Source organism: Providencia sp. TYF-12 (assembly GCF_041344805.1).
GTDB classification, from domain to species: domain Bacteria; phylum Pseudomonadota; class Gammaproteobacteria; order Enterobacterales; family Enterobacteriaceae; genus Providencia; species Providencia huashanensis.
The window spans coordinates 3516265-3573935 of sequence record NZ_CP166833.1 but is presented as its reverse complement, the minus strand read 5'-3'; the positions used below and the strand labels follow the sequence as shown (position 1 = coordinate 3573935).

Here is a 57671-nt window from a genome sequence, read left to right as displayed (position 1 = left end):
TTTGGTTTTATCACTCCAGAAGATGGTAGCAAAGATGTATTTGTGCACTTTTCTGCGATTGCAAGCGAAGGTTTCAAAACCTTAGCGGAAGGCCAGAAAGTCGAATTTGAAATCACTGAAGGTGCTAAAGGCCCATCTGCTGTTAACGTTGTCTCTCTGTAATTTTAATAATTAACAATTAGAAACTAACAGCTATAAACTCGCTCTAGTTAACTGGGGCGAGTTTTTTATTAAGCAGTAAAAGACAAGAGCCGGATTTAAACAAATAGGTTGAATCCGGCTTTATAGAAATAATGTAGCATACCAAAAAGCTAGGGGGTTATTTGACCTCTTCACCTTTAGCTTGTAAGTCTGCATGGTAAGACGAGCGTACAAAAGGCCCACAAGCTGCGTGGGTGAAGCCCATTGCCATTGCCTCTTCTTTCATTTCGTCAAACTCTGCTGGGCTAACATAGCGTTTTACAGGCAGATGATGGCGACTCGGTTGCAAGTATTGACCAAGCGTTAGCATTGTTACGCCATGACGGCGTAAATCACGCATAACTTCAATAATTTCGGCGTTCGTTTCGCCTAACCCAACCATTAGCCCTGATTTAGTTGGGATATCAGGGTGCGCTTCTTTAAATTTTTCGAGTAATTTTAATGACCATTCATAATTCGCGCCTGGGCGAACTTGGCGATAAACGCGTGGTACGTTTTCAAGATTATGGTTAAAGACATCTGGTGGCGTTGCGGTCAGAATTTCTAGTGCGCGATCCATACGCCCACGAAAGTCAGGGACTAATGTTTCAATTTTAATTGAAGGGTTTTTTTCGCGAATAGCACGAATACAATCCGCAAAGTGCTGTGCGCCACCATCACGTAGGTCGTCTCGGTCCACAGAAGTAATAACGACATACCGTAATGCCATATCTTTGATTGTTTGCGCTAATTTTTCTGGCTCATTGGCATCTGGCGCGTTTGGACGACCGTGGGCAACATCACAAAATGGGCAACGTCGAGTACAGATAGCACCTAAGATCATAAAGGTTGCTGTACCATGGTTAAAGCACTCGGAAAGGTTTGGGCAGGAGGCTTCTTCACATACCGAATGTAGACCATTTTTACGCATAGCGGCTTTAATGCCTTGAATACGAGTTGAGTCAGCGGGAAGCCTAATTTTCATCCAGTCAGGTTTACGTAGAATTTCTTCTCGTTCAGTCACAACGTTTTTGACAGGGATCAGCGCCATTTTGTCGGCGTCACGATATTTAATTCCGCGTTCTATCTGAATTGGTTTACTCATAATATGACGGTTCCAGTTATCTTTTATGCTGATGGATAATTTTTAATTCTAAATAAAACCGAATGGAAAGCCGTAACCCATTCATTAAAAAATAGTTTAAAAATGTTAAAAAATTATAGCATTATTATTGAACAATATGAAATCCTAGTGTGTCACAGAATTGACGGATTAGCACAGGCTGAACATCAGATAATGACACTTTGGGAGCAAGATCACTAATCTGAGTCATCTTTAATTCACTGTAACCACAAGGGTTTATACGGTTAAATGGCTCAAGGTCCATATCGATATTTAAAGCAAGCCCATGGAAAGAACAGCCTTGCCTAATGCGTAAACCAAGAGAACAAATTTTGTCCCCGTTAACATATACACCGGGCGCATCGGGGCGAGGGTAAGCTTCGATATGAAAATGGGCGAGGGTATTCACAACCGTGTTTTCTAGTGCGGTGACTAACTCACGCACACCAAGTTTATTGCGTTTTAAGTCTAGCATAACATACATGACTTGCTGGCCGGGGCCATGGTAGGTAACTTGGCCCCCCCGATCACTTTGAATGACTGGGATATCGCCAGGAGCAAGTACGTGCTCGGCTTTACCAGCTTGGCCTTGAGTAAATACTCGGGGGTGTTCAACGAGCCAAATTTCGTCGCAGGTTTCAGGCGTACGGCATTGCGTAAATTGGTGCATCGCATCAGAAACGGGTTGGTAAGGCGCGAGGCCAAGTTGGCGGATGATTATACTTCTGTCTGACAAAATTAAGCGTCCACGTTGTCATTATCGTTAGGTCAGTATAACGCCTATGTTTGTTACACATCAAGTTGTCAAGGTATTAGCTTGTTGTATATAAGTGAGTAGATACAGAATTAATGGTTAGCAATGATAATTTTTAAATCTCGGCTGTATTTTGGCATAAAAAACCCCCAGTAATTGGTTGTCCAGCTATTGGGGGTCACTTCACTATTTGGTTAAAGCACAACTTTAACTAATTCTAATGCGCCTAATTCGCTATACAAGGTTTCAACCTGTTCGATATGTGTTGCATTAATAGTAATAGAAACTGAGTGATAGTTGCCTTTGCTACTTGGTTTCACATCGGGAGAGTAATCACCAGGCGCATGACGCTGAACAACTTCAATCACTTGATCAACCAACTCAGGCTGTGCCAAGCCCATCACTTTGTAAGTTAATGGACATGGGAACTCAAGCAGTTCGCCTAATTTCGTTTTCATGGGCACTCCTAATTTTTTAAATTGTGTCGCTGGTTGAAAAAGATTGGCTGGTATTAAACCAGCCAATCAAAAGTATTCATCCAACAAACATTTCGATGCTTACTATATGGGGGTGATTTATTTTTGTTTCAAGCCCTAGCCAAACCAACGGTGAAATAATAGTTTGATATAGTCAATTAATCGGCTGAAAAAGCCACCTTCTTCAACATCTTTTAGAACGGCTAAAGGGTGTTGTTCAATAGTTTTTCCATCGAGCTGGAAGCTGATCGTACCGACTTGCTGACCTTTGGTCAAAGGCGCTTGTAATTCTGTCGTTGACAGTTCATAGCTGGCTTTTAAATCTTTTAACCGTCCCCGAGGTATCGTTAAGTATAGGTCATCCACTACACCTAATTTCACTTCATTTTCATCACCAAACCAAACAGGAACACTCGCAAAATCAACGTTAGCTTGTAATGGTTTAACTGTTTCATAGAAACGGAAACCATAAGTGAGTAATTTTTTACTTTCAGCATCACGTCCTTTGCTGCTTTTCCCACCCATCACAACGGAAATTAAACGCATATCACCATCTGTTGCGGATGCAACAAGGTTGAAACCTGCGGCATTTGTGTGACCTGTTTTGATCCCATCAACAGCAAGGCTCTTATCCCACAACAAACCGTTACGGTTAATTTGGCGGATGTTGTTAAAGGTAAATTCTTTTTCTTTGTAAATGGCATATTCTTCTGGTACATCACGTACTAAAGCTTGACCAATAAGCGCCATATCACGTGCGGAGCTATACTGGCCTTCTGCATCTAAGCCATGAACAGTTTCAAAATGGGTGTTTTTCAAACCTAATTTATTCACATATCCATTCATTAATTGAACAAAATTGGTTTGATCTCCAGCGATATAATCAGCCATTGCAACACAAGCATCGTTACCTGATTGCAGGTTAATCCCACGAGTCAGTTGAGAAACGCTGACTCGATCTCCTGGTTTTAAGAACATCAAGGATGAGCCTTTAAACACAGGGTTACCGGTTGCCCATGCATCATTACCCACGGTGACTATGTCATTTGCACCAATTTTACCTGATTTAATCGCCTGACCAATAACATAACTGGTCATCATCTTGGTTAAACTGGCTGGGTCACGACGCTGATCCGCATTACTTTCAGCGAGGACTTTTCCTGAATTATAATCAATGAGTATATAGGCTTCAGCATCTATGGCTGGTGCTGCGGGAATTGAAGTATTTGGAAAGCTGTCATTGGCATTTGCAATACTGGCAGTCAAAAGAAGCAGAGCAGAACCCAGCACTGTATAACGCACGATGCGTGATGGAGCGACATTATTCATGGTTTTACCATTTACATCCGAAATTCGGTTAACACAAGGAGGCGCAGTTTAGCAAAAGAATAGGGCAAGAAAAAAGCCACTTTTGCGCTCCACCAATTATTTTTGTCAGTTTGATACAGTCATACTTTAGGCCCCATCAACATCATCACAATGTTGAGAGACCTAAAATGTTTGGTATGTATTCAGATTTAAGGTGCGACTACCATCGAAGTTTGGTTTTTTTCTGATTGTAGACGGCCCTGTACTTCAACAGCTTGTTGTCGAGTACTAAACGGCCCTAATTGAACCCGGTAGATACCATTGTAGGGTTGTAAACGCCCAGGAACATTAAATTGTGTTTTTAGTTCATCCAGCATTTTTTGTGCGTTCGGTTGGCTGCTAATTGCACCCGCTTGGACTAAAAAGCCACGCTCAGGCACCGCTTCTTCGGCCGCGGGTTGTGGCTCTGGCGTAGGGGTTTGTAAGCTCATATCTGGCATCACTGGTTGCATAGGTTCTTTGGGCTGTTGGACAGGCAACGCATTTTCTGGCGTTGGTAAGTTTTCCATCACAGGCGTTCCCATAGGGCCTGAACCTAGCTGTGGGCGCCCAGGTAGTGCATAGCTCTGCTTAACAAAATTAGAGCCGACAGTACCGGTACCAGAAAGTGTACCGTCTTGGGCGACTTGGATAGCGTCTATTTTAATCTTAGTGGTTGGTAATAAATTTAAGCGGTCAGCCGCAGCCCGAGAAATAGCAATGCTTTTACCTTGCATATAAGGGCCACGGTCGTTGACTCGAACCACCATCATGCGGCCATTCATCATATTGGTAATACGCACATAACTAGGGATTGGCAAAGTCGGGTGTGCTGCGGTTAATTCTACGGGGTTAACTCGTTCACCAATGGCAGTCATATTGCCTGTTGATTCAGCACCATAAATTGAAGCGTAGCCAACTTGGCTAAATTGTGCCGGGTCACGTACGATTTGGTATTGCTGGCCATTACGTGAGTAATCACTATTTGCTGTTGGGTGATATGGCTCATAATGAGGTTCAGCACCTAATACATCTTGAGTGGGCACATTGGTTGGCACTTGGGCGGGTTGCTTAACCTCTTCTGTAACACAGCCACTAAGTAGCGCGGCAGTGACACCAAGCATTATCCATTGTAAACGCATACTAAGCCTCATTTTATAAACTTTTTGAAAGGAATCTTCGGTGTGTATGTATCGACATGATAATACCGAATCCAGCCATTAAAACAATTAAGGCAGAACCGCCATAACTCACTAAGGGGAGGGGAACGCCAACGACAGGTAATATACCACTGACCATGCCGATATTCACAAACACATATACAAAAAGGATTAAGATCAAACCACCAACCATCACTCGACCAAAGGTATTTTGTGCGCTGGCGGCAATATAGAGCCCGCGGATAATCAGCAAAATATATAAGCCAAGAAGGATAAGAACACCGACTAAGCCAAGTTCTTCGGCTAATACAGCAAAAATAAAGTCAGTGTGCCTTTCAGGTAAAAATTCAAGTTGTGATTGTGTACCGTGCAGCCAACCTTTCCCCATTAACCCACCAGAACCAATCGCAATTTTTGATTGAATAATATGGTAGCCCGCACCTAATGGGTCAGTTTCTGGGTCCAATAACATCATGACACGAGCCCGTTGGTAGCCATGCATCAAGAAGAACCACAGCAATGGAATGAAGGCCGCTAGGGCGATAGCAGCAATAGCAATCAGCCGCCAACTCATCCCAGCAAGAAATAAGACAAATAACCCCGAAGCCGCCACAAGGATTGATGTTCCAAGGTCAGGCTGCGCAGCCACTAATAATGTCGGTACAAAAATGAGGACGAGTGCAATCAGTGTATTTTTAAATGAAGGGGGACACAAATCACGATTCATAAAGCGGGCAACCATAAGTGGCACCGCTATCTTTGCAATTTCTGAAGGTTGGAAACGAATAAAACCGAGGTCTAGCCAACGTTGGGCCCCTTTACTGATTTGCCCAAACACATCGACAAAAACTAATAAAATGACACAAAAGATAAACAGATGTGGAGCCCAATTTTCATACATTCGAGGGGGAATTTGAGCCATAACGATCATTACAATAAAGCCAGAAGCTATTTGCCCTAGCTTTCGCTCCATCATTTCAGGGTCTTGACCACTAGCGCTCCACATAATAAACGCGCTATAGGCAAGCAATGCCATGATAATTAATAGCATAGGCACATCTATGTGCAGACGTGTTGATAATGAAATTTTTTTCTTATCGTCTGTCATCTTTTTTATAGCTCACTGTATTTGGTTGAAGCTGATAGCTTGAACGGGACATCAGCGGTCCTCCCCAGCGCTAGTTGGTGAGGTGGCAATTTCTGTACGGTTATCACCAAGAAGAACATGGTCAAATATTTGCCGCACTATGTCCCCTACAGAAGGACCTGCGCCGCCATTTTCTAAAATAATAGTGACAGCGATAGTTGGCTTATCATAAGGCGCATAAGCAATCATCAATTTATGGTCACGCAAGTGCTCGGCGAGTTTACTTGCATTATAGGTTTCATAACTAAAGACTTGAGCCGTTCCAGACTTCGCGGCAGCTTTATAAGGGGTACCGATAAAACTACGACGACCTGTACCATTAGGTGCATTGGCTACGCCATACATCCCCTGTTTAGCGAGTTCCCAATAACCCGAATGAATGTCCCCAATTTGAGTGGTTTCTTTATCTTCATAAGGCACCATGGCATTACCAAGTTTGGTGCCATAAAGTAAGTGAGGCGTTTTGACCTGACCGTCATTGATTAAGGTCATTAAGGCCTTTGACATTTGAATTGGGGTAGCAGTCCAATAGCCTTGGCCGATCCCGACTGGAATAGTATCCCCTTGGTACCAAGGTTTCTTATAACGTTTTTGTTTCCACTCACGAGTAGGCATAATGCCTGAACGCTCTTCGGCAAGGTCGATCCCAGTGTACTCGCCAAAGCCAAAGCGGGTCATCCATACAGAGAGACGGTCAATACCCATATCATAGGCAACTTGGTAGAAGAAGGTATCTGCAGACTCAATAATAGATTTCATCACATTCAGCTTACCATGGCCCCAGCGTTTCCAATCTCGGTAGCGTTTTTCTGAGCCGGGGAGTTGCCACCAACCGGGGTCAAATATTGTGGTGTTGGGCGTGATGACTTTTTCACTCAATGCGGCAACAGAAATAAAGGGTTTTACGGTTGAGGCTGGGGGGTAAAGCCCTTGGGTTGTTCGGTTAATCAACGGCCTATCAGGGTTATTCAGTAACGCTTGGTAATCTTTGTTTGAGATACCGTTGACGAACAGGTTTGAGTCATAGCTTGGGTTAGAAACCAGCGCCAGTATTTCCCCGTTGCGTGGGTCTGTCACTACGACAGCAGCACGGCTAGTGGTTAATAATTTTTCAATATAGATTTGTAACTCGAGATCAATCGTTAAATAGATATCCCGGCCAGCTTGAGGCGGTTGTTCATGAAGCTGGCGAATAACCCGCCCTCGGCTGTTAACTTCGACTTCTTCATAGCCTGTTTTACCGTGTAATACACTTTCATAATAACGCTCGATGCCTAATTTACCAATATCATGGCTAGCCGCATAGTTAGGTAATAACCCGTCTTTATCAAGGCGCTCGATGTCTTTATCATTAATTTTAGCGACGTAGCCGATGACATGGGTCAATGCAGAACCATATGGATAGGAGCGACGTTGATAACTTTTAACTTCTAAACCGGGGAAGTGGTATTGGTTTACGGCAAAGCGAGCCACTTGAACTTCATTTAATTGTGTTTTTAAGGCGATAGAGGTAAAACGACGTGAGCGCTTACGTTCTTTTTCAAAATTAGCAATATCCTCATCGGTTAAATCAACGATATCACGAAGTTTGTCTAAGGTTTCTTGTAGGTTATCGACTTTCTCTGGCACGATTTCTAACTGATAAAAAGTGCTATTTAGGGCGAGCTGTGTTCCTTGCCGATCGTAGATAATGCCACGGCTTGGTGCAATGGGCACCAATTTGATTCGGTTATCATTAGAGCGAGTTTGGTAATCCTCATGGCGAACAATTTGTAAATGGTACAAATTGGTCACGAGGATCGAGGTTAAAATGACAATCACGCCGAAAGCAATAAGCGCTCGGCGGATAAACAAAACAGATTCTGCGGTGTGGTCGCGAAAAGGGGTGCGTTGTGTTTTCATCCCATTGCCATTTTGAACTTATTCAAACCAAACTATTCCCTATGATAAGGGTGATTAGTCGTAATACTCCATGCGCGATAAAGACTTTCGGCAACAAGGACACGAACTAGTGGGTGAGGAAGCGTAAGTGGTGATAATGACCAACTTTGCTCAGCCGCCGCCTTACAAGCGGGAGCTAGCCCTTCGGGACCACCGATCAATAAGCTGACATTACGGCCATCTTGTTTCCACTTATCCAATTGAATGGCCAGTTTGGGAGTATCCCAGCGATCTCCTGGAATATCCAAGGTGACAATACGGTTTCCTTTACCCACGGCTGCGAGCATTAACTCGCCTTCTTTTTCTAAAATGCGTTTTATATCTGCGTTTTTCCCGCGTTTCCCAGCGGGTATCTCCGTTAATTCAAACGGCATATCTTTAGGGAAACGGTGGAGGTAATCCATAAAGCCGGTCTGGACCCAGTCCGGCATTTTTGTTCCAACGGCGATGAGTTGTAATTTCAAACTCAGCTCCAGAGTTTTTCTAATTCGTACATGCGGCGGCTTTCGTCTTGCATAATATGCACAATAGCATCACCTAGGTCTACTACGATCCAATCAGAAATGCCTTGCCCTTCAACACCTAATGGCATTAAACCATTTTTACGGCAGGCATCTATTAACCGGTCAGCGACAGACATCAGATGGCGGCTTGATGTCCCTGTACAGATGATCATCTGATCGGTAATACTTGATTTCCCTTGAACATCGATAGTGATAATGTCTTCTGCTTTGGCATCATCAAGCTGATCGATAATAAATTGTTGGAGTTCAGTTCCTTGCAAAAGGTTCACCTTTCATTCAAATAAACAGAATATTACATTAAACACTGTTTGTAGTTTGTAGATAAAGCGTTTGCTGATAGCTAATGAATCAAAATCATTCTCAGCGAAGCCATTTTACCCTAGATTTTAAGAAAAATCGGCTAAATTCTTTTTTATTCATTATGGAGTGAAATTTATAGGGATATCTGCTCACTTGAGCAAGAGGTTTGTGTTAACTTTACAAAATAACTCAACAAATTCGCACCCTAGCAAATATTTTAGAGTGAGATGGATATTGTGCAAATAATGAAGCCAAATATTTTCGTATTTGAAGGGGTTAGTCATCTCCCCATGAAAATTCAACCATGGGTAGAGCCTATTGTGGAATACCTAACGGCTGATGTTGTCAATTCAGCCCACAACCGCGTAGATGGCATTATTTGTGCTGCGCAAGATAGGCTTCAATTGGCTGGGTTATTTCCAGCGAGTATTGCGGTGATCACTGACGAGCAATGGCATGATGTCGACTACTGGGATAGTTTCTTAACGAAACTGTATGTTTTGCAAAGGCTTAATAACTTATGCCAACACCTAACACAGGCTGAAATCATCCAATTTCATAGCCGCCATAAATATTTGATAATGGCATATTCTCCTGTGGGGTATCAATTAACTGGCCGCTTAGTGGCAAGTATTCGTAAGGGAAGCGATCTCCACGGTTTTTTTAACCACTACAAAGCAGGGCTAATGGAAATATTTTCGTCCCTTCCAGCTAGAAATATTCAAGTAAATGCGCTTAGCCATCTGCAAGGATATTTTAAACGTAAAGCAACCTCAGATGAGAAAAAACGGTTGTTATGGTTGATCAATGATTATCGAGAAGGGAATTTACCAATAAGCCAGCCGTTAGCAATGATGCGCCAATTATTGGTGCAATACCCTGATAACTATTTGAGTGAACAATATTTTTTTGAACCTTACCCTAATTGCATCCCCATAAGAGAACTTCCTTATCGTTGGTAAAGGTGCTGTTGGTGAATATATTGAAGAACGGTTTCAGGGATAAGCTCGCTACAGGTGTCCCCTGCATTTAGTTTTTCACGTATTTCTGTGGCAGAAATATTGATAAGAGGGGTGTCACCAATAAAAATATAACCATTGGCAGATTGGCTTAGTTGCGAGGGTGTTGTGGCTTGATGTTGTACCAGCCAAGCTTGCATTTTGGGGTCGGTAAATTGCGTAGCATATCCTGGGCGGGCACAAACTAATAAGTGGCAATTATCAAGAATTTTCTCCCATTCGTACCATGTATTAATAGATAACAAGGAATCTTGCCCAATGATAAACGCAAGGGGTTGGGTTGGTCCCATTTCTTGGCGTAGTTGAGAAAGTGTTTCTATCGTATATGAAGGGCTATCTTTTTCTAGCTCACGAGTGTCGATGGCAAATAACGGGTTATTTTTAACCGCTAATTTTACCATTTCCAAACGCTGCAATGGGGTAGCCTCTGGTTGCGGACGGTGTGGCGGGACATGATTGGGTAATAAAATAATTTTTTCTAACCCAACTTGTTGAGCTAGAGCCTGAACAGGGCGTAAATGACCGAAGTGGATCGGGTCAAATGTCCCACCAAATAACGCTTGAAGGTGATTGTGTTTATCTTTAGGCGAAAAATGGTCAGTCATGAATAAAATTCTCTGCAAATGCTTTACCACATAATAACATAGATAGTGATTGTAGGTCAGGCCATGCTGAGTGACTAAAATCTTGTTTAATATGGATTTCAGCTTGTGTTAATAACATTAGTGCAGATTGTAATTGATGCAACGTTAAACGCTGTAGTGCTTCAGAGATCATTCCACGGCGGTTTTGCCAAACTTTGTGTTGGTCAAATAACGTTTTCAATGGTGTTGTGACTGATTGGCGTTTTAACGTAATAAGCAGTATTAATTCACGTTGTATTGAACGTAACAAAATGACGGGTTCAACATCTTCATGTTGAAGTTGTTCTAAAATATGCCATGAACGGCGTGATTTACCTGCAAGTAACGCGTCGACCCAATGGTACGGTGTAAAATGGGCAGAATCATTAACTGCATTTTCAACTCGGGGGTAGGTGAGTTTGCCATCAGGGTACAGTAATGACAGGCGCTCAAGGGCTTGCGCCAAACCTAGTAAATTACCTTCGTAGCAATAACAGAGCAGTTGGTTGGCTTCGGCTTCTAAAGATAAGCGCATACTGTACGCGCGTTTCGATACCCACTGAGGGAGCCGTTGGTATTCAGGCGTCAGGCAACTGACATACACCGCCTCTTTACTGAGGGCTTTAAACCACCCGCTGTTTTCTTGGGCTTTTGTTAGTTTATGTCCACGTAGTACAAGGAGTAGATCTGGGTGAAGTAACTGCGACAACTGGCTTAATTTTTCCGCCATTGCTGCGTTGGGGCCATTTTCAGGTAATAACAGCGTCAGAGTTTGACGACTAGCGAATAAGCTTAGCGCCTGACATTGGCTAAAAATTTCATCCCAGTCAGTGTTCTGCTCAAGAGAATACACAAAATGTTCCTCAAAGCCTTGTTGTTGGGCAGCTTTGCGGATGGCATCTTGACTTTCTTGAAGTAGAAGGGGCTCATTGCCCCAAATCAAATAGCGGCCTCTTAGCGTTTCTTGTAACGAAGAGGCCAGCTGTTCAGGGTAAATACGCGTCATTATGGTTGCGTGTTCGTATCAGCCGCTTGGTTTTTTGCTTTTTCAAGTTCGGCTGAGTGGACAAGCAGTAACTTACGAACTAAGTTACGTGCAGCTTGCTCCTGCATTTCTTGCCTAACAATTTCTTTTTCTGCATCTTTCGCAAGTGCTTCTAAAGGGTTGTCAAAGAAAGTACGCTCAACACGACTTTGTAGCGGGTAAATAGCGCCATCAGGCATCAACACTTGCGCATTCATAACAAGTGTAAGTTGCTTTTCTGCTGCTTTACCATCTTGATAAATCGAAACGGTTTCCGTGTTTTCATTGGAACCGAGGACTTTCAAAATAGGGACACTTGCGTTGCCTGTTTCAAGGATTGTTACGTTATTCAGCCGTAACTGCTCCCTAAGTGCCCTTGTAGGATAGCCATATGGGTCACTTGAACTCAGCTGCAACGTTTTCAGTTCTTCAGGAATTTGGGTGGTTCCTTGAAGGCGAAAACCGCAGCCTGCGGTGACTAGCACCGCCAGGCTCAAAAATAAAGTTATCAGATAACGCACCTGGCCTCCTTATCAGCCATCAACCTAACTATTAACCTACAACAAGGTTTAGCAATTTGCCTGGAACATAGATTACTTTGCGGATGCTAACACCTTCAAGGTATTTCGCTACGCTAGACTCTTTTTGTGCCATATCCAGTACAAACTCTTGGTTTGCATCAGCAGGAACTGTTATGCGACCACGGACTTTACCATTAACTTGAACAACAACCAGCTTGGTGTCATCAATCATCGCTTGCTCATCAGCAACTGGCCAAGAAGCAAAATCAATATCTTCATTATGCCCAAGCGCTTGCCACATTTCGAAGCAAGCATGTGGGATAATCGGTGACAACATTAACGTAATTGCTTCTAGAGATTCTTGAACTAACGCACGGTCCTGTTCGCTCTCTTGTGGGGCACGAACGAGTTTGTTCATGAACTCCATCACAGCAGCAATAGCAGTGTTGAATGCATAGCGGCGGCCAACATCGTCGGTAACTTTAGCTATCGTTTTGTGCAGGTCGCGACGTAAGTCTTTTTGCTCTGGCGTTAACGTGCTGATATCTAAAGGTAAGGTTGCCCCTTTTTGTGAGTGTTCGTGTACTAAACGCCAAACACGGCGAACAAAGCGGTTCGCACCTTCTACGCTAGATTCTTGCCATTCAAGGGTTAATTCAGGTGGTGCGGCGAACATCATAAACAGACGAACGGTATCGGCACCGTATTTTTCGACCATTAATTGTGGGTCAATACCGTTGTTTTTCGACTTAGACATCTTGCTCATACCGGTATAAACCAGTTCATGGCCTTCTGCGTCTACAGCTTTAATAATACGGTTCTTATCGTCACGTTCAACAATCGCTTCTGCTGGAGAAACCCAAACGCGCTGGCCGTCACTCCCGGTGTAGTAGAATGCATCAGCTAATACCATGCCTTGGCACAGCAGACGTTTAGCTGGCTCATCGGAGTTTACTAAGCCTGCATCACGCATTAATTTATGGAAGAAACGGAAATACATTAAGTGCATGATAGCGTGTTCGATACCACCAATGTACTGATCAACCGGTAACCAATAGTTAGCCGCAGTTGGGTCTAACATACCCTCATTGTGTTGTGGGCATGTATACCGAGCGTAATACCAAGATGATTCCATGAAAGTATCGAAGGTATCTGTTTCACGTAGGGCTGGCTGACCATTAATCGTGATTTTAGCCCACTCAGGGTCGGCTTTAATCGGGCTAGTAATACCATTCATTACGACATCTTCAGGTAAAATTACTGGCAGTTGATCTTCAGGAATTGGAACGACTGTGCCATCTTCTAATGTTGCCATTGGGATAGGTGCACCCCAATAACGTTGACGTGAAACTCCCCAGTCACGTAAACGATAATTTACTTTACGTTGACCTGCGCCAAGAGCAACCAGTTTGTCTGATATCGCATTGAAACCAGCTTCGTGATCTAACCCGCTAAATTCACCTGAATTAATCAGAGAACCTTTATCCGTCATAGCTTCTTGCGATAAATCAGGCTCGTTGCCTTCTGCATCAGCAATAACGGCTTTGATAGGTAAGTTGTATTTGTGTGCAAACTCCCAGTCACGTTGGTCGTGAGCAGGAACTGCCATGACAGCACCCGTACCGTATTCCATTAAAACAAAGTTAGCGACCCAAATTGGCAGTTTTTCTTGGGTTAATGGATGCACAACGAATAACCCTGTTGCCATCCCTTTTTTATCCATGGTTGCCATATCCGCTTCTGCGGTTTTGGTATTACGGCACTCATCAATAAATTGAGCTAATTCAGGGTTGTTAGTCGCTGCCTCTTTAGCTAAAGGGTGACCTGCGGCAACAGCCACGTAAGTCGCCCCCATAAAAGTGTCTGGGCGGGTAGTATAAACGGTTAATGTTTCATCACGTTCGGCTACATTAAAGGTGATTTCAGTCCCTTCTGAGCGGCCTATCCAGTTACGTTGCATCGTTTTGACTTGCTCTGGCCAATCTTCGAGTTTATCGAGGTCATTGAGCAGTTCTTCTGCGTAATCTGTGATTTTAATAAACCATTGTGGGATTTCTTTGCGTTCAACTGGGGTATCACAACGCCAGCAGCAACCATCAACAACTTGCTCATTGGCGAGTACAGTTAAATCGTGTGGGCACCAGTTAACCGCTGAGGTTTTTTTATACACTAAACCTTTTTCATATAATTTAGTGAAGAACCATTGTTCCCAACGGTAATACTCAGGGGTACAGGTTGTGACTTCACGGTTCCAGTCGTAACCAAAGCCCAACATTTTTAGCTGGCCTTTCATGTAATCGATATTGGCGTATGTCCAAGGTGCAGGAGCTGTATTGTTTTTAACCGCAGCACCTTCAGCAGGTAGGCCAAACGCATCCCAACCGATTGGTTGGAGTACATTTTTCCCTAACATGCGTTGGTAACGAGAAATAACGTCACCGATGGTGTAGTTACGTACGTGGCCCATGTGTAGTCGACCAGAAGGGTAAGGTAGCATGGACAGGCAGTAGTATTTTTCTTTGCTGTTGTCTTCTGTCACTTTGAAAGTTTCTTTTTCATCCCAGTGACGCTGTACTTTAGGCTCTATATCTTCTGGACGATATTGTTCTTGCATGGCACCGATAATCCTATGGTGAATATAAATGCTACATCTGTAGCGTGGATGTCTATCTTTATTTAGATCCGCATAGCATAGCGGATCTGTACCGAAAACAACAATAGTTGATTAGCTGAACCTGCGGGGGGAAGCTGAATATTGCTTTTCGGGGAACGGGATCAGCATATTTTATGCCGATAACCAAACAACTTAACTAAAAAAACAGCTAAATGGTAGTGGTTTGTTGAACTATTTTGAATTCAGCAAGTTGTTGTTTATTTCTATAGAAAGAGCATTGTCTTTATTGTCCCGAATGAAAAAGCATGAATTCCTTAAATAAGATGAACTCATTGAACGTAAATTAGAGGTGATACCGATAAAAGGGGAAACAAATGAACGCGATTAAAGCTCAATGCCACTGTGGGGCAATAAAGTTTACAGTGAAATTAACCGATGGGTTAAATACGGCTAGGCGCTGCAATTGTTCTTTCTGTGCGATGAGAGGGGCTGTCGCTGTTTCTGCACCATTATCAGGGATTAAACTTTTGGAAGGAAAAGATAAGTTAACAGAATATCGTTTTAATACTCATCAAGCTGTTCATTTTTTTTGTTCGGTGTGCGGTATTTATACCTTTCATCAACGGCGATCAAACCCAGAGGAATACGGGGTAAATGCTGCCTGTTTAGAAGGTGTCTCACCATTTGATTTTGCATCTGTGAATGTAATGGATGGTGTTAACCACCCAAATGATGGTGGCGGTGGCGTAATGGGGCAGTTAATATTTAAAAAAATGACTAAAGAAGAATGACGAGCTAAAGCGCTTTATACCAAAATAGTGCGGTTTCATGAGCGTTTTTGGTGCAACGGTATAGCGCTTTATTATAACCCTCGACACAACAATTCTTGTGTACATAATTCTTGTGTAAATAACGTGGTGAAATCGCAGTGAGTACAGTCTAATTCGTCGGGGTGAGTAATCTATAAGATGGAAATATTTTGTCGGTTGATTTTCATGGTTGTTAAGAAAAATGCGGTTAGACGATAAATTATGGAAGATTACGTGACAGCGACTCCAAGGGAGCCCTGCCACGTTGTTTAGATATATTATTGAGATGAATTAATGAAGTATTTTCGCAAGGAAATCTTTAGCACGTTCAGATTGTGGGTTAGCGAAAAAGTCTTCTTTTTTACTGTCCTCAACAATTTTCCCTTCATCCATAAAGATCACGCGGTTTGCTACTTTTTTGGCGAAGCCCATTTCATGGGTAACCACCATCATGGTCATCCCTTCATGAGCTAATTCAACCATGACATCAAGTACTTCGTTGATCATTTCAGGGTCAAGAGCAGATGTTGGTTCATCAAATAACATTGCAATAGGGTCCATACAAAGTGCGCGGGCAATGGCGACACGTTGTTGCTGTCCCCCTGATAATTGAGCAGGGAATTTGTTCGCATGGCTTGTTAAGCCAACTCGTTCTAAGAGTTTCAACCCTTTAGCTTCAGCGGCTTTTTTATCTCGGTTTAATACTTTGACTTGTGCCAATGTTAGGTTTTCTATAATTGATAGATGCGGAAATAGCTCGAAGTGCTGGAACACCATTCCCACCTTAGAACGCAACTTTGCAAGGTCAGTTTTTTTGCTATTAACTTGAATATCATTCACAAAAATTTCACCCTGCTGAATAGGTTCTAAGCCATTCACTGTTTTTATTAATGTGGATTTACCAGAGCCAGATGGCCCACACACTACCACGACTTCGCCTTTTTTGACTTCAGTTGTGCAGTCTGTAAGCACCTGAAATTGGCCATACCATTTAGATACATTTTTCAGGGTAATCATGAAACAGTCCTTTTCTTAAGATAATTCACTAACATGGAAGCGCCAAAACTGATTATAAAGTACACCAGACCTGCGAATAGTACCATTTCCACCTGTGTGCCATCCCGTTCGCCAATGTTAGTGGCTGTCCGGAAGAAGTCCGTCAAACTTAGGACGTATACCAATGAGGAGTCCTGAAATAAGACAATACCTTGAGTTAGTAGCAATGGTACCATTGCTTTGAAAGCCTGTGGTAATACAACTAGCCTCATGGTTTGCATATTTGTCATACCAAGAGCTAATGCTGCTGATGCCTGACCTCGGGAAATACTCTGTATACCCGCACGAATAATCTCTGAATAGTAGGCCGCTTCAAAAAGGGAGAAGGCTATCATTGCTGAAATTAAACGAATATCATTTTTTGGTGATAAGCCTAGAACATTTTGTAATAAGCTAGGCACAATCAAATAAAACCACAATAAAACCATGACTAACGGGATAGAACGAAAGGTATTAACATATAAGGCAGCAAACCAACTGATAGGCTTGAAAGGTGATAGCCGCATAACAGCTAAGACTGTTCCCCATAAAATCCCGACGACAATGGCGGTAAGTGTAATTTTAGCGGTGACAATAAAGCCATCAATTAAGAAGGGGATACTCGGTGCAATTGAGCTCCAGTCAAATTCGTAAAGCATCTTATCGCCCTCCAATAGTGCCAGGTAAACGAACTTTTCGTTCGAGTAGCGACATTAAAATCATAATGATGACGTTAATACCAACATAAGCTAACGTTATGGCTGTAAATGATTCCCATGCATGAGCAGAGTAATCCAGTAGTTTCCCCGCTTGTGCAGCCATATCAACTAAGCCGATTGTTGATGCGATTGCTGAGTTTTTGACCAAATTCAACATTTCTGAGGTCATTGGTGGCAATATTACTCGGTAAGCATTCGGCAATAAAACGTAACGATATGTTTGTGGGAGAGTTAGCCCCATCGCCAGAGCTGCGCTTTTCTGCCCGCGAGGGAGCGATTGAATAGCGGCTCGAACTTGTTCGGTCATCCGTGCGGCTGTGAATAACCCAAGGCATAACATTGAAGAAATAAAAAATTGGTAGTTAGGGTCTAACTCCATTTTAAACCAATCCCCAATGGAGTGAGGCAGCAGCTCAGGGATCACCAAATACCATGTAAAGAATTGCACAATCAATGGTACATTACGGAATAACTCAACATAGGCAGTGCCAATAAAGGCTAAGTAACGATTAGGTACGGTACGTAGAATACCAAAAATTGAACCGACTAAGAATGCGATAATCCATGCACAAATAGAAAGTGTAACGGTGACTTCAAGGCCAGATATTAACCACCCTAGATAGGTGGTATTCCCAAACGGGGCTTCCTGAAGGAAAATCCCCCAATTCCAATCAATAGACATAATGTTGACTTCCTGTGGGCAATTAGATCCCCGAATACTGTTATCGATAAGTATGCAAGGCGGGGAACGACCGCCTTGCCACTATCTACTTCACAGTAATACCCTGTTTGTCTTTTTATTAGTTTAATGCTTTGTCATTCGGTGCTTTAAATAAGGCTTTCATTTCATCGGATAACGTAAATTTCAGGTTGAGATTTTTGGGTGGAATTGGCTGGTTGAACCAACGCTCAAAGGACTTCTCTGCGACGCCTGATGTTTGTGCATTGGCGATAGTTTCATCAACGAGAGCTTTAAACTGAGGGTCATCTTTACGTAACATGCAGCCATAGGCCTCTTCAGTTTGCGGTGTACCGACTATCTCCCATATTTCAGGTTTTTTAGCTTTAGCACGCTCACCCGCTAACAGCGCATCATCCATCATAAAGGCAACTGCACGACCGGATTCTAAGGTACGGAATGAATCACCGTGGTCTTTGGCGCTAATAATGCGCATCTTCATATTTTTTTCGTCATTTAACTGATTGAGTAGAATTTCAGAGGTGGTACCAGAGGTAACCACGACGTTTTTCCCAGCTAAATCTGCGAAATCTTTCACACCTGAATCGCCTTTGGTTAACAAGCGTGTGCCGACCACGAAGATAGTGTTAGAGAATGCAGCTTGTTTTTGTCTCTCTAAGTTATTGGTGGTTGAGCCACACTCGAAATCAAATGTGCCATTTTGCAGTAATGGAATACGATTTTGTGAAGTAATCGGGATCAGTTTGACCTGTAAATCAGGCATATTGAGTTTTTTCTTTACTGCATCGACAATTTCGTTGGAATAATCTTGTGAGTAACCAACGACTTTTTGGCTATTATCATAGTAGGAAAATGGGACAGAGGATTCACGGTGACCAACAACAATTACACCGTTGTCTTTGATTTTTTTCAGAGTACCGTTTAGCTCTTCTGCTTGAACAGCGCAGGTTGCACCTAAAATCATCATTGATAATACAAGCTTACTTATACGCATAATTACAGCTCCTTTAGACCATCGGTGTAAACCCATCGTATTTCAAACGCTATCTTGACGGGCGAGCGTCAGTTGGGCTAATTGCGGTTAAAGCTGCTGTTAGCTAAACTGTTGTTCTTCCGTTAGATACCCCTTGAATGACTTTGGCTTTGTTGTGTTGTGTTTGCGGATATTTTGCTGATTTAGACAATGCCGCGATTATCCGCTATATGTTTTATTATTGTTAAAAAGTAATTAAATTTGTTAATTAATGAAAACAAATTGTTTCAATTTCGGGAGCTGTCTCGCATATTATTTGGCGATTTCTTGAATTGCTGCACTAACATGATAAACAGCGGCTAAAATTTGTTTAAATCCGACAATCATGCACCGTTAGAGTGCAAATCATTTCGTTTTCACTCGATGATTAAAATAAAGCAATTTTTGTGCCTACTTTTAGATGTGTTTAGATTTTCATTGAGCTAAAAAGGAATGTTTTTTTGTAAAGTTAGATGATGATACTTGTACGGAATGTTTTGCTGTGTAAGATGTAACCTCTATTTAACTTATAGATGGTGTAATGGTATTAATCAAAGCATGGTTTTTATCATTGCTACTAGCGTGTAAACCATATAATTGGTGTTATTTCAGGAAGATATACCGAGATACGCATGAACAGGCATTTGAAATTAGGTAAAGGATTAGTGATACTCGCCTGTCTGATGGTGTTGGTTTGTATGAACCAACGTGCTGTCGGAGAGCGTCTGTTCGCCAATTTTTTTGTGCCTAATGTGTTAGTACAGGCGCAAGACCCTACCGGGTATAGCTTTAGCTATGTCGAACAACCTCAAATAGAACAGAGTGATAACAGTAGTACTCAACTTTCCAGTTGTGAACTTAGCGCGAAGTCATTAATGACATTGTTGCCTGCTGTTATTGAACCATTCTTCTTTATGTTTCTTTCTTTAGCTGCATTAACTCTATTTTGCACTAATCTATTTATATCTAGAGCTAACAATGAAGAGAAACATGCCCCCCCTCGTGTCAGACGACATTTACAGTTTTGTAATCTTCGGAATTAGCACACAACAAATAGGGATCTGTTTGTGTAATTTATTCTGGAGGAAACAATGCGTTTTTTGATTAATTCATTTTTAATTTTATTTGCTCTTTTTTCGAGCAGCATTCATGCTGCGGATACGGGGTGGTTGCAACCAGCGAATAACGGGTGGATGAGTGATAACACCCCAAGGCATGCACAAGTGAGGTTACTCAGTTCTACCCAAGAACAGGGTAAAATCGATATTTTGCTTGATGTGAAACTTGATGATGGCTGGAAAACTTATTGGCGCTCACCGGGAGAGGGTGGCGTTGCACCTGAAATTGTGTGGTCATCACCTGTAGAGTCCACCGATTGGCAATGGCCAACGCCTGGGCGTTTTGATGTCGCAGGGGTATCAACTCAAGGCTATATGGGGGATATTGTTTTCCCTATTACAGTCAAAAGTACTGAAAAACTAGATAAACTGGCTGGGACATTAACATTATCGACTTGTAGTAACGTTTGTATTTTAACGGATTATCCGTTTGAGCTCGATTTAACTGAGCCTGTTCCTGCTGATTTTACTTGGGCGTTTAACCAAGCGAAAGGGGCAGTACCGCCAACAAGAGGTTTAGTTGAGCAAACTAAAGTTGGTTTTGCCCATGACAAGCTCGTTATCGAATTACAAAAAAATTCAGGTAGCTCGTGGGGGAAACCGAATATCTTCACTGATGTTGTTGAAGGTGCAACATTAGGGGTGCCTGAGATTGAAGTCTCAGGGGAGCATTTAACAGCAACTATCGACGTTGGTGATGATTGGGGTGGGGAATCCCCAGATTTAACCGGTAAAACTGTTTCATTTGTTGTGAGTGATGGTGATATTTCTCAGCAAATTAATAGCCAAGTTGGTTCATTTTCAGGAACTATTGGTGGAAGTAACGCTGGAAGTGCAATTTCCTTATGGCAAGTGGTGGTATTTGCCTTGGTTGGTGGGTTAATCCTTAACTTAATGCCATGTGTTCTTCCTGTGCTTGCGATGAAGCTGGGCTCTGTATTGATGGTGCCTCAAGGTGAACAAAAAACCATTCGTCGCCAATTTTTATTATCTTCCTTAGGAATTTTAGTTTCCTTCTGGTTACTTGCTTTACTCATGACGCTGTTACGTGTTGGGCAACAAGCCGTTGGCTGGGGAATTCAGTTTCAAAACCCATGGTTTATTGGTTTTATGGTGCTAGTTACAGCACTGTTTACTGCTAATTTATTTGGTTTATTTGAAATTAATTTAGGGAGTAAGGCTAACACTCGTCTTGCAACCGCTGGTGGGCATGGAAATAGTGGGCATTTTTGGCAAGGCGTTTTTGCAACCCTGCTAGCGACTCCTTGCTCTGCACCATTTTTGGGCACCGCAGTTGCTTTTGCACTTACCGCCCCGATGGAAGAGTTATGGTTGATTTTCACGGCTCTGGGAGTCGGGATGAGTTTGCCTTGGTTATTAATCGCCGCTTTCCCAGTAATATCAAGGTTATTACCAAAACCTGGCATGTGGATGCTAAAATTACGTGCTGTGCTTGGGGTGATGATGCTCCTCTCCAGCTTGTGGTTAATTAGCTTATTAATTCCTCATTTTGGTGTCACAGTATCAACAGCTATAGCGGTAATTTTCTTAGTACTGCTGGTGGTTTTTATTGCGATAAAAAGAGGGGGACGAGCTGCGTTCTTGCCATTGTTGTTATTTGCTGTTTTCGCTATTGGTTTTGTGTGGATGACGCAAGAGCAACATACCGGAAGCCGTTCTTTAGTAAAGGATAGTGTAGATTGGCAGCCATTAACTGAGCAGGCAATTACAGATGCACTGGCCGATAATAAACGTGTCTTTATTGATGTAACCGCTGAATGGTGCGTGACTTGTAAGGCGAATAAATACAATGTGTTATTGAGAGATGATATTCAGCAGCTTCTTAGTGAGCCTGACGTCGTCGCTTTACGTGGTGATTGGACGAAACCATCACCAGAAATTACTGCCTTCTTACAAAAACGTGGGCAGGTAGCTGTTCCATTTAATCAAATTTATGGCCCTAACTTGGCCGAAGGCGAAGTACTGTCAACTATACTTGACCGTGAGTCGTTAATATCAGTTATGAATCAGGCCAAAGGAGCCACAAAATGAATAAAACAATTTTAGCTGTTCTATTTTCATCACTTATGTTTGGTGCAATGGCACAAGCCGCGCCACTAAATGCAGAACAGGAAGCACAAGTTCGTAAGTTAGTCAGAGATACGTTAGTAGAAAACCCTGAGATTTTAGAAGAGGCGATCGTCGCACTGCAAGCCAAACAGGGTGAGAAGCAACAAGCGCAGATGAAAGAAACGCTAAAAATGGAAAAAGAGGCATTATTTAATGACCCAACTAGCCCAGTTTTAGGTAATAAAAATGCGAAGCTAGTTTTGGTCAACTTTACTGATTTTAACTGCCCATTCTGTAAACGTTTTGACCCACAACTAGAGGATATCGTGAAAAAATATCCAAATGATGTTGCTGTGGTTATCAAATATCTGCCATTTAAAGGCCAGACTTCAATGGATTCGGCTCAATTAACGATGACATTATGGCAAGAGAATCCAAAGGCGTTTGAAGCGTTACATCATAAATTTATGCAAAAGCAAGGCATGCTGTCTGATGCGAATATCAAAGAAGCCCTGAAAGCGACGGGTAATGATAAACTGAAAGCGAGCGAAAAAAGCCGTGAAGGTATTCGTACTAACATGATGTTAGCTGAAAAACTGGGAGTGAATGGGACACCAGCGACACTAGTCGGTGAAGAAATGATCCCAGGGGCTATTGATGCGCAGCAGTTTGAAGCGATAGTGAAAGAGCAGTTGGCTAAGCTCAAATAATATCCTTGTTATACTTCGCGCTGTGGCGTTGTTGGCTTGGCATACTAACCCTAGTCACATACTGATGTATGCTCCTAGGGCTTAGTTTCACTTGCCGCCTAGCCACAACACGAATTATTTAGGGGATAAAGCTAAGCTTAAGATTGACTTAGAAAAGTATTAGCGAATCAGCAAAGAAAGCATTTTAACTTAATGACAAAGCATTAATTTCGATTAAATGCTTTGCTTTGCTACACTTTAAATTTGTACTATTTGATAACAAATAGGTTAATAACCGTATGAATAGACTGAAAAAGTGGTCTAAAGAAATTATCGTTTTAGCCATTATATTGTTTGTTGCCTTTACGGTAATGGACTTGTGGCGTAAACCACAAACTTTAGCCCCTGCATTGTTGGAACAACATACTTTAGTTAATGGTGAAACGGTTTCATTAGCTGAGTTAAGTAAAGAAAAACCGATATTGGTTTATTTTTGGGCTACATGGTGTGGTGTGTGCAATCTAACTTCGCCAACAGTTTCAGATTTAAATCAATCAGGTATGCCGATTATTTCTGTTGCCATACGTTCCGGTGAAACGACTCGCTTAGTCTCAGGGATGGAAAAAAAGGATTTAAACTTCCCTGTTATCAATGACAGTAGTGGGCAGCTCTCGAATGCGGTAGGAGTCAGTGCAACACCGACGTTTATGGTAATTGATAACGGCGAGTTAGTTAGTTTTACTTCAGGCTGGACTAGCTCTTATGGTTTAAAAATGCGTATGTGGTTAGCCTCATTTTAATATTTTTATGATCCCCTCGCTCGTTAAAAGGGGATTTTTCTGTCTATAAGTTTAATTTATCATTATGGTAAACTCATCCTGCTATATAAATAATAAAATAGGTGGATGGGATGGTAGTGTTCAAAAAAACAGTATGCTTACTGTTAGGTGCAGTATTAATGGTTGGGTGCTCGCCTGATACGGAAGAAAAAGCAAAATCTGAGCCGTCTTCTGTAGCAACTGCGAATTCAGAATTAAAACAGCGCGTTGATGAAATTAAAAGCAATTCGACAGAAGATAAAATCAATGCATTTAATGCCAAGTCAGATGATGACCCGACAATGCTGCGTGGTATTTTTTTGTCTGAAATGGCGAAGTCATTACCTATGTTGATTGATGATGTAACATTATTAACAGAGGTGACAGAAAAAAATGGCATGTTGTTTTATCAATATACTATCAAAGGGATCCCTGACAATGTGCTAGAGAGTAATAGCTGGCAGCAGAACATGCGTAAGGTCTTAGATATAAATTACTGCGGTAAGGATGCAGGAATGAAAATTTTACATGAAATGTTCCCTGATGGGATCACGCATAATTATTATAAATCCAATAAATTAATTTTTACCTATATTGTTACTCCTGCTATTTGCCTCTAACCTTTATTATTGCGCCTGATAATCGCTATTTATCAGGCGTACTCATGATTAAAACTCTAAATTACGAATAAAACGGTATTCAGCCGATTGGGGTTTTAAGCGGTATAAATTGGCTGGTCGGCCGCGCTCATGGCGTTTTTCCCCTGTATCGATAAGCAAGTCTGCTTGTTCTAAACGACGTCTAAAAGACTTGTTTTGCAAAGTCTTACCAATTAAAACCTCATGGACATGCTGCAATTCAGACAGTGTAAAAACGTCAGGTAAAGCAAAGCCGGGTACGATGGAATAAAGTGATTTTTGTTGTAAGCGCTCACGAGCCTGTTGATAGAGTTGTAAATGGTCAAATGCCAGAGGCAATGTAGCGATGTCATCAATAGATACCCATTTTACTGATTCGACGGTCTCAATATGAGCTTCACAATCTTGATAAGCAATTAAAGCGGTATAACAGACAGTGACAGACCAACCCCGAGGATCACGTTGTTTATTACCTACCGTACAAAGTTGTTCAACATAAGGCGGGATAACCCCAGTTTTTTCTTTTAGCTTACGTAGGATTGTCTCTTCGATAGTTTTATCATTTTGTTCATCAACGAAGCCACCAGGTAACCCCCATTTCCCCTTTTCAGGGAAATTTGCCCTTTCGACTAATAAGACTTTGAGTGTGTTTTCATGATATGTGAACAAGACGGCATCAACAGTCAGTAGTGGTGAGAGATATTCATTTTTGTTATATCCTGCTAAAAATTCTTTTTCATTCATATTGTTACCTACTTTAAATTGCACTCAAATCAATAGAGCTATCATACGCTAAAAGCCAATTAATGTCATTAAGACATTTAATGCTTGACTTGTTTGTGTCTATAGGACAATAATTAATTAAAGTCATAAGGACATTAATGAGAGGTGGACTATGTTCAATTTTAAATATTTCAAAGCAGACTCATCTACATTTGTTATTCAGTCAGTGAATGGGAAAGTGCGTAAGCAAGGAAAGGGGATTAGTTTTTGGTATAACTCGGATAAGACATCTATTGCGGCATTACCGTTAAGTGCTCAAGAAGCTCCTTTTATTTTTAATTTACAAACTGCGGATTTTCAAAGTTTACGCATTCAGGGGCAAATTTCATTTCAAGTGAAGAACCCAGAAAAAACAGCAAATGTATTAAATTTCAATTTAACTAAAGATGGAAAAAATCACGCTTCTGAAGACCCACTTAAATTGAGTGATAGAGTAGTGAGGGCTGCGCAAACTATTATCCAAGCCAGAATTCAAACGACTTCATTGCGTGATGCATTACTTATTAGCCAATCATTAGTGACTTTAGTCACTCAACAACTGGCAGAACAAACGCTAATTGAATCATTAGGCCTTGAAATTTTAGACGTCTCTTTTGCTGCAATAGCGCCTTCACCTGAAACTCTTAAAGCGTTAGAGGCGCAAGCGAGGGAGTCAATTCTAAAAGAAGCGGATGATGCTATTTACGCAAGACGCAAATTTTCTGTTGAACAAGAAAGAACGATTAAAGAAGCGGAATTAGAAACGGATTTATCTGTTCAAGCAAAAGAACAACAAATTGAAGAAGCTCGCCTTGATAATGAACGTAAGCTATTACGAGAACGAGCAGAAATAGAGCAAGAAGAGTTGGTTGCACAAGTTAGTGCAGAGGCAAAGCGCCAAGAGTTAGTCACACTCAGTGTGGGAAACCAGCGTATTCAATCAGAAGCAGATGCTTATGCTATTGAAACCAAAATGAAAGCCTATAGCCAGTTACCCGTTGAAAATTTAAAAGCGCTAGCGCTGGCAAAAATGAACCCAGAACAATTAATGGCAATGGCTTTTGAGTCACTGGCTCAAAATGCAGGGAAGATAGGGGAACTTAATCTATCACCTGATCTATTTGGTCAACTAATGAAAAAAGGAGGGAAGTAATGGATAATGCTAGATTTGTATTAGTAACACGTAAGACGCGCTTACAGGAATTGATTGAACGCTTTAATACATGGCCACAAGCGAAATTCTATTTAGAGCATAACCATGTGGAAGTTGATGATTATCTTAATGAGCATGATCTTTATCAGAGGCAATTAATCCAAGCTGAATCAATATTAAAACCATTAGGTAGGTTTCAATTATTAGAAAGAAAACTATTGCCCAGTTACCAATTTTCTAAGCAAGATATTGTGGTTGTGATCGGGCAGGATGGCTTAGTTGCCAATACGTTAAAGTACCTGAATGGGCAGCCTATTATTGCGATTAACCCAGACCCAGCGAGATGGGATGGCAAATTATTACCTTTTGAAATAGGCCAACTAAAGGAAGTTGTACAAAAAACAATACAAGGCAAGGCAGAGCAAAAAACAGTTACTTTTGCACAAGCAACAACCAATGATGGTCAATCATTATTAGCGGTGAATGACTTGTTCATTGGCCCGAAAAGCCATACCTCTGCGCGTTATTTATTGAATTGGAAAGGGGAGAAAGAGTTTCAATCTTCTTCTGGAATTATAGTTTCAACAGGGTTGGGTTCAACGGGGTGGTTTCAATCTATTTTAGCTGGAGCTAAAGCGATTACAGGCGTGGCACATCATCCCCTTTCTAATGGATTTGGTTGGGGAGACAATAAATTGCAATTTAGCGTTAGGGAGCCTTTTTTAAGTAAAACAACGGGCACGAAATGGGTGTTTGGCACGATAGAAACAGAATCACCTCTAATGCTTGAATCGTTGATGCCTGATAATGGCGTTATTTTCTCAGATGGAATAGAAGATGATTTTTTACAGTTTAATGCGGGCTGTATTGTTACAGTGAAAATCTCAGATTTACGAGGGTTACTTGTTGGTTAGTTTAGTTTCATCAGCCTCAATATTTTTGCTTATTGAGGCTGATGACAGATTAAATTTTTCTACGTCGGTTCATTGTGAAACCTAGTAAGCCAAAGATGACAACCACGGCCCACATTGGGTAATTGCTCCAACGTGCATAAGGCGTTAACCCTGTCGTCGGGATGACATCAGTGGCAAGTACTGCTGTTTTAAACTGAGGCAGTATATCTTGGATTGTCCCGTCAGCGCTGATCACAGCAGTAATTCCATTATTGGTTGAGCGTAGTAATGGGCGACCTAACTCTAACGAACGCATTCGAGCCATTTGGAAATGCTGCCATGGGCCAATCGATTTTCCAAACCATGCGTCATTTGATACGGTAAGTAAGTAATCGCTATCTGGCTTAAAGTTATCTCTAACTTGCGTACCTAAGATTATCTCATAGCAAATTGCGGCTGTAAGATGCATATTCCCTACCGCTAGCTGAGCTTGTTGATAATCACCTCGGCTAAAACCTGACATAGGTAAGTTAAAGAAAGGGGCAATAGGGCGTAGTATATCCTCTAAGGGAACAAACTCGCCAAATGGAACTAAATGGTGTTTGTTATAACGATTTTTAGAAGGGTAAAGATACGGCGTTTTATCACCTAATACGATAATAGTATTAAAAAATTCATACTCACCATTCGCTGGCCTTGCATCGACAATTCCGGTTATTAAGCGCGTATTAGAGCCTGCCAGCAGTTGATCGAGGGATTTTAACCAAGCTTGGTTATCGAGTTCAACGGAAGGGACGGCAGATTCGGGCCAAATGATCAGTGAAGCTTTACCTATATAAGGCCTTGATAACTCCATATAGGTGTCTTTGGTCTTTTGTAAAAAGCTGGCTTCCCATTTCATTGATTGGGGAATATTGCCTTGTACTAAAGCGACTTGCATTTTTTTGGCTTCAAGAGGGGTGAACCATTGAATATTTTTGGCAAGTAGGGGGGCAAACAATAAAACCGCAGCCGCTATTAAGGCCATAAAACTGCGGCGTATTATCGCTAGCACTAATAGGCCACTGATACTAAATAGCAACAAGGTAACCATTTCAACACCAAAAACTGGTGCTAATGCTTTCATTGGCCCATCAATTTGGCTATAACCAAATTGGAGCCATGGGAAGCCAGTTAATACCCAACCTCGTAGGAATTCAGTTAACTGCCAAAGTGCAGGTGCAAGGAAGACTAAACGCCAGATATTGGCACTGGGAGCAAATTTAGTGAGTAATGCCCCAAATAGACCGGTATAAAGAGAGAGATATGCCGCCAGAAGAATAACGATAAGTACATTAACAGGGCCAGGCATTCCACCAAAGTCAGCAATACTCACGTAAACCCAATTGACACCGCTACCAAATAAACCAAACCCCCAAGCAAAGCCAATCGAAAAAGATTGCTTAACCGTCCGCTGTAAGGTGAGTAATTGAAGGAAAAGAATAGAAAGTAGTGCAGCGGGCCAGATATCAAAAGGCGAAAAAGCCAGTGTTCCACTGGCTCCAAATAGTAAAGCCAGCAGTAACCGTAACCGCTGACTTTGATAAATAGACGTTGAATTCATTAAGTCTGTTCTTCTTCCAAAGTCGGAACTGGCGCGTCATCTGGAATTTTCACGTGAAGCAGAAGAATTCGACGACTGTCTGCCATGGCAACTTTAAATTGGTAATTGTCTATAGTGATAACTTCACCACGGGAAGGTAAGTGACCAAAGGCTTGCATAACTAAACCGCCCACGGTATCAACTTCTTCATCACTAAATTGTGTATTAAAAGCATCATTGAAGTCTTCTATCTGCGTCAGCGCGCGGACAGAATAAGAATGCCGACTGAGTTGACGGATATCAACGTCATCTTGGTCGTCATATTCGTCTTCGATTTCGCCAACAATAAGCTCTAAAATATCTTCAATGGTAACAAGCCCTGACACACCACCAAACTCGTCAATGACGATAGCCATATGGTAGCGTTGAGAGCGGAACTCTTTGAGTAGCCTGTCTACTCGCTTACTTTCAGGTACAACAACTGCTTGACGTAAGACTTTATCGATACTAAAAGGTTCTGCGTCAGTGCGCATAAATGGCAGCAAATCTTTTGCCATTAATAAACCTTCTATGTGGTCTTTATCTTCACTAATAACAGGGAAGCGTGAGTGGGCTGAATCAATAATGACATCAAGGCACTCATCAAGCGTTTGATTGCGTTTTAAGGTAACAATTTGGGAACGCGGGATCATAATATCGCGTACGCGTTGATCCGCAATGTCCATTACCCCTTCAAGCATTTCGCGGGTATCAGGATCAATCAAATCGTTTTGTTCAGAGTCGCGGATTAATTCGACTAAGTCATCACGATTTTTAGGTTCACCGTGGAACAGGTGATTTAATAGTGCAAAAAACCCTTTCTTAGGACCAGGGTTATCGCTACTCGAAGAGTTATCGTCGCTCATGGCGGTTAATTTTGTATTCCTCAATAAAATACTCGACATACTTTGAACTACAGCGCTGTTAGCTGTACTCGGCTATGGGTTTAATAGCACAAGTTAAAGTATTTAGAGCTAGGTTAGTTAATAAAAACAACTTGCTTGATTCTTTTTTAGCATAAAACTGACGGTTTATCCTCATAATTACCGTCAGTTTTTTGTAAAATAATGCTTTTTTATAAAAGATAACTAGAAAAATTATAGTTAGATCATGCTTTTTCTGCAAGATAGGGGTCGTCATAACCTAATTCTGCTAAGATTTCCGTTTCTAAGCTTTCCATTTCTTCAGCTTCATCATCTTCAATATGGTCATAACCTAGTAGATGTAAGCAACCGTGGATCACCATATGTGCCCAGTGCTCTTCAGCACTTTTTTGTTGTTCAATCGCTTCTTGCTCAACAACTTGACGACAAATAATTAAATCGCCTAATAATGGCAGCTCAATTTCCGGCGGTGCTTCAAAAGGAAAAGATAATACATTTGTGGGCTTATCTTTTCCTCGGTAGGTTAAGTTTAAATGATGGCTTTCCGCTTCGTCTACAATGCGAATGGTGACTTCACTTTGCGCTTGAAATTTAGGCAGTACTGCGGCTAACCAGCGTTCAAATAAAGCTTCAGAGGGTAAGCCGTCCGGATTTTCACATGCAATTTGTAAATCGAGAATAATATCGATGCCACTCATTTATTGGTTTTCCTGCTTTTCAAATTGCTGTTGTCGTTCTTTTTCTTCACGTAACTGCTGGCGGCGCTTATTGTCTTGCTCTTCCCATGCTTCATAAGCCATAACAACTTTAGCCACTACTGGGTGACGAACAACGTCTTCACTGTGGAAAAAATTAAAGCTTAAATCATCAACCCCAGAAAGGACTTCTATGGCGTGACGTAAACCCGATTTACTGCCGCGCGGTAAGTCAACTTGGGTAATATCCCCTGTTACCACCGCTTTGGAATTAAACCCAATACGCGTCAAAAACATTTTCATCTGTTCGATGGTCGTGTTTTGGCTTTCATCTAAAATAATAAAAGCATCATTTAAGGTGCGGCCGCGCATATACGCCAATGGCGCAACTTCAATCACGTTTCGCTCAATCAGTTTTTCAACTTTTTCAAAGCCTAACATTTCAAATAAGGCGTCATAAAGGGGGCGAAGATAAGGGTCAACTTTTTGGCTTAGATCCCCCGGTAAGAAACCGAGCTTCTCACCAGCCTCAACAGCTGGACGAGTTAGCAATATTCGGCGAACTTCTTGGCGCTCTAGTGCATCAACAGCAGCGGCAACAGCTAAGTATGTTTTCCCTGTCCCAGCAGGGCCAATCCCAAACGTAATATCATGGTCTAAAATATTTGCGATATATTGCGCTTGGTTTGGTGTACGAGGCTTGATTACACCACGTTTTGTTTTGATATTCACGGCCTTACCGTAGTCTGGCACGCTGTCAGCGGATTGCTCTAAGACACGGCTATCGAGTATCGCTAAGTGAATGTTTTCAGGGTCTATATCCGGAATAACACCGCGCACAGGGGAGGTATCCACATACAGCTGGCGTAAAATTTTACTTGCCGCTTGTACATTAAGTGGTTTGCCCGATATTTTAAAACGGTTATCGCGTCGGTTAATTTCGATGGCAAGACGGCGTTCAAGTTGCTTAATATTGTCATCAAATGGCCCGCAGAGGCTCATTAAACGCTGGTTATCTGCGGGTTCTAGAAAGATTTCTTGTGTTGCGATTTGCAAAGTTGTTGTATCGGTCACTGAATATCCTATCGTTAGATTATTACTTAGGGTTGATAGTTGCCAACACCTAGCTCATCTTCTTTACGAGTACGTGCAATGACAGATGCAGGGGATTCGTGAACACGAAGATCCATTTGCTCCTCTGTGCGGATCACTTTGCCGCGTAGGGAGTTTGCATAGACGTCCACGATTTCTACATCCACAAATTTACCAATCATATCCGGTGTGCCTTCAAAATTCACAACGCGGTTATTTTCGGTACGGCCAGAAAGTTCCATGAGGCTCTTACGTGAAGGGCCTTCCACTAAGATGCGTTGTACAGAGCCTAACATGGCACGGCTAAAGCTCATGGCTTGTTGGTTAATGCGCTGCTGTAATAAGTATAGACGCTGTTTTTTCTCATCTTCACTGACATCATCTGGAAGGTCGGCCGCAGGTGTACCGGGACGCGCTGAGTAAACAAAGCTAAAACTCATATCAAAATCCACATCAGCGATTAACTTCATGGTTTTTTCAAAATCATCGTTAGTTTCGCCAGGGAAGCCAACAATAAAATCTGAACTAATAAGAATACCAGGGCGAGCTTCACGCAGTTTGCGAATAATGGCTTTATATTCTAGTGCGGTATGAGCCCGTTTCATCATGGTAAGAATACGGTCAGAACCACTTTGCACTGGAAGGTGTAAATAGCTCACCAATTCAGGGGTATCACGGTATACTTCAATGATATCATCTGTAAATTCAATTGGATGACTGGTTGTAAAGCGTACACGGTCAATCCCATCGATAGCAGCAACGAGGCGTAATAATTCGGCAAATGAGCAAATTTCACCATCAAAGGTTTCACCACGATAAGCGTTAACGTTTTGCCCTAACAAGTTAACTTCACGGACACCTTGTGCTGCTAATTGTGCAATTTCAAATAAAATATCATCACAAGGGCGGCTAACTTCTTCGCCTCGTGTATAAGGCACTACGCAGAAAGTACAATATTTATTACAGCCTTCCATAATTGAAACGAATGCGCTTGGGCCTTCTGCTCGTGGTTCAGGTAAGCGATCAAACTTTTCAATTTCAGGGAAACTGATATCAATCACAGGGCTACGGGTACCTTGCACCTGATTAATCATTTCAGGCAAGCGGTGTAAGGTCTGTGGACCGAAAACAATATCAACACTTGGTGCACGCTGACGGATAAAGTCCCCTTCTTGTGAGGCTACGCAACCGCCGACACCAATAATGATATCTGGGTTTTTATCCTTAAACGTTTTCCAACGCCCGAGTTGATGGAAAACCTTTTCTTGCGCTTTTTCACGAATTGAGCAGGTATTTAGCAGTAATAAATCAGCTTCTTCTGCAACTTCAGTGAGTTGGTAACCATGGGTATTTTCCAATAAAGAAACCATTTTGGATGAGTCATACTCATTCATTTGGCAACCCCAAGTTTTAATGTATAGCTTTTTATTCGTCGACATGTCGTATATCCGGTGTTTTCGAAGCGGCTAGTGTAATGGACCTCGAAACGCGTTGTAAATCCAAAGTCCTACCCTCTTTTTGGGAACTTGCATGCATTTTGATGAAGAACATCATTGTATGATGGGATAAATGCAAAGATATTTAAAATAATATCACTACACCAAATTTAAGGGCAGGCAATTTGCCTATTGTTTTAAAGTTAGGGCGTATTGTATTCATTTGAGGCATCAGTGACTAGAGGATGTTGAGTATTTGTGGTTAATTTTTATGCAAATTAACGGCTTTTAAGCAAAACAGGCCACTTATGGCGTCGCGGTATTCACTCAATGTAGCACTCTTATGGGTTTCTAACATGGATATTTTCTGTGAGAGCCGCAAATATTGGGTACAATAGCTTAATCAAATAATAATCCCATCAAACAATGAATAGTGTAGCTAATGTGATGAATAAATTAATCGAATCTTATGATGTTGTCGTGGTGGGAGCCGGTATGACGGGTGCCGCGGCAGCATTGGGCTTTGCCCAAGAAGGCATGCGAGTCGCTTTGCTTGAAAAGGCAAAACCAGCGGCATTCGATCCACAAAGCGCACCTGATGTCCGTATTTCTGCGATTAGCCGTGCATCCGTTGAATTATTGCAACAATTAGGTGCTTGGCAGCATGTAGAGGCCATGAGGAGTGCCCCTTACAGGCAGCTAGAAACATGGGAAGAACCGGGTAGCAATGTTCTTTTTGACGCTCAAAGCCTTGGGTTGCCAGAACTCGGGTTTATGGTTGAAAACCGCGTACTGCAACTTGCACTATGGCGTGAGTGTGAAAAATACGACAATTTAGAATTGGTTTGCCCTGCGCAGTTGGTTAATTTATATCGGCCTCAGAACCAAAAAACGTGGTGTATTGAATTAGATGATAACCGAACTATAGAAGCGCAACTTGTTGTGGGAGCCGATGGCGCTAACTCCCAAGTGCGTAAAATGGCGGGGATTGGCAACCGTGGTTGGCAATATCGCCAATCATGTATGTTAATTACTATTCAAACACAGCAACCTCAGCAAGATAAAACATGGCAACAGTTTTTTCCATCGGGCCCTAGAGCATTTTTGCCTTTATATGATCACTGGGCTTCTTTGGTTTGGTATGATAGCCCTGACAAAATTAGGCGTCTGCAAGGGATGTCGATGGAACAGTTAACAGGGGCGGTTTCAGAGGCCTTCCCTGAACGTTTAGGGCCAATAACCGCAGTGGCTTCAGGGGCTTTCCCATTAACACGTCATCACGCGAACCGCTATGTTCTTGATGGTCTAGCACTGATTGGCGATGCGGCGCACACCATTAATCCATTAGCGGGGCAAGGCGTCAATCTTGGGTACCGTGATGTAGATGCGTTGTTAAAAGAAGTCATTTATGCACGTGAATATCTACAGCCTTGGTGCTCCATTGAGGTATTAAAACGTTATCAGCGTCGTCGTTTACCTGACAACTTAGTTATGCAAGCAGGGATGGATGTTTTCTATATGGCATTTAGTGAAAGTTTACCGGGGTTGAAAATGTTAAGAAACCTCGGGTTAATGGCAGCTCAGCGCGCTGGAGAAGCTAAAAAACTGGCATTGAAATATGCCTTAGGGTTATAACGTTGATGTGAAATGGACAATAAAATAGGCCGCTACCAGCGGCCTATTTTATTTAAGGTAATAAATGTGGTTTATTGTTAACTAGATCAATAGGTTGTATATCATTTGATTTATTGATATTGATAATGCTATCACCTTCAGTTACCTCTGGGTCAAATGTCGCATTTTTATCTGAAAATGCATGTGCTAACTTTTCGGTATCTAATTCTTTTTCCCAACGGGCGACGACAATACAGGCGCATGCGTTACCAACTAAATTAGTTAAAGCACGGCATTCTGACATAAAACGGTCGATACCGAGGATTAATGCCATACCTGCAACAGGGATGCTTGGTACTACCATTAATGTTGCTGCGAGAGTAATAAACCCTGCGCCAGTCACCCCTGCAGCTCCTTTTGAGCTGATCATTGCGACAAGCAGTATAGAAAGTTGCTGCCAAATTGTGAGTTCAATATTAGTGGCTTGGGCAATAAACAGTGCAGCCATGGTCATATAGATATTGGTACCATCAAGGTTGAATGAATAACCTGTTGGGATCACTAAACCTACAACTGATTTTTCACAGCCAGCCCGTTCCATTTTTCTCATCAAACTTGGTAGTGCAGCTTCAGAAGAAGAAGTCCCTAAAACGAGCCAAAGTTCATCCTTGATGTATTTAATGAGTTCGATGATTGAGAAGCCGTTGTATTTTGCGACAGCGCCAAGAACAACTAAGACAAAGAGCAGGGAGGTAATGTAGAAAGTTACTATCAGCATCATTAAGTTACCGATAGATGAAATACCATATTTACCAATGGTAAATGCCATTGCCCCAAATGCCCCGATAGGTGCTAGTTTCATTAGCATCGCAACCATTTTGAACACAGGTTCAGAAAAGTTTTGCAGCAATTTAACTATTGGCTCACCATGTTTACCTGTTGCGGCTAATGCTAACCCGAAAATAATCGCAATAAATAAGACTTGTAGGATATTACCATTCACTAATGGGCTAATGACCGTATCTGGAATGATGTTCATCAAAAAGCCAACAATGGAAGACTCATGGGCTTTTTCGACATAGCTAGCAACTTTTGTGCTATCGAGCGTTGCTGGGTCGATATTAAGCCCAGAACCTGGGCGGATGACATTCGCGACAATAAGGCCGATAAATAATGCAATGGTTGAGAAAGTCAGAAAGTACAGCATAGCTTTACCTGCGACACTGCCGACCGCTTTCATATTAGACATCCCTGAAATACCGGTTACTACGGTTAAAAAGATGACAGGTGCGATGATCATTTTTACGATTTTGATGAACCCATCACCAAGTGGTTTTAATGATTCTCCGGCCTCAGGGAAAAAGTGACCAAGTGCAATACCGAGCAAGATGGCTACGATCACTTGAACATATAAAATCTTATATATTGGTTGCTTTATCATGTTTCGCATAAATTTTCTCTGTAAAAATGTTACGTTTGGCAATTTATAATTATTAGGTTTTAAAACTTTTATTAGAGTTTTTGAGAGCTAATCAATTGGAATGGAAGATGGGATTGAATGTACTAATGACCGCAGCTAGAAAGGATCTTACCCGCCATTAATCACACCTAACTACAATTCGTCGGAAGATTACCACTTTCACTGGTTAATAAAAAACGACTTAAGTCACATATCTGATATAAAAGTTAAACAAAGGTAAATTTTATGCGTTAAATGTTGACCTATTTTAACTGTAAGGAGCTAAATTTGTTATTTGTCGGATAATGATGATTTGTAAAAGGCAGGCAATGAAAAGAAATTTTTCAGCTAATAACCAGCATGAAAATATGGAAAATTTATAAAAATAGCGCGTGTAGAGAGAGATGTATGGATTTATTCGTGGAATGCCAAATTGTTTCTATTTAAGTTTTTAATAAAAATAATAAACCAAAATAGCATGGCATCGCGTTGATATTATAGGAGAAAATCAATCAGTAAACTGAGATAGGAAAAATGAAAGAAGGAAGTGAAGAAAGATGGCTGGGGTACCAGGATTCGAACCTGGGAATGCCAGGATCAAAACCTGGTGCCTTACCGCTTGGCGATACCCCAATCTTAAATTTTGTTCTACCAAGAAGGTAGATGGTGCGGGAGACAAGACTTGAACTTGCACACCTTGCGGCGCCAGAACCTAAATCTGGTGCGTCTACCAATTTCGCCACTCCCGCAAACAATGGTGGCTATGACGGGATTCGAACCTGTGACCCCAACATTATGAGTGTTGTGCTCTAACCAGCTGAGCTACATAGCCATTTTATGTTTTTCAAAATGAAGTTTTCGACAATCTAGATAGGGTAGTAGATGGCTGGGGTACCAGGATTCGAACCTGGGAATGCCAGGATCAAAACCTGGTGCCTTACCGCTTGGCGATACCCCATCCGGGAATTCTACTACAGATTGTATTAAGATGGCTGGGGTACCAGGATTCGAACCTGGGAATGCCAGGATCAAAACCTGGTGCCTTACCGCTTGGCGATACCCCAATCTTAAATTCAATGCTACCGAGAAGGAAAATGGTGCGGGAGACAAGACTTGAACTTGCACACCTTGCGGCGCCAGAACCTAAATCTGGTGCGTCTACCAATTTCGCCACTCCCGCAAATAATGGTGGCTATGACGGGATTCGAACCTGTGACCCCAACATTATGAGTGTTGTGCTCTAACCAGCTGAGCTACATAGCCATCTTTTTTTGCATAACCTTCGTCGGCGTTGCGGGGCGCATTATGCTAATTACAGACACGACAGTCAACAGCTTTTTGCACTATTTTTCAGAAAATGCGTCTGTTTGTCTGATGAATAATCATTTTGTCGATAAAGCCAGCAAAAAACAAGCCCATATTTGAAAAAATCTTTTTCGGGAGGATCAAGATGGAAGGGGAATTATTCGAATGATAGCAGCGTTGAAAACGTATACTTAGTGAAAACAGAGTGGAACCCAGCTTTAAAATTTAAGTTATTTAAGTTTAATCAATCCAATGAATTGCTGAGTTTTCGCGTTAGGGGAAAACAAAAAAGCAGGCATAAAACCTGCTTTTATGAAAAATAAACGGAGAAATTAATTTTCAAATAATTTTTGCAGTAACTCACCATTAAGCATAGCTCGTTTGGTGAGGGCAAATGCGCCTATTGCTGAGTTATGGACAAGTTGTGATGTGACAATAGGTAAGTTTTCTCTAAAACCTTTAAGGGCTTGAGTGTCAATGCAGCTTTGGATCGCCGGAATAAGAACCAGTTCGGCTTCTGTGATGTCACCTGCAATAACCACTTTTTCAGGGTTGAAGAGGTTTATTGAAATAGCAATGGCTTTACCGATCTGACGACCGACATGTTGGATGACTTCAGTCGCTAGCGGGTCACTTTTGTTGGCCGCTTGGCAGATATGAGAAATTGTACAGGTTTCTGCGGTCAGAGAACTTGAATAACCTTGTTCTAGGCGCTGTCTTACGCGGGCTTCAATAGCTTGGTTTGAGGCAATGGTTTCTAAGCAACCAAAATTACCACAGTGGCATAGTTCACCCAGTGGGTCTACTTGGATGTGACCAATCTCCCCTAAGTTCCCACGGTGATTGAGCAAGATTTCTTTGTTAATAACTAAGCCTGCTCCAGCGCCTCTGTGGATACGTACTAGAAGTGAGTCCTCACAATCACGGGTTGCACCAAAATAGCTCTCAGCAAGGGCTAGGCTGCGAATATCGTGGCCAGCATAGCAAGTGATATTAAAATGTGATTGTAAATTATCAATAAGGTGCCAGTTATCAACTTTAATATGCGGCATGTAATAGACAATACCGCTGTGAGGGTTAACCAACCCCGGAAGGATAACAGAAATTGCGATTAACTCTTTAAGGCGACGATGGTTTTTATCAATAAAGTCTTCAAGGGCAGCAATTAACTTTTCTTCGACAGCCTGCTGAGAAGGCGCTGTAATAGGATAATGACCATCAATAATCATTTTACCACCTAAGTCGTATAAGGCTATGGTGGCATCATAGCGCCCTAAACGGACACCAATAGTATGGAAATTTTTATGTTCAGAAACAATTGAAATGGCACGGCGGCCCCCAGTGGAGGCCTGCTGGTCAACTTCCTTGATTAAACCACGTTCGAGTAGTTGGCGAGTGATCTTAGTGACACTGGCTGGGGCAAGCTGGCTTTGCTCCGCTATTTGAATTCTTGATATCGGACCTTGTTGGTCAATCAAGCTATAAACGACGGCACTATTTAATTGTTTGACGAGATCAATATTACCAATTTGCTTTAGCGAGTGGCTTTGATTCATTAGCTAGTTACTCATTTTTTGTAGACTTCGTCTCCGTTAACGTAGGTTGCGAGGACGTTGAAGTCGTGGTTAAACGCGGTCAAATTCGCAATTTTACCAGGAGCAATCGACCCTAAGGTGTTATCAACTCCAATGGCTCTTGCGGGGTAGAGCGTTGCCATTCTAAGTGTTTCATCCAATGCAATGCCGACGTGTTCTACACTGTTTTTGACTGCATCAATCATAGTCAGTGATGAACCGCTGAGTGTGCCATTTTCATCCACACATAATCCATTACGGTAGTATATGGTTTTACCTGCAAAGATAAAATGATCCATTTCACCAGTTTGCGGATCAATCCCTGCTGGTGCAGTTGCATCTGTGACTAAAATTAATTTATCACCTTTTAAATGCTTACTGTTGCGAATATTTGCCCATTGTACATGTAAACCGTCAGCAATAATTCCAGCATACACTTCCGGTGTGTCATAAATGGCACCGACTAACCCTGGTCCTCGGCCTGAAATATATGGCATAGCATTGAAAAGGTGGGTTGAGAAATTTATACCCGCTTTAAAGCCCAGTCTGGCTTCTTCATATGTGGCATTAGAGTGCCCCGCTGAAATAACGATACCCGCGTTTTTTAATTGACGGATATAACCCTGTTCAACCATTTCAGGTGCTAAGGTGATTTTAGTGATAGCGTCTGCGTGAGAAGCTAAGTAATCAATCATTTGTGCTGTTGGTTGACGAATAAACTCGGGGTTATGTGTGCCTTTTTTGATGACATTAATGTAAGGGCCTTCTAAATGAAGCCCAAGCGCTTGGTTTTTATGTTCTTTTAAGTATTCAGTCATGACTTCAACGCCATGTTTCATTAGCTCATCGGAACAAGTGATCAATGTCGGTAAATAACTTGTGCAGCCTGTGCGCTCGTTGGCTTTTTGCATGATATCCAAGTTTTTCAATGTAACATTTTCTTTATTATCATTGAATTGGACACCGCCACAGCCATTGACCTGCAAGTCAATAAAACCAGGGGAGAGAATAGCCCCTTGTAAATCATGCTGTGGAATATTGGCAGGCAGTTCAGCGACAGGACAAACATCCTTGATGATTTCACCATCAATGATGACAGCATGGTTATCCAGTCTTTCATGACCTGTATAAATAATGCAATTAGTTAGTGCATACATGGCTTAAAACTCCTGACCTCTGGGGATTTGGGTCACCGACCAGCTTTCGCTGATCGGGTGATTGATAAATATAATCTTAGTTAAACTTCTCAAGGATTTCAGATTCTAGCTGTTTGAAATATTTAAGTGTTTTGACTTTCAATTCGAGTGTTGCGGGTTCATCACAAACAATCAGTGCTTTCGGGTGCATTTGCACACAACTGATTGTCCACATATGGTTAACAGAGCCCTCAACGGCAGCGTGTACGGCATTCGCTTTATTGGCACCAGTAGCTAAGACCATCAGTTCTTGGGCATCCATTAATGTGGCAACACCTACGGTTAATGCAAACTTAGGTACTTGGTTAATATCATTGTCAAAAAAGCGCGAATTTGCTTGGCGAGTTTCTGGTGTTAACGTTTTAATTCGCGTGCGAGAATTCAAAGATGAACCGGGTTCATTAAAAGCAATGTGGCCATCATTGCCAACGCCGCCCATAAACAGGTTTATTTTACCAAAAGATTTAATTTTATCTTCGTAGCGTTGACATTCGGCATCAACATCAGGGGCATTGCCATTAAGTAAGTTGATATTTTCAGCTTGGATATCAATATGATTGAAAAAATTTTCATGCATAAAGGTATGGTAGCTTTGAGGATGATTAGCTGGAATACCAATATATTCATCCATATTGAATGTTACTACGTGCTTAAAACTCACTTTACCCGCTTTGTATAAAGCAATCAGTGCCTTATATGTTGCTAGGGGGGTACCACCTGTTGGCAACCCAAGTACAAAAGGTTTCTCTGCAGTTGGGTTGAATGCATTGATTTTATCAGCGATGTACTGTGCGGACCAGATTCCGACATCATGTGCATTGTTAAGTGGGATTAGCCTCATGTCTCTATTACCTCTAATAAGTCTGTGAAATCCTTCATGTATATATGTATCCCTGATGTTATTCATTAGATATAGGAATACTCGTTATACTTCAAATTTATTGTGCGTTATCACTTGGTTGCCATGTTATTTTTATCTCATAACATCGTTTCAAGTGTGCTGAGAATATACAGGTTAATGGCTTAAATAAGTTATTTTTAATCATAAAATAAGTTTTCAATAATAGCTACTAATTTAGTCATATCAGGAACTCTTTCGTTGACATTTATCACAAATCACACCTATTTATTTTGCATCGCGAAACAATTAATTTAGACTATGAAATTGATACTCTCAATAACCTAAATTATGATTTAGGTGTGTGAACAAGAAGATCCCGTAAATGGGGCAAAAATAGGGCGATAAAGGGGGAGTTTGTGAATATTCTTAGCTACTTACAGCGGATTGGTAGGGCACTTATGGTGCCAGTTGCTGTACTACCAGCCGCAGCAATCCTTATGGGGATTGGCTATTGGATCGACCCAGATGGTTGGGGAGCGAATAGTGCAATCGCGGCGTTACTGATTAAATCTGGTGCGGCAATTATTGATAATATGTCCGTACTGTTTGCAATTGGTGTTGCTTATGGAATGTCAAAAGATAAGGATGGTGCAGCTGCACTGACCGGTTTTGTCGGCTTCTTAGTGGTGACAACACTGTGTTCTCCTGCATCTTATTCCATGATTATGAATGTTCCGTTGGAAACGGTTCCTGCGGCATTTGGTAAAATTAATAACCAGTTCGTCGGTATCTTAGTTGGGGTACTGTCTGCTGAATTGTACAATCGTTACAGTGGTGTTGAGCTACCGAAAGCATTGTCGTTTTTCAGTGGTCGTCGCCTTGTCCCGATTTTAACTTCTTTCTTAATGATCATCTTAGCCTTCATACTGATGTATGTTTGGCCGGTGGTGTATAACGGTTTAGTGTCTTTCGGTGAAAGCATTAAAGATTTAGGCTCAGTTGGTGCCGGTATTTATGCCTTCTTCAACCGTTTATTAATTCCTGTTGGTTTGCACCATGCACTTAACTCTGTGTTCTGGTTTGACGTTGCAGGGATCAATGATATTCCAAACTTCTTAGGCGGTGCTAAGTCTATTGAAGCAGGTCTTGCAACTGTGGGTATTACTGGCCGCTACCAAGCTGGTTTCTTCCCAATCATGATGTTCGGTTTGCCGGGTGCAGCATTAGCGATTTACCACTGTGCACGTCCAGAAAACAAAGCAAAAGTAGCGGGTATCATGATCGCGGGTGCATTCGCGGCATTCTTTACTGGTATCACTGAACCTCTTGAATTCTCATTTATGTTCGTGGCGCCAATACTGTATGTTGTTCATGCATTATTAACGGGTATTTCGGTATATATCGCAGCCACCATGGAGTGGATTTCTGGGTTCGGTTTCAGTGCAGGTTTAGTCGATATGCTGTTGCAATCACGTAACCCATTAGCTGTTCAGTGGTATATGTTGATTGTCCAAGGTTTAGTATTCTTCTGTATTTACTATGTCATTTTCCGCTTTATGATCCGCAAATTTAACCTGTTAACGCCAGGTCGTGAAGAAAGTGCGGGTGACGAAACCATTGACGGTTATGACGAAAGCATTAGCCCTGCTGATAGCAGTGACAGCGATATCCAAAAAGAAGCGCGCCAATATGTTGCCGCAGTAGGTGGTAGCGACAATATCGTCAGTATTGATGCCTGTATTACGCGTTTACGTTTAGGCGTTAAAGATTCAGCAGTTGTTAATGATGCCATGACCAAACGTTTGGGCGCTTCAGGTGTTATCCGTTTAAGCAAACAGAATGTTCAAGTGATTGTGGGGACTCGAGCTGAATTGGTCGCAAAAGCAATGACTGAAGTGATTGCAAAAGGCCCAATTGCAGGTTCTGCGCCAGTTGCAGCAGCAGAAGAGAAAAAAGCCGCAGAGCCTGAGAAAGCAAAAGGTAATGCGATTCTATCCTTAGTTGCGCCAGTAAGTGGTCAAGTTTTCTCCCTTGACGACGTACCAGATGAAGCATTCTCTAGCCGCATTGTGGGTGATGGTATTGCTATCAAACCAACAAGCAGCGAAGTGTTAGCGCCGGCATCAGGTACGGTGGTGAAAATTTTCGAAACTAACCACGCATTCTGCCTTGAAACAGAAAACGGTGTCGAACTCATCGTTCATATGGGGATTGATACGGTTGCACTGAAAGGCGAAGGTTGTGCTCGTTTAGTGGAAGAAGGTGCAGAAGTGACTGCGGGTACACCTATCCTGAAATTAGATTTACCGTTCCTTGAAGCTAATGCTAAATCAATGATTAGCCCAGTTATCATCAGCAATATCGATGATTTCGCGGGTGTCGAGATTTTAGTTGAAGGCGACGTGAAAGCAGGCGAAACGGTTATTTATAATGTGCTGAAATAATTCAGTTTAATATTATAAGTTAGTAAAAGGGTGGCTTAGGCCACCCTTTTTTATGATATTTAATAAGGAAAAGAGAACCATACAGGGTATAACAAATAATGATAATCAGTATTAATTGAGTTTGGTTTATAAAAAAACATAATTAATTTTTAGCTTTTTTGGGGCTGAAATACGCGAATAATTAAAATCAAAGCATCTAAAAGCAATATAAGAAGGTGTCTATAAGGAGAAAATTATGGGGTTAAAACTCATCTGGTTTGATAAACAAACAGAAGAATATGTTGGTGAAGAGTATTCTATTGACTTAGAGAATGACGGTAGCATTATAGAAGCAACTATTAACCCTGAAAAACATTATTAATTAATGGTTGTTTTGATGTGGTTTCTGATTGGGGTTCTAATCTTCAATATTATATAAAACGTAAAATTGATTTTAGTAAATATGATTGCCAAGTTTCATTCGATTATCTAGATGGATGATAATTAATTATATTATTAATAATATAATTCACTTTTTTTTATACAGATTAATATTTTTCTATAAAGATGGATTAACTATTTAAAAAAATAATAAAATAAGTGGTAAATAATTCATTGTTATTATTTAAAATAAAAGTAAAAGATTGTGGCAATGTTAGGGATTTATTTAAAGTAATAACATAAGGAATATGTAATATGACGGAATCAGTGAAGCATCTACAGATTCATAAGCTAGAAGATATGAATATACACAGAAACTTAGGTGCAAGTCATAACCCGATGCAGATAGGGCCACCCAGTATAACCATTCATGTCGCGCCTAAAGGAAGTCCAATTTACAATCATTTAGGAGAAGATATAGGGAATACATCTCAATGGGGACACACCTATATTAGTATTCGAGGCGTTAGCCCAGTGACACATAATTATGAACAGATTAGCATGGGGCTTAGTCTAGGGGAAGATTGGGGCACATCAAAAGATAATTTGTCTTTTAATGACCATGTTCGCTATAAAAGTGCTTCTACATTGACGATTACATCAAATAATCAACAGTTTTTTAGTCATTCTTTAATAGCAGGTACCATAACAAGCTATTCTCATACAGTTTCACTCCCTACCATTGATTTAGGAGAAATTTCGTGAGGTTGATTTCATGGTCTATCGTTATAGGAGCGTTCATGATGGGGACTCCAACGTGGGGAGGAAATACAACCCCTCCTTTAATTCCAACTGTAAGGGATCGTCTATATACCATTGGGTATAATGAAACAGAGCTACGTTATGACTCAGATCTACCTAAACGAGTACCTTATCCCAAAAATCAACAACAAGTGGTTGAATTATATCATCGGGCATTAAAATCTAATAAGGAAGATGATAACTATGCTTTGTTTTCTTTTTTCAGAATTGGTTGCACCGATTTTAAGCATTTACATAATGTGAAAGTTACAAAAGAAGAGTGTGCACTGGCAAATTTCTTTTTGAAGAGGGTGCTAGAAATTAATTCTAACAATGGATTAGCTCTGTTATTTACAGGGGTAAACTATCAGCATGGTAATGGGGGGGAAATAAATATGCCAGAAGCAATTTTATATTATGAATAAGCTTACCACCTTTATGGTAATAAGGTACTTACCGCAGGTAAAAACCTTTCGACGATTTATTTACATGGACTCGGAGGGGTCCCTCAGGACTTTAATAAAGCTAAGTACTACTTAGAAATGGTAGCAAGAGATAATCCAAAGGGGCAAGATGCATATTACCTCAAGAATTTTGATACTTATGTTGATTTACTCAAAATATCAAATGAGGGCGATAAATGTAAGCAACAAAATCCTAATAACCGCACTTGGGTAAATGAATGTAATGATAAAGTAGAAAAACAAATAAAGGCATACCTAAAAAAATATAGAGATAATCAGAAAAATGCGATTGGTTAATTTATGACTAGTATGAAAGGTAACTGTGAATAATACCCTAAAATAGAGTAATAAAAATACTCTATTTTTTTCGTGTTAAAAAATTAAATTTGTTAATTATTTTGGCGAAATCTCAAACTAGGTTGTCTAATTTGCATAAGCAAGGGGCTTTTTTCATCGATAAGATAACTTTTCAATGACTCATGAGGACTTATCTGTGGATTGGCTACTGTGTTTGTTTGGATTTATTTCAGGAATAACAACGGCATTATTCGGTTTTGGTGGCGGTTTTATTACGGTTCCACTGTTATATGCTTTGATTACTTTAGTGTGGGGGCCGCAAAGCGAGGCAAGCAGTGTAGCAATGCAAATTGCGGTAGCAACATCAACCTGTGTAATGATCTTTTCATCGGCGCTTTCTAGCCGTGCTCATTACCTTAAAGGCAACCTGAGTTGGCCGATTATACGTCCCTTTGTTATCCCTATTTCAATTGGTGGAATTTTAGGGGCAATAGTGGCGCTATCAATAGATAGTGCGTTGATCCGTTGGATATTTATAGGTTACTTAGTTATTACTATTTTAGATTGCTTTATCCGCCCTGGTTTTATGAATACACAGGCAAATGGTGTAACCGCATCACAAGGGGGCATTTTTGCAGATACCCCCATTGGGGTGGTGATTGGTGCTGTGGCTGCATTTCTTGGGGTCGGTGGGAGCGTGATGACAGTCCCTTTAATGCGACGTAGAGGCGCGAGTATGATCCAAGCGGCTGCATTTGCCAATCCATTGACATTACCAATGGCGATTACAGGAACATTGACGTACTTCTTTTTTGCTATCGACCAACACATTGACCTTGGCGCGGGTTTCCTTGGGATGATCTACATTAAAGGTGCATTGATTTTAATCGCAGCGTCATGGCTGGGAATTCGCTTTGCTGGTTTACTAATGCCTTATCTTAGTGATAAACGTCATGCACAAAGTTATCCGCTATTATTGCTAGTGGTGTTAATGGTGATGTTGTTCACTTAAAAATGAATTGGGCTGATGTCGGGAGTTTTTTGCCCTAAATTCCAGTTTGTTGCACCTTTTGGTGGCTAAGCGCAATCAAACGGTTGTTTCCTGATTGATTATGATAGAATATATTCAGATACTACACGCTTTTAGCGCGCTTTTGGCATTGAGGAATGATGACAATGAATGAGGCAGATGCTCGCCCAACAAATTTTATCCGTCAGATCATAGATGAAGATCTGGCGAGCGGAAAACACACATCAGTGCATACACGTTTTCCACCAGAACCGAATGGCTATTTACATATTGGTCATGCGAAATCAATCTGCTTGAATTTTGGCATTGCCAAGGACTATCAGGGACAATGTAATTTACGTTTTGATGATACCAACCCTGTAAAAGAAGATGTCGAATACGTTAACTCCATTCAAGAAGACGTTAAATGGCTAGGTTTTGAATGGACGGGGAATGTTCGTTATTCCTCTGATTATTTTGATACTTTGTATCAATACGCAATTGAACTGATCAACAAAGGTCTTGCTTATGTTGATGAGCTCAGCCCTGATGAAATCCGTGAATATCGCGGGACTTTGAAAGAGCCGGGTAAAAATAGCCCATACCGTGAGCGTTTAATTGAAGATAACTTAGCATTATTTGAAAAAATGCGTGCAGGTGGCTTTGAGGAAGGTAAAGCGTGTTTACGTGCTAAAATTGACATGGCATCCCCATTTATGGTGATGCGCGACCCGGTTTTATATCGTATTAAGTTTGCGGAACATCACCAATCTGGTAATAAGTGGTGCATTTATCCGATGTATGACTTCACACATTGTATTTCTGATGCGTTAGAAGGTATTACACATTCTTTATGTACACTTGAGTTCCAAGATAACCGTCGTTTATATGATTGGGTATTAGATAACATCACGATTGATTGTCATCCACGTCAGTACGAGTTTTCTCGTCTGAATTTGGAATATACGGTGATGTCTAAGCGTAAACTGAACCAATTAGTGACAGAAAAACATGTCAATGGTTGGGACGATCCACGCATGTTAACCATTTCAGGTTTACGCCGTCGTGGTTATACCGCAGCTTCTATCCGCGAGTTCTGCCAACGTATTGGTGTCACTAAGCAAGACAACAACGTTGAAATGGCATCATTAGAGTCCTGTATTCGTGATGACCTGAATGAGTCAGCTCCGCGTGCAATGGCGGTTATTGATCCAGTGCGTGTGGTGATTGAAAACATGCCTGCTGGTGAAGAAATCTTAACGGCACCAAATCACCCAAATAAACCTGAGATGGGCACTCGCCAAGTGCCATTTAGCAATGAAATTTATATTGACCGTGCAGATTTTCGCGAGGAAGCAAATCGTCAATATAAACGTTTAGTTTTAGGTAAAGAAGTTCGCTTACGTAACGCTTATATCATCAAAGCTGAGCGTGTTGAGAAAGACGCAGAGGGCAATATCACGACTATTTATTGTACCTACGATGCAGGTACATTAAATAAAGACCCTGCGGATGGGCGTAAAGTCAGAGGGGTTATTCACTGGGTTAGCGTAGCACACGCACTGCCAGCGGAAATTCGTTTGTACGACCGCTTATTTACAGTACCAAACCCAGGTGCAGAAGAGGATTTCCTGTCGGTAATCAACCCAGAGTCATTGGTTATTCGCCAAGGGTTTGTTGAACCAAGCTTAAAAGATGCTGCCCCTGAAAAAGCATATCAGTTTGAGCGTGAAGGGTATTTTTGTGCAGATAACCGTTTAAGTAGCGCGGATAACTTGGTCTTTAATAGGACGGTAGGGTTGCGTGATACTTGGGCTAAAATAGAGTCTAACTAAAAAATGTTGTAAGCCAATGCACATTAGGTGCATTGGCTTTACCCTCTAACCCTAGTCACATACATATGTATATTTCTAGGGGGGATTTTTTGTTTTCTCTGTGATATTGAATAGAGAATAATAAAAAATAATCAACAGAAAATGAGATTATTTAATCAGTTATTACCCTTGTAAATAAAGTGGTTTATTGCTGTATAGAAAGAACTACGCTAAATTAATTATGGTTTCTTGTGGTTATTAACCAATAATATCTGAAAATACTGAAATCAAAAATTGATTACGGGATTTAAATCACAAAACAATAAAATCGGTTAGACAGTTTGAAAGATTGTATGATAAAGATATACTCCAGTTAAGATTAATAAAGATATATAACACACAAAGTGATTAATTTGTTTTTATTAATCTTAATAACTAATGTTTTTTCAGGTTAAATTGAAAAACCATTAGTTAGGTTAAATATAAATTAAATTTATATTTTTAAAAAAGATCAAATAATCTATTACTTGGTTTTAATAATTAAAAATATAAATAACAGGGTCAGTGAACTGAAAGCCCTCAGAGATCTTAATCAGATCTCTGAGGGCTTTTTTTGTTTTTATTCTAAGGAAATATTATGTCAAAACAACGTCGTTTATCTAAGATTTTTGCTCAGGATGGGAAATCCGTTACGCTAGCATTAGATGGTTATTTTTTCTCGACAAAAACAGAAGGTATCGATAATACAATAAAACAAATGCCAGAATTAGTCGCTAATGGGTTGGATTGTGCGCTGGTAACTTACGGTATGGCAAGGAATTACCAGAAGGAGTTTAAAGACATTTCGATTGTGCTGCGTGTTGATTCAACGGTGAATGTATATGATAACAGTGTACCTGACACGCAACAGGTATTTACGACAGAGGACGCACTAAAAATAGATGCTGATGGCATGGTTTGTATGACCTTTCCTGGCGCATTTAATGAAGAAAAAACCCACGCTATGGTCGCTAGATTGGTAAAAGAAGCAGAACAATGGAATATGCCTTTCATTGTAGAATCATTGCCTTATGGTTACCCAGTGACTAGTCCAGAATCCAATGAAGCCAAAGTTATTGCGGATGCCGCCCGTATTGCCGTAGAGCTGGGTGCTGATGTGATCAAAACGCGTTTTTCAGGTACCGAAGACGACTATCTGATTGTTGAAGCTTCGATGGTCCCTGTTTTAGCTTTGGGTGGACCAAAAACAGATACACTTGGCTACTTTAAATTTGTAGAGCATTGCATGAATATGGGGGCTAAAGGTGTTGCGGTTGGGCGTAACATTACACAAGACCCTAAACCTATCGCAATGGTTGCAGGTTTAAATGCCATTATTCACCAAGGGGCATCACCTGAAGAAGCTTATGCTCTATATCAAAATACAAAATAATTGGAATTAAATAATGAATTTAAATAACACCGTTATTCCATCAGTCAGAAATTACAAATATTTTGAGAAGGCATTAAATTGTCGTTCTGAATATATTTTATTACCAGATGCCGATATTGGTAATTTGCAATCTATGATTGGAAAATGCCATAAGGCAGGGAAAAAAGTTTTAGTCCATTTAGAATTATTAGGTGGATTTAAACCTGACCAATCAGGTATTACGGTGCTTAAAAACTTTTATAAAGTTGACGGTGTTATTTCTTCAAATTTTACAGCTCTACGTTATGCAAAAAAAGAAGGGTTAGACACAATATTCAGAGTATTACTAGTGGATTCTCGTTCATTAGAGCAAGCAAGTAATATGGTTAAAAACAATTCAGTTGATGTTGATGCTATTGAATTATTACCAGCTGAATATGCCTGTAGTTGTTTTGATTTATTAAAAAGAAGCTTTAATCAAAGTAATAAACCATTCATTGCAGGTGGATTTGTAAAAAGAAAATATATTGTCGATAAAATTTTCTATACCGGCTTTAACGGAATTACAACCAGTGAACATACCCTTTGGTAAACAACAATTATAAAAATCCGATTACAAAGAGGCTCATAATGAAAACACAATATGTCATGGGCATTGATAATGGTGGAACCGTCACCAAAGCAGCTATCTATAACCTAGAAGGCCAGGTTGTCTCTATTGCTTCAAATACGACACGAATGATCACTCCAAAACCTTTTTTCACTGAAAGGGATATTGCAGAACTTTGGCAATCAAATCTTTTAGTTATTAAAGAGGTGCTAAAAAAATCCGCTATAGATGCTGAGGATATTATTGGTATATCTGTGACAGGTCACGGAAATGGGTTGTACCTCGTTGATGAACAGGGAAATGCGACGCGTAATGGTATCGTATCCACAGATAATCGAGCAAAACAATATGTCGAAAACTGGTATCGGTCACCTCGATTTGAAAGTGATATTTTGCCAAAAACGATGCAGTCCATCTGGGCAGGGCAGCCTGTTGCGTTGCTTGCATGGTTGCGTGATCATGAACCTGAGAGCTTACAAAAAGCCCGTTATATTTTTATGGTCAAAGACCTGATCCGTTTTTATTTAACAGGTGAGGCATACCAAGAGCTGACAGATATTTCAGGGACTAACTTAATTAATGTACGTGACCGTTGTTATGACGATGAAATTCTTGAATTTTGGGGCGGTTTAGAGTGGAAAGACAAGCTGCCACCAATCAAATTATCAACAGATTGTTGTGGGTATATCACCCCCGAAATTGCTGAGTTGACGGGGCTAAGTGCGGGTACTCCTGTATCAGGGGGGATATTTGATATTTCAGCATCATCTTTAGCATCGGGTGTTAACCAAATTAATAAATTAGCGATTGTGGCGGGGACGTGGAGTATTAATGAATACGTAACAGACAAGCCAGTCGTTGATAAAAACCTATTTATGACATCTATTTATCCAATGGAAAATAGATGGCAAATTACAGAAGCCAGCCCAACCTCTGCCAGTAATTTAGAATGGTTTATTACACATTTTATGGCAGCGGACAAACAACTCGAAGAATCGAAGGGTGGTTCAGTTTATGAGCTTTGTAATCAACTCGTTGCTGCAACAACACCAAGCGAAAGCCAACTCATGTTTTTTCCTTTTGTTTTTGGTTCCAATACCATTCCAGATGCAACAGCAGGGTTTGTTGGTGTCACTAGTTTTCATCATCGTGGGCACTTTTTGCGTGCTATCTATGAAGGGGTCGCGTTTAGTCATCTTTATCACGTTGAAAGGTTAAGAAAGATTAACCCACAACTCAGTGATGTGGTTCGTATTGCTGGAGGGATAACGCATTCCCCAGTTTGGCTACAAATTTTTGCTGATATCTTCCAGTGCCAGCTTGAAATTGTAGATGTTCAAGAACACGGCACACTGGGTGCGGCCATGACAGCGGCCGTGATGGAAGGGTATTTCCCAGATGTATTTGCTGCCTGTGAAGTGATGGTCAAAGTAGCCGATATCATCAAGCCGGATACAGCGAATAAAACCGTTTATCAGCAAAAGTACGCACTGTATAAACGCATGCTTGATGACATGCAAGCTACATGGAAATCCCATAGTCGTTCACCAATGCATATGTTAGCTACTGAATAATAAAAGGAATTAATTATGAAACTTCACTTACAAGGAAAAAACGCATTAGTGACAGGTGGGGCGACAGGGCTTGGACGTGAGTTTGTTCGTTCATTAGCACAAGAAGGCGTTAATGTCTGTTTTACTTACCGCAGTCATCCTGACGATGCAGAGTCATTAGTGAAAGAAATCAATGGGAAAAGTGGTGTAAAAGTCCAAGCCATTAGAACCGATTTAAGTGATAGCGAAGCTATCGATACCCTATTCGATAGTGGGTTAAGTGAGTTCGGGCAGTTTGATATTTTGGTCAATAATGCGGCTGTCTGGCTATCAGGTAAAGTGAGCGAAATCTCATTGGAGGATTGGGATAAGGTGATGAATGTGAATTTGAAATCAGTTTTTCATCTAAGCAAGCTATTTGTTAACCAATGTTTAGCTAAGGAAATAACAGGTTCGATTTTGAATATCACCTCACAAGCAGCTTTTCATGGTTCAACAACTGGGCATTCTCATTATGCGGCCAGTAAAGCAGGGTTAGTGGCTTTTTCAATCTCATTAGCTAGAGAAGTGGCAAAACAAAATATTAATGTGAATAACATTGCAGTAGGCATTATGGATACGGAGATGATCCGCGAGAATTTGCGCAATAATGCGGAATATTATCTTAATCGTATACCAAATGGTCGCGTCGCTTCTCCATCCGAAATTGCAGATATCGGGGTATTTTTAGTTTCACAAAAAGCGAGTTATATGACTGGTGCAACCATTGATGTGACCGGTGGCATGTTAATGCGTTAAGTAAAAGGGGAAAGAAAATGAAATGCCTTGCGATTGCCGATTTATTCATTAAAAAGAATACGATGGATTTAGGCTTAGAGAAATTACGTAATAACGGTATTGATGTGACGGTTAATCAGTGGACACACAGCTCCATCGAAAAGCTTCAAGAAGATAACTTACAAATTGAGCAGCATGGTTCAGAAGCGGTAATTTTACCCGTTGAACTGTATACAAGTGCACAAGATGCTGAATTAGTGGTCACCCAATTTGCGCCAATAAATAAAGCGGTGATTGATAGTTTGCCAAAACTAAAATATATCGGGGTACTGCGTGGCGGTATTGAAAATATTAATGTTGAATATGCGAAAAGCAAGGGAATTAAGGTGTTCAATACACCAGGGCGTAATGCGCGTAGTGTCGCTGAGTTTACTGTCGGGTTAATGTTATCTGAGACGCGTAATATTGCCCGAGCACATGACGCACTTAAAGATAAGCATTGGCGTAAAGATTTTCCTAATGCAGATGTTATTCCCGAAATAGGCGGGAAAATAATAGGGTTAGTCGGTTTTGGGCATATTGCACAGTTAGTTGCTAAATTTTTATCCGGTTTTGGGTGTACAATTTTATATTATGATAAATATGTGAGCGATATTGCTGGGTTTACTAAAGTTGAAACCTTAGAAGAATTAGTTTCCCAAGCGGATATTATTTCCTTACATGCAAGGCTATCCAGCGAAACACAAAATTTAATTAATAAAAAACATTTTGATTTAATGAAAAAGACCACCACTATTATTAATACGGCGCGGTCAGGTTTAATTAATGAAAGTGATTTGATTGAAGCATTAAAGAATGGAAGAATCATGGGGGCGGCAATTGATACCTTTGATGATGAACCACTAAAAGATAATAGTGAATTTTATTTATTAGACAATATCACTATCACACCTCATATGGCGGGGAGTACTCTTGATGCATTTAGCAATACACCAAAATTATTTTCAGAGTTATTTCTGAAGGAAATAAAATAGAGTTATTAAATTAAAATAAAAATTTAATATTAAACGATAGAATGCGTGCTATTACCATGCATTCTATTTCAAATCCTTTTACGTGAGAAAATGCTATGGATATTATCAATAGTATTATAGGCCTTGGTGCATCTGTCATGATGCCCATTATTTTCTTTATTATTGCATTATGTTTTGGCGTAAGAGTAGGTACAGCATTTAAAGCAGGGATGCTTGTGGGAATTGGCTTCGTCGGCGTTGGATTGGTAATTAATTTATTATTATCTAATCTTGGCCCTGCATCGCAATCAATGGTAGAGAAAATGGGATTAAACCTAACGGTTGTTGATACAGGTTGGCCTACGGCATCAACGATTGGGTGGGGCTCTCCGATTATGTTACCGGTAGTCGTAGGCTTTATTGTGATAAACCTATTAATGGTTGTTTTTAAAATGACAAAAACCATTAATATCGATATTTTTAATTATTGGATCTTCTTACTTGTTGGTTCAGTCGTTTACGCAGGTACTGAAAGTTATTGGCTCTCAATTGGTATCACCTATGTTATTTTTATTTTAACATTAGTTGCTGCGGATATTACTGCGCCTTATTTACAGCGAAACTATAATTTAAAAGGAATTTCGTTCCCGCATTTAACTTGTATCATGTATGTTCCCTTTGGAATAGCAACTAATTATATTATTGAAAAAATACCGGGGGTTTCTAAAATTAATTTAGAACCCGAAACGATCAATAAAAAATTTGGTGTTTTTGGCGAGCCATTAACACTCGGGTTTATTCTTGGTTTAGTTTTAGCATTAATGGCAGGTTATAGCATTAGTGAGTCTGTTGCGTTGGCCGTTACTGTATCTGCTGCAATGTTATTGCTACCTAAAATGATCGAAATATTAGTTCAAGGTTTATTAATTGTACGAGATGCCGTTGAAGCTAAATTGAAAAAAGTATTTCCTAATCGAGACTTCTATATAGGAATGGATACCGCTTTATTAATTGGGGAGCCATCAGTATTAGCGACAGGGCTTTTACTCATCCCAATGGCAATTGTGCTCGCATTTATTTTACCGGGTAATAAAGTATTACCTTTCGTTGACCTTGCTTCATTAATGTTTTTATTAGCAATGGTTACGCCTTTCTGTAAGCGTAATATGTTTAGAATGTTTATTTGTGGAACACTTGTCCTTACATCTATTTATTATGTTGGGACAGATATTTCTAAAGAGTATACACAGGCGGCAGTTAATTCAAATATCCCTGTCCCAGAAGGTATTTCTGAAATGACAAACATTGTCGGTGGGGCAACAACACCAGCAGGTTGGGTGGCTGTTAAAGTCGGGGAGATGATAGCAAACTAGTCAATCATCCAGTAGGTGTTTTTATTTATGGTTAAAAACACCTACTGTGACTTCTTAATTTTTATCCACACTGTTTTTCAATAAATCATGTAAATATTGATTGGCAGAGAAAACATTACCTTGTGCATCCTTGACTTGGTATTCTTCCCCTGTAACCGATGATTTTGAAGCAACGTTATCGATAAATTGTTCAGTAGTATTGAGGCGTTTCTCAGTTTTACGCAGTTTTAATCTCAAGTGAGATTCAGCATCAGTTGCAGAATGCTCCGTACCATTACGAGTAAAAGTCAGGTTTTGTTGTTTACCGAGTTCTGCTAATAATGATTCAGTACGAATTTTTTCTTCAGGGCTTAATGCTAGAGCTTGAGTGGTGACAAAAACACTTAAAAAAAGCACTAAAGCAGAGGAAAAGCGGTTTGATAGTTGGGCTGTAAGTGATTGCACGAATTTCTCTCCATAGAAAAAAGGTGAGTAAATTATAAGCAGCCGTTTAATTTAAACTATCGGTAAGATTCCTAGAATTCAATTTAAGGCATAAAGCGATAACCAATACCTGTTTCTGTAAGTAAATGAATTGGGCGAGTTGGGTCATTTTCTAATTTTTGCCGCAAATGGCCCATATAAATTCGCAAATAATGGTTATGCTCAATATAGCTCGGCCCCCATACTTGTAATAATAAATGCCGTTGGGTTAATACTTTGCCGCTGTTAGCAACTAACTCGCTGAGCAAGCGGAATTCAATGGGAGTAAGGTGTAATTCTTCATTTTGCTTAGTGACAACCCGATTAATAAAATCGACCGTAATATCACCAAATTGAAATTGTGAGTTTTCTTGTGCCGCTTTGCCAAAACGACGCAAGGCGACACGGACTCGTGCGAGTAATTCGCTGATGCCAAAAGGCTTAGTCAGATAATCATCAGCACCTGCATCAAGGGCGGCAACCTTTTGAGATTCGTCTTCTCGAGCGGATAAAACGATGATAGGAATACTGCTCCATTTGCGTAAATCATGAATTAAATCAAGCCCATCGCCATCAGGCAACCCAAGGTCTAAGATAAGCAAGTCGGGTTGCCGTGTCCCAGATTCAATCAACCCGCGTTGGTAGTTTTCTGCTTCAAAAACTTTCCAGCCTTCACCTTCCAGCGCAAGGCGAACAAAGCGGCGGATCTCTTTTTCATCTTCAACGATCAGGATTTGATGAGTACTCACAATAGTGGTTGTTCTCCTAAATTTCGGTTTCAATATCAGGTAGTTGTTTTAAAGGTAAAACAAAGTGGAAGCTGGCTCCACCTTTATTATTGTTCTGAGCCCATATTTCCCCTTCATGTAATTGAATAATGGCACGACAAATAGCAAGGCCTAAGCCAACTCCGGGAATGGCTGATTCTTTTTGCGCTCGAGAGAATTTATCGAAAATAGTTTTTTCTTGTCCATCAGGGATTGCATTGCTGGCATCCCAAATTTCAATATGAATTTTTTGCCTTTCAACCCTCGCCTTAATACCAATTGGGGTATCTTCATGGCTATATTTTACGGCATTTTCTAATAGGTTGATAAGCACCCGCTCTATCAAATTGGCATCACAATAGAGTAATAAATCAGCTGGGATATCAATATCTAAAGGATGACTATGTAAAGTATAGTCTAATGTTCTGACAGCGCTACTGGTAATTTCTTGTAGTGATTGCCACTCTAAATTAGGTTGAATACCACCAGATTGCAGCCGTGCCATATCAAGTAAATTATTGACTAATCGCGAAGTACTCAGAACTTGTTGGCGCATTTTATTAACTTGCTCAGTAAGTGGTGAGTTTTCAGCAGACAAATTCAACATTAATATTTCAGTTTGCCCAAATAAAACGGTTAATGGTGTTTTTAGGTCGTGTGAAAGGGCCGCGAGTAATGAATTACGCAATTGCTCACGTTCAATATCTAATTTTGCGGATTCGGCTTGTTTGGTTAGCTCTAACCGAGCAAGGGCACTGGCAATTAACCCAGTGAAGGTTTGTAACATACGTTGTTGTTCTGGGATCAACAACTGGCGCATATTTCTAGGTTCAATCGCTAAGACGGCAAGTGTTTGATCTGCGGTTGTTATAGGTTGCAATTGATAGGGGACGCTGGGAAGAGTATCGGTGCCAGCTCCTGCGGGTTGGCGTTTATCAAAGCTCCATTTGGCAATTGCATTATCAATTTGCATTGCACTGTGCCCCTCACATTTTAAGGGCAATAATTGCCCCTCAGCATTGGGTATTAATAAACAGCTTTTGGCTTGGAACGCGTTATTAAGGAAGTGATAGCCTGTTCTGCCGATGTCATCGGTGCTGAGTGCTTGCCCTAATTCTTTTGTCATTTCATATAAATGTCGCGTTCGTTGTTCACGATAACGGGCAATTCGGGCTTGATAGCGCATGCCAGCAGTTAAATTCCCCACAACGACGCCAACAATTAGCATAACCGTAAAGGTGACTAAATATTGCATATCCATGATAGCAAGGGAAAAATGGGGCTGAACAAAGAATAAATCAAAGCTAATAACATTAATTAGTGCCGCAAAGACAGAAGGGCGCCTGCCATAAAATAGCGCGATAAGTACCACGCCGAGTAGATAGAGCGTGACTAAGTTGGCTTTATCTAACGCTAACAAAAATGTGCGTGAGAACACGGTAATTGCAGCACACATCACAATCGCCATCAAATAACCGTTCATGTCTGAACGCCATTTTTCAGAGAAAGGTTTTCTCTCTGGTTCTTTATCCCATTCGCTTTTTTCTTCTAGCGCGACGATCACCAAGTCAAGGTCTGGCCCTAATTTGCCAAGACGGTCAGCAAAGCCAGGACGTAAATTAAATATGGG

55 protein-coding genes and 7 tRNA genes (2 of these 62 only partly in view) are annotated in these 57671 nt (G+C 40.9%); 25 read left to right on the top strand and 37 right to left on the bottom strand.

Going from position 1 to position 57671, the window contains the following annotated elements; translation table 11 throughout:
- A protein-coding gene (cspE, locus tag ABE954_RS16545) for a transcription antiterminator/RNA stability regulator CspE (protein WP_014657708.1) crosses the window boundary here: on the top strand, positions 1–162 show its 3' portion. Its footprint begins 48 nt before the window's first position; the window shows 162 of its 210 coding nt (coding positions 49–210); its start codon lies beyond the left edge, outside the window; the stop codon is at positions 160–162.
- 157 nt (positions 163–319) lie between these two features.
- Here cspE and lipA read toward each other — a convergent pair whose 3' ends face one another.
- From lipA to rsfS, 9 genes are all read right to left on the bottom strand, one after another.
- Positions 320–1285 carry a lipoyl synthase gene (lipA, locus tag ABE954_RS16540; protein WP_042848383.1) on the bottom strand — a complete coding sequence of 322 codons (966 nt, stop codon included), beginning with the start codon at positions 1283–1285 and terminating at the stop codon, positions 320–322.
- A 124-nt stretch (positions 1286–1409) separates the two neighbouring features.
- On the bottom strand, positions 1410–1973 hold the full coding sequence (lipB, locus tag ABE954_RS16535; RefSeq protein ID WP_336431474.1) for a lipoyl(octanoyl) transferase LipB: 564 nt from the start codon (positions 1971–1973) through the stop codon (positions 1410–1412).
- Between the two features lie 278 nt (positions 1974–2251).
- Positions 2252–2515, bottom strand: a complete 264-nt coding sequence (ybeD, locus tag ABE954_RS16530; protein ID WP_042848378.1) for a DUF493 family protein YbeD — start codon at positions 2513–2515, stop codon at positions 2252–2254.
- A gap of 135 nt (positions 2516–2650) precedes the next feature.
- Complete coding sequence (dacA, locus tag ABE954_RS16525; RefSeq protein ID WP_042848376.1) at positions 2651–3862, bottom strand: D-alanyl-D-alanine carboxypeptidase DacA; 1212 nt, start codon at positions 3860–3862, stop codon at positions 2651–2653.
- 188 nt (positions 3863–4050) lie between these two features.
- The gene (rlpA, locus tag ABE954_RS16520; protein WP_048606341.1) at positions 4051–5022 is read right to left on the bottom strand and encodes an endolytic peptidoglycan transglycosylase RlpA; all 972 of its coding nucleotides are present in this window, start codon (positions 5020–5022) and stop codon (positions 4051–4053) included.
- Positions 5023–5035: 13 nt separating this feature from the next.
- The gene (gene mrdB / locus ABE954_RS16515) at positions 5036–6148 is read right to left on the bottom strand and encodes a peptidoglycan glycosyltransferase MrdB (protein WP_042848373.1); all 1113 of its coding nucleotides are present in this window, start codon (positions 6146–6148) and stop codon (positions 5036–5038) included.
- 51 nt (positions 6149–6199) lie between these two features.
- Positions 6200–8089, bottom strand: a complete 1890-nt coding sequence (gene mrdA / locus ABE954_RS16510) for a peptidoglycan DD-transpeptidase MrdA (RefSeq protein WP_042848372.1) — start codon at positions 8087–8089, stop codon at positions 6200–6202.
- A gap of 32 nt (positions 8090–8121) precedes the next feature.
- Positions 8122–8592, bottom strand: coding sequence for a 23S rRNA (pseudouridine(1915)-N(3))-methyltransferase RlmH (gene rlmH, locus ABE954_RS16505; RefSeq protein ID WP_048606343.1), 471 nt, complete (start codon positions 8590–8592; stop codon positions 8122–8124).
- A gap of 2 nt (positions 8593–8594) precedes the next feature.
- The gene (gene rsfS, locus ABE954_RS16500; RefSeq protein ID WP_080750930.1) at positions 8595–8921 is read right to left on the bottom strand and encodes a ribosome silencing factor; all 327 of its coding nucleotides are present in this window, start codon (positions 8919–8921) and stop codon (positions 8595–8597) included.
- A 321-nt stretch (positions 8922–9242) separates the two neighbouring features.
- Here rsfS and ABE954_RS16495 point away from each other — a divergent pair, with 321 nt between their 5' ends.
- A complete protein-coding gene (locus ABE954_RS16495) occupies positions 9243–9914 on the top strand; it encodes a YbgA family protein (RefSeq protein WP_371025587.1) in 672 nt (223 codons plus the stop codon).
- Here the strand turns inward: ABE954_RS16495 and nadD are convergent.
- Genes nadD through leuS form a run of 4 tightly spaced genes read right to left on the bottom strand, consistent with a single transcriptional unit; the run spans position 9902 to position 14753 of the window.
- A complete protein-coding gene (gene nadD, locus ABE954_RS16490; RefSeq protein WP_131680482.1) occupies positions 9902–10576 on the bottom strand; it encodes a nicotinate-nucleotide adenylyltransferase in 675 nt (224 codons plus the stop codon). The genes ABE954_RS16495 and nadD overlap by 13 nt on opposite strands.
- Positions 10569–11600 (bottom strand): DNA polymerase III subunit delta, encoded by a 1032-nt coding sequence (gene holA / locus ABE954_RS16485; protein WP_042848365.1) that lies wholly within the window; start codon positions 11598–11600, stop codon positions 10569–10571. The genes nadD and holA overlap by 8 nt, the downstream gene beginning before the upstream one ends.
- Positions 11600–12139: an LPS assembly lipoprotein LptE gene (gene lptE, locus ABE954_RS16480; protein ID WP_042848364.1), complete on the bottom strand. Its 540-nt coding sequence runs from the start codon at positions 12137–12139 to the stop codon at positions 11600–11602. The genes holA and lptE overlap by 1 nt, the downstream gene beginning before the upstream one ends.
- Before the next feature lie 31 nt (positions 12140–12170).
- Positions 12171–14753, bottom strand: a complete 2583-nt coding sequence (leuS, locus tag ABE954_RS16475; protein WP_048606348.1) for a leucine--tRNA ligase — start codon at positions 14751–14753, stop codon at positions 12171–12173.
- A 374-nt stretch (positions 14754–15127) separates the two neighbouring features.
- Here leuS and ABE954_RS16470 point away from each other — a divergent pair, with 374 nt between their 5' ends.
- Positions 15128–15544 carry a GFA family protein gene (locus ABE954_RS16470; RefSeq protein WP_042848361.1) on the top strand — a complete coding sequence of 139 codons (417 nt, stop codon included), beginning with the start codon at positions 15128–15130 and terminating at the stop codon, positions 15542–15544.
- A 309-nt stretch (positions 15545–15853) separates the two neighbouring features.
- Here ABE954_RS16470 and ABE954_RS16465 read toward each other — a convergent pair whose 3' ends face one another.
- The 4 genes from ABE954_RS16465 to ABE954_RS16450 form a co-directional block, all read right to left on the bottom strand.
- A complete protein-coding gene (locus ABE954_RS16465; RefSeq protein ID WP_042848359.1) occupies positions 15854–16579 on the bottom strand; it encodes an amino acid ABC transporter ATP-binding protein in 726 nt (241 codons plus the stop codon).
- Entirely contained in the window at positions 16576–17256 is a 681-nt protein-coding gene (gene gltK, locus ABE954_RS16460; protein ID WP_042848358.1) for a glutamate/aspartate ABC transporter permease GltK, read from the bottom strand. The genes ABE954_RS16465 and gltK overlap by 4 nt, the downstream gene beginning before the upstream one ends.
- A gap of 1 nt (position 17257) precedes the next feature.
- Positions 17258–17998, bottom strand: coding sequence for an amino acid ABC transporter permease (locus tag ABE954_RS16455; protein WP_166687230.1), 741 nt, complete (start codon positions 17996–17998; stop codon positions 17258–17260).
- Between the two features lie 118 nt (positions 17999–18116).
- On the bottom strand, positions 18117–19010 hold the full coding sequence (locus tag ABE954_RS16450; RefSeq protein ID WP_042848356.1) for an amino acid ABC transporter substrate-binding protein: 894 nt from the start codon (positions 19008–19010) through the stop codon (positions 18117–18119).
- A 650-nt stretch (positions 19011–19660) separates the two neighbouring features.
- Between ABE954_RS16450 and ABE954_RS16445 the strand changes: the two genes are divergently transcribed.
- The 5 genes from ABE954_RS16445 to ABE954_RS16425 all read left to right on the top strand — a co-directional run bounded on the left by ABE954_RS16445 (position 19661) and on the right by ABE954_RS16425 (position 24343).
- Entirely contained in the window at positions 19661–20071 is a 411-nt protein-coding gene (locus tag ABE954_RS16445) for a hypothetical protein (RefSeq protein WP_042848354.1), read from the top strand.
- Between the two features lie 48 nt (positions 20072–20119).
- Positions 20120–22198, top strand: coding sequence for a protein-disulfide reductase DsbD family protein (locus tag ABE954_RS16440; RefSeq protein ID WP_371025586.1), 2079 nt, complete (start codon positions 20120–20122; stop codon positions 22196–22198).
- Positions 22195–22926 carry a DsbA family protein gene (locus tag ABE954_RS16435; protein ID WP_042848351.1) on the top strand — a complete coding sequence of 244 codons (732 nt, stop codon included), beginning with the start codon at positions 22195–22197 and terminating at the stop codon, positions 22924–22926. The genes ABE954_RS16440 and ABE954_RS16435 overlap by 4 nt, the downstream gene beginning before the upstream one ends.
- A 278-nt stretch (positions 22927–23204) precedes the next feature.
- Positions 23205–23705: a protein disulfide oxidoreductase gene (locus ABE954_RS16430; protein ID WP_210814411.1), complete on the top strand. Its 501-nt coding sequence runs from the start codon at positions 23205–23207 to the stop codon at positions 23703–23705.
- Positions 23706–23815: 110 nt separating this feature from the next.
- The gene (locus ABE954_RS16425) at positions 23816–24343 is read left to right on the top strand and encodes a hypothetical protein (protein WP_048606353.1); all 528 of its coding nucleotides are present in this window, start codon (positions 23816–23818) and stop codon (positions 24341–24343) included.
- Between the two features lie 48 nt (positions 24344–24391).
- Here the strand turns inward: ABE954_RS16425 and ABE954_RS16420 are convergent, their stop codons facing one another.
- Positions 24392–25105, bottom strand: coding sequence for an NUDIX domain-containing protein (locus tag ABE954_RS16420; RefSeq protein WP_042848348.1), 714 nt, complete (start codon positions 25103–25105; stop codon positions 24392–24394).
- A gap of 151 nt (positions 25106–25256) precedes the next feature.
- Between ABE954_RS16420 and ABE954_RS16415 the strand changes: the two genes are divergently transcribed.
- A complete protein-coding gene (locus tag ABE954_RS16415) occupies positions 25257–26276 on the top strand; it encodes an SPFH domain-containing protein (RefSeq protein ID WP_042848346.1) in 1020 nt (339 codons plus the stop codon).
- Complete coding sequence (locus ABE954_RS16410; protein ID WP_210814413.1) at positions 26276–27190, top strand: sugar kinase; 915 nt, start codon at positions 26276–26278, stop codon at positions 27188–27190. The genes ABE954_RS16415 and ABE954_RS16410 overlap by 1 nt, the downstream gene beginning before the upstream one ends.
- 49 nt (positions 27191–27239) lie before the next feature.
- On the opposite strand, the gene lnt is transcribed toward ABE954_RS16410, so the two are convergent.
- From lnt to miaB, 5 genes are all read right to left on the bottom strand, one after another.
- On the bottom strand, positions 27240–28772 hold the full coding sequence (gene lnt / locus ABE954_RS16405; protein WP_042848344.1) for an apolipoprotein N-acyltransferase: 1533 nt from the start codon (positions 28770–28772) through the stop codon (positions 27240–27242).
- Positions 28772–29656 (bottom strand): CNNM family magnesium/cobalt transport protein CorC, encoded by an 885-nt coding sequence (gene corC, locus ABE954_RS16400; protein WP_042848343.1) that lies wholly within the window; start codon positions 29654–29656, stop codon positions 28772–28774. The genes lnt and corC overlap by 1 nt, the downstream gene beginning before the upstream one ends.
- Positions 29657–29898: 242 nt before the next feature.
- On the bottom strand, positions 29899–30372 hold the full coding sequence (ybeY, locus tag ABE954_RS16395; protein WP_042848341.1) for an rRNA maturation RNase YbeY: 474 nt from the start codon (positions 30370–30372) through the stop codon (positions 29899–29901).
- On the bottom strand, positions 30373–31425 hold the full coding sequence (locus ABE954_RS16390; RefSeq protein WP_042848420.1) for a PhoH family protein: 1053 nt from the start codon (positions 31423–31425) through the stop codon (positions 30373–30375). It abuts the gene before it with no gap.
- A gap of 44 nt (positions 31426–31469) precedes the next feature.
- Positions 31470–32900, bottom strand: a complete 1431-nt coding sequence (gene miaB / locus ABE954_RS16385) for a tRNA (N6-isopentenyl adenosine(37)-C2)-methylthiotransferase MiaB (RefSeq protein WP_042848340.1) — start codon at positions 32898–32900, stop codon at positions 31470–31472.
- 444 nt (positions 32901–33344) lie between these two features.
- On the opposite strand from miaB, the gene ubiF reads away from it, so the two are divergent.
- Positions 33345–34532, top strand: a complete 1188-nt coding sequence (gene ubiF / locus ABE954_RS16380; RefSeq protein ID WP_042848339.1) for a 3-demethoxyubiquinol 3-hydroxylase — start codon at positions 33345–33347, stop codon at positions 34530–34532.
- Between the two features lie 52 nt (positions 34533–34584).
- Here the strand turns inward: ubiF and ABE954_RS16375 are convergent, their stop codons facing one another.
- The 11 genes from ABE954_RS16375 to nagB all read right to left on the bottom strand — a co-directional run bounded on the left by ABE954_RS16375 (position 34585) and on the right by nagB (position 40886).
- Positions 34585–35961, bottom strand: a complete 1377-nt coding sequence (locus ABE954_RS16375) for a dicarboxylate/amino acid:cation symporter (RefSeq protein ID WP_071547829.1) — start codon at positions 35959–35961, stop codon at positions 34585–34587.
- 567 nt (positions 35962–36528) lie between these two features.
- Positions 36529–36603, bottom strand: a tRNA-Gln gene (locus ABE954_RS16370).
- A gap of 31 nt (positions 36604–36634) precedes the next feature.
- Positions 36635–36719, bottom strand: a tRNA-Leu gene (locus ABE954_RS16365).
- 6 nt (positions 36720–36725) lie between these two features.
- A tRNA-Met gene (locus ABE954_RS16360) sits at positions 36726–36802 on the bottom strand.
- A 51-nt stretch (positions 36803–36853) separates the two neighbouring features.
- Positions 36854–36928, bottom strand: a tRNA-Gln gene (locus ABE954_RS16355).
- Positions 36929–36959: 31 nt separating this feature from the next.
- Positions 36960–37034 (bottom strand) — tRNA-Gln (locus ABE954_RS16350).
- Positions 37035–37065: 31 nt separating this feature from the next.
- Positions 37066–37150 (bottom strand) — tRNA-Leu (locus ABE954_RS16345).
- Positions 37151–37156: 6 nt separating this feature from the next.
- Positions 37157–37233 (bottom strand) — tRNA-Met (locus ABE954_RS16340).
- Positions 37234–37607: 374 nt separating this feature from the next.
- On the bottom strand, positions 37608–38831 hold the full coding sequence (locus tag ABE954_RS16335) for an ROK family protein (protein ID WP_042848335.1): 1224 nt from the start codon (positions 38829–38831) through the stop codon (positions 37608–37610).
- 11 nt (positions 38832–38842) lie between these two features.
- Positions 38843–40006: an N-acetylglucosamine-6-phosphate deacetylase gene (gene nagA, locus ABE954_RS16330; protein ID WP_042848333.1), complete on the bottom strand. Its 1164-nt coding sequence runs from the start codon at positions 40004–40006 to the stop codon at positions 38843–38845.
- A gap of 76 nt (positions 40007–40082) precedes the next feature.
- Positions 40083–40886, bottom strand: coding sequence for a glucosamine-6-phosphate deaminase (gene nagB, locus ABE954_RS16325; protein WP_042848332.1), 804 nt, complete (start codon positions 40884–40886; stop codon positions 40083–40085).
- Between the two features lie 416 nt (positions 40887–41302).
- Here nagB and nagE point away from each other — a divergent pair, with 416 nt between their 5' ends.
- The 14 genes from nagE (at position 41303) to ABE954_RS16255 (ending at position 54812) form a co-directional block, all read left to right on the top strand.
- Positions 41303–43330 (top strand): N-acetylglucosamine-specific PTS transporter subunit IIBC, encoded by a 2028-nt coding sequence (gene nagE / locus ABE954_RS16320; RefSeq protein ID WP_048606367.1) that lies wholly within the window; start codon positions 41303–41305, stop codon positions 43328–43330.
- Positions 43331–43565: 235 nt separating this feature from the next.
- Positions 43566–43691, top strand: coding sequence for a colicin E3-like toxin immunity protein (locus ABE954_RS16315; protein ID WP_210845989.1), 126 nt, complete (start codon positions 43566–43568; stop codon positions 43689–43691).
- Between the two features lie 17 nt (positions 43692–43708).
- Positions 43709–43810, top strand: coding sequence for a hypothetical protein (locus ABE954_RS16310; RefSeq protein ID WP_370661215.1), 102 nt, complete (start codon positions 43709–43711; stop codon positions 43808–43810).
- Between the two features lie 240 nt (positions 43811–44050).
- A complete protein-coding gene (locus ABE954_RS16305) occupies positions 44051–44455 on the top strand; it encodes a hypothetical protein (RefSeq protein ID WP_166687357.1) in 405 nt (134 codons plus the stop codon).
- A gap of 35 nt (positions 44456–44490) precedes the next feature.
- Positions 44491–44916, top strand: coding sequence for a hypothetical protein (locus tag ABE954_RS16300; protein ID WP_272663764.1), 426 nt, complete (start codon positions 44491–44493; stop codon positions 44914–44916).
- A 117-nt stretch (positions 44917–45033) separates the two neighbouring features.
- The gene (locus ABE954_RS16295; protein WP_247606828.1) at positions 45034–45252 is read left to right on the top strand and encodes a hypothetical protein; all 219 of its coding nucleotides are present in this window, start codon (positions 45034–45036) and stop codon (positions 45250–45252) included.
- 196 nt (positions 45253–45448) lie between these two features.
- Positions 45449–46264 (top strand): sulfite exporter TauE/SafE family protein, encoded by an 816-nt coding sequence (locus ABE954_RS16290; RefSeq protein WP_129466803.1) that lies wholly within the window; start codon positions 45449–45451, stop codon positions 46262–46264.
- A gap of 164 nt (positions 46265–46428) precedes the next feature.
- On the top strand, positions 46429–48096 hold the full coding sequence (glnS, locus tag ABE954_RS16285) for a glutamine--tRNA ligase (RefSeq protein ID WP_042848325.1): 1668 nt from the start codon (positions 46429–46431) through the stop codon (positions 48094–48096).
- 616 nt (positions 48097–48712) lie between these two features.
- On the top strand, positions 48713–49507 hold the full coding sequence (locus ABE954_RS16280) for a class I fructose-bisphosphate aldolase (protein ID WP_042848324.1): 795 nt from the start codon (positions 48713–48715) through the stop codon (positions 49505–49507).
- A gap of 13 nt (positions 49508–49520) precedes the next feature.
- A complete protein-coding gene (locus ABE954_RS16275) occupies positions 49521–50078 on the top strand; it encodes a glycerol-3-phosphate responsive antiterminator (RefSeq protein WP_042848322.1) in 558 nt (185 codons plus the stop codon).
- 38 nt (positions 50079–50116) lie between these two features.
- Entirely contained in the window at positions 50117–51670 is a 1554-nt protein-coding gene (locus tag ABE954_RS16270; protein WP_166686082.1) for an FGGY-family carbohydrate kinase, read from the top strand.
- Between the two features lie 15 nt (positions 51671–51685).
- Positions 51686–52447 (top strand): SDR family NAD(P)-dependent oxidoreductase, encoded by a 762-nt coding sequence (locus ABE954_RS16265; protein ID WP_042848319.1) that lies wholly within the window; start codon positions 51686–51688, stop codon positions 52445–52447.
- Positions 52448–52464: 17 nt separating this feature from the next.
- The gene (locus tag ABE954_RS16260) at positions 52465–53460 is read left to right on the top strand and encodes a 2-hydroxyacid dehydrogenase (RefSeq protein WP_129466787.1); all 996 of its coding nucleotides are present in this window, start codon (positions 52465–52467) and stop codon (positions 53458–53460) included.
- Between the two features lie 95 nt (positions 53461–53555).
- On the top strand, positions 53556–54812 hold the full coding sequence (locus ABE954_RS16255) for a PTS galactitol transporter subunit IIC (protein WP_042848317.1): 1257 nt from the start codon (positions 53556–53558) through the stop codon (positions 54810–54812).
- Between the two features lie 54 nt (positions 54813–54866).
- Here ABE954_RS16255 and ABE954_RS16250 read toward each other — a convergent pair whose 3' ends face one another.
- The 3 genes from ABE954_RS16250 to kdpD form a co-directional block, all read right to left on the bottom strand.
- Positions 54867–55256 carry a DUF5329 family protein gene (locus ABE954_RS16250; RefSeq protein WP_042848315.1) on the bottom strand — a complete coding sequence of 130 codons (390 nt, stop codon included), beginning with the start codon at positions 55254–55256 and terminating at the stop codon, positions 54867–54869.
- Between the two features lie 83 nt (positions 55257–55339).
- Positions 55340–56023, bottom strand: coding sequence for a two-component system response regulator KdpE (kdpE, locus tag ABE954_RS16245; protein ID WP_166687360.1), 684 nt, complete (start codon positions 56021–56023; stop codon positions 55340–55342).
- A 16-nt stretch (positions 56024–56039) separates the two neighbouring features.
- Positions 56040–57671 carry the 3' portion of a two-component system sensor histidine kinase KdpD gene (kdpD, locus tag ABE954_RS16240; protein ID WP_166696858.1) on the bottom strand. It continues 1056 nt past the right edge of the window, so 1632 of the gene's 2688 nt are visible here — the last part of the coding sequence; the start codon falls outside the window, past its right edge; the stop codon is at positions 56040–56042.

Excerpts from the sequence above, each read along its gene's own strand:
- lipB (WP_336431474.1), bottom strand. The coding sequence starts at position 1,973 with ATGCACCAATTTACGCAATGCCGTACGCCTGAAACCTGCGACGAAATT.
- ABE954_RS16465 (WP_042848359.1), bottom strand. The coding sequence starts at position 16,579 with ATGATTACCCTGAAAAATGTATCTAAATGGTATGGCCAATTTCAGGTG.
- ABE954_RS16275 (WP_042848322.1), top strand. The coding sequence starts at position 49,521 with ATGAATTTAAATAACACCGTTATTCCATCAGTCAGAAATTACAAATAT.
- ubiF (WP_042848339.1), top strand. The coding sequence starts at position 33,345 with ATGAATAAATTAATCGAATCTTATGATGTTGTCGTGGTGGGAGCCGGT.
- ABE954_RS16435 (WP_042848351.1), top strand. The coding sequence starts at position 22,195 with ATGAATAAAACAATTTTAGCTGTTCTATTTTCATCACTTATGTTTGGT.
- ABE954_RS16265 (WP_042848319.1), top strand. The coding sequence starts at position 51,686 with ATGAAACTTCACTTACAAGGAAAAAACGCATTAGTGACAGGTGGGGCG.
- ABE954_RS16440 (WP_371025586.1), top strand. The coding sequence starts at position 20,120 with ATGCGTTTTTTGATTAATTCATTTTTAATTTTATTTGCTCTTTTTTCG.
- ybeY (WP_042848341.1), bottom strand. The coding sequence starts at position 30,372 with ATGAGTGGCATCGATATTATTCTCGATTTACAAATTGCATGTGAAAAT.
- ABE954_RS16415 (WP_042848346.1), top strand. The coding sequence starts at position 25,257 with ATGTTCAATTTTAAATATTTCAAAGCAGACTCATCTACATTTGTTATT.
- ABE954_RS16260 (WP_129466787.1), top strand. The coding sequence starts at position 52,465 with ATGAAATGCCTTGCGATTGCCGATTTATTCATTAAAAAGAATACGATG.
- ABE954_RS16420 (WP_042848348.1), bottom strand. The coding sequence starts at position 25,105 with ATGAATGAAAAAGAATTTTTAGCAGGATATAACAAAAATGAATATCTC.
- ABE954_RS16455 (WP_166687230.1), bottom strand. The coding sequence starts at position 17,998 with ATGTCTATTGATTGGAATTGGGGGATTTTCCTTCAGGAAGCCCCGTTT.
- lnt (WP_042848344.1), bottom strand. The coding sequence starts at position 28,772 with ATGAATTCAACGTCTATTTATCAAAGTCAGCGGTTACGGTTACTGCTG.
- lipA (WP_042848383.1), bottom strand. The coding sequence starts at position 1,285 with ATGAGTAAACCAATTCAGATAGAACGCGGAATTAAATATCGTGACGCC.
- ABE954_RS16270 (WP_166686082.1), top strand. The coding sequence starts at position 50,117 with ATGAAAACACAATATGTCATGGGCATTGATAATGGTGGAACCGTCACC.
- ABE954_RS16315 (WP_210845989.1), top strand. The coding sequence starts at position 43,566 with ATGGGGTTAAAACTCATCTGGTTTGATAAACAAACAGAAGAATATGTT.
- corC (WP_042848343.1), bottom strand. The coding sequence starts at position 29,656 with ATGAGCGACGATAACTCTTCGAGTAGCGATAACCCTGGTCCTAAGAAA.
- ABE954_RS16280 (WP_042848324.1), top strand. The coding sequence starts at position 48,713 with ATGTCAAAACAACGTCGTTTATCTAAGATTTTTGCTCAGGATGGGAAA.
- holA (WP_042848365.1), bottom strand. The coding sequence starts at position 11,600 with ATGACGCGTATTTACCCTGAACAGCTGGCCTCTTCGTTACAAGAAACG.
- gltK (WP_042848358.1), bottom strand. The coding sequence starts at position 17,256 with ATGCTTTACGAATTTGACTGGAGCTCAATTGCACCGAGTATCCCCTTC.
- ABE954_RS16255 (WP_042848317.1), top strand. The coding sequence starts at position 53,556 with ATGGATATTATCAATAGTATTATAGGCCTTGGTGCATCTGTCATGATG.
- ABE954_RS16300 (WP_272663764.1), top strand. The coding sequence starts at position 44,491 with ATGATGGGGACTCCAACGTGGGGAGGAAATACAACCCCTCCTTTAATT.
- ABE954_RS16295 (WP_247606828.1), top strand. The coding sequence starts at position 45,034 with ATGGTAGCAAGAGATAATCCAAAGGGGCAAGATGCATATTACCTCAAG.
- ABE954_RS16410 (WP_210814413.1), top strand. The coding sequence starts at position 26,276 with ATGGATAATGCTAGATTTGTATTAGTAACACGTAAGACGCGCTTACAG.
- nadD (WP_131680482.1), bottom strand. The coding sequence starts at position 10,576 with ATGACTGACCATTTTTCGCCTAAAGATAAACACAATCACCTTCAAGCG.
- ABE954_RS16430 (WP_210814411.1), top strand. The coding sequence starts at position 23,205 with ATGAATAGACTGAAAAAGTGGTCTAAAGAAATTATCGTTTTAGCCATT.
- leuS (WP_048606348.1), bottom strand. The coding sequence starts at position 14,753 with ATGCAAGAACAATATCGTCCAGAAGATATAGAGCCTAAAGTACAGCGT.
- ybeD (WP_042848378.1), bottom strand. The coding sequence starts at position 2,515 with ATGAAAACGAAATTAGGCGAACTGCTTGAGTTCCCATGTCCATTAACT.
- mrdA (WP_042848372.1), bottom strand. The coding sequence starts at position 8,089 with ATGAAAACACAACGCACCCCTTTTCGCGACCACACCGCAGAATCTGTT.
- miaB (WP_042848340.1), bottom strand. The coding sequence starts at position 32,900 with ATGTCGACGAATAAAAAGCTATACATTAAAACTTGGGGTTGCCAAATG.
- nagA (WP_042848333.1), bottom strand. The coding sequence starts at position 40,006 with ATGTATGCACTAACTAATTGCATTATTTATACAGGTCATGAAAGACTG.
- ABE954_RS16495 (WP_371025587.1), top strand. The coding sequence starts at position 9,243 with ATGAAAATTCAACCATGGGTAGAGCCTATTGTGGAATACCTAACGGCT.
- dacA (WP_042848376.1), bottom strand. The coding sequence starts at position 3,862 with ATGAATAATGTCGCTCCATCACGCATCGTGCGTTATACAGTGCTGGGT.
- glnS (WP_042848325.1), top strand. The coding sequence starts at position 46,429 with ATGAATGAGGCAGATGCTCGCCCAACAAATTTTATCCGTCAGATCATA.
- rlpA (WP_048606341.1), bottom strand. The coding sequence starts at position 5,022 with ATGCGTTTACAATGGATAATGCTTGGTGTCACTGCCGCGCTACTTAGT.
- mrdB (WP_042848373.1), bottom strand. The coding sequence starts at position 6,148 with ATGACAGACGATAAGAAAAAAATTTCATTATCAACACGTCTGCACATA.
- ABE954_RS16375 (WP_071547829.1), bottom strand. The coding sequence starts at position 35,961 with ATGCGAAACATGATAAAGCAACCAATATATAAGATTTTATATGTTCAA.
- ABE954_RS16305 (WP_166687357.1), top strand. The coding sequence starts at position 44,051 with ATGAATATACACAGAAACTTAGGTGCAAGTCATAACCCGATGCAGATA.
- ABE954_RS16470 (WP_042848361.1), top strand. The coding sequence starts at position 15,128 with ATGAACGCGATTAAAGCTCAATGCCACTGTGGGGCAATAAAGTTTACA.
- ABE954_RS16450 (WP_042848356.1), bottom strand. The coding sequence starts at position 19,010 with ATGCGTATAAGTAAGCTTGTATTATCAATGATGATTTTAGGTGCAACC.
- ABE954_RS16335 (WP_042848335.1), bottom strand. The coding sequence starts at position 38,831 with ATGAATCAAAGCCACTCGCTAAAGCAAATTGGTAATATTGATCTCGTC.
- ABE954_RS16425 (WP_048606353.1), top strand. The coding sequence starts at position 23,816 with ATGGTAGTGTTCAAAAAAACAGTATGCTTACTGTTAGGTGCAGTATTA.
- ABE954_RS16445 (WP_042848354.1), top strand. The coding sequence starts at position 19,661 with ATGAACAGGCATTTGAAATTAGGTAAAGGATTAGTGATACTCGCCTGT.
- nagB (WP_042848332.1), bottom strand. The coding sequence starts at position 40,886 with ATGAGGCTAATCCCACTTAACAATGCACATGATGTCGGAATCTGGTCC.